The following is a 57671-nucleotide window of genomic DNA, read 5'->3' on the forward strand; positions in this document are numbered from 1 at the left end:
GTTGCAATACCGCAAGCGGTAGTAAAGGCCTGTCAACAGTGAGGCTCAGAAGCCGCGTGGTTCCTGGCCTCTAAACCCTGTTTTTGAAAAGGTTCGCCATTTTTTGCCAAAATCCTGCTGGCTGGAAAATTTTTTGTTTCGAAAATGCATGATTTTTACCCTCTAACCCTTAAAAAACAAGGCTTCAGCGTGTCCACGAAAAAAACGGAAAACCTCAACGGTAGAATGCGGCCTGCGAGAGGGGCGCGGAGGTTTTCCACTTTTGCTTGTAATTAGGTATATTGAGGTAAATCTAATAGTATAGCTGATTGCCATTTAGGAATTTCTTTTTATGCGAACCTGTCCTAATCCGTGTGCAGTCCAACGACCTACGCCGGAAAACTCTGCATAAGCAGCCAACAAGGCGATAAGTTGTTGGTCTGTTGAGGAGAGATGGGCAAGACTGTAAGTGAACTGACCAACAAAACCTGTAGCACTGCGATTGGAGGAAAGCGTTATTCTGCAGCTTTTTCCCTGCCATTGCAGCGGCAGAATGCTTGCTGCTGTGTCGCGGACTTGTTTTGCGGAGATATTTCCGGGCATAGACATAGCCGTCCATTTGTCAGCTAGTGAACCGAATACGAATTCCGGCAGGGGCCAGGGATAATCCTGAGTACCGGAGCGAAAGGTCGTGACGGAATGAAAGTCGATGTTTAAATCTAATGGCAGCGTGCAGGAAAAAAAATCTGCCAGCATATCCGTGGGGTCAACCAGGCCAGTATAGGCGCAGATTTCCGGATTAATGAGGACACGCTCGATTTGTAAATGTAGATTTCCTAAAGCAAAAATATGCCCAGGCTGCAGACTCAGAAAGGCTTGCAATACGTCATCTTGCAGGGCCGTCACGCGCCAGTGCAACACGGTGCCTTTGGTGATATACAAACGATTATTACGGCTAGGAATTTGCTGAGGAGATTCCAATTCAGCAAGGGTAAATGGTTTTATGGACATATGGTTATGGATATGCGTGGACAAGGCAGGAGAGAAGTCCTCCAAAATCTTGAAGCATAAACCATGCAGTTGTTGTCCGTGATTTAGTAGCAGGCTGCTACTGTTTAGCGCTCTCAATTCAAAGACAATAGCACCAATCATATATACGAGTATTCTGCTGCTAGAAACATAGAACGCTCTATCCACAGTATACCTGTTTTATTTCGTAATCCGGATGAATATTCTTAATTCACCGATGGAGTGTTTCTGTATGTTTAGCTTTTCTATGTTTGCAGAGGAAGCAGCAGTCTTACCACCTTTCTTTTTGAACGCTGAACGCATGTTTACGACTAAGGCACCTCTGCTATCTCCAAAGCCGTCTTCTTATGTTTATTCGTTGCTATTTGGAGAAATCCTGCTGTCTGGAAAATATTTTGTTTCGAAAATGCATGATTTTTACCTTTTATTGTCAGGTTGTTGTGTTGTCGCTTGAAGGTACAGATTTGAGCGATTTTTTTAGAAAAGCAGGTTTTTTCAAGTGATTGTCGAAATATTGTTATAGTAGTTAGAAAATTAGATGAGGAGGATGTGTATGCTAGTCAGCGCAATTTTGTTTGATACAAGATCAATACAACGGTATATCTTTTCTGGAACCAAGCTTCGTACGAATATAGGTGCTTCTTATCTGGTGGATACGGTATATGATCAGGTTCTTTTTCCGGTTTTATACGATAAATTTGGCAGTAGCAATGTCGACACAGAAAGTTGGCGTCAGGGAAAAATGCTAGGGGATTTGTCAGAAAACATACAATGTGCTGTTGGTTCTAATGGTGGTGGCAGTATTTTGTTGTTGATTAAAAATCCGATTGAGCAAGATGATTTGAAGGATATAGTGGCTGGATTTAGTCGTAAGCTGCTAGTGGAAAGACCTGGACTTCACATTGGAGCAGCGTTTGACCGTGAAATCAACTTGGATGATGGAACAAAATTTAAGGACGATTTGGATCGTCTGTACAAGAAGTTAAAAGAAAATCAAATGACGGTTTTCCCAGAGGTTAGTATTCCTTATACAGGCCTTACATTAAGATGTCCTGTAAATAATGAAACAGCAAATTATTGGCAGGAAAAGGGAGATGAAAAACGATTTATTTCACAGGAAACCGCGATTAAAGATATTTGCTCAATAAAGTATACGGAAAAACTGAAAAAATTATATACAACGATTAGTCAGAAATACGATTTTCCTATGCAGTTAGAAAAATTAGGCCAGAGAAGAAGTGAGGACTATATTGCGATTGTTCATATTGATGGAAATAATATGGGGGTAAAATTTCGGTCATGTGAAAATCAGCAAAGCCGCAGCAGATTATCGGAAGAAATTCGCCGTAAAACAGAAGGTTGCTTTGGCAGGTTACTAAATTCTATTGATGCGGAATATGATACTTATCGGCAGTATCTTGATGTTGGGGAAGAATATGCCGATGATGGCGGAAAACCATTTTTGCCGATTCGTCCGATTATTTTAGGTGGTGACGATGTTACTTTTGTGTGTCCGGCAAAACTGGCAATACGTTATACGAAGAGATTCATAGAGTATATGATGGCTGAGGATTCAGTAGATGATTTAACATCGTCCTGGGCAAAAAAGGTAGATTGCTGTGCAGGGATTGCTATATTAAAGACAAGTTATCCGTTCTTTAGTGGCTATAAACTGGCTGAAAGCCTTTGCGATGAAGCCAAGAAAAGAATGCGAGGAGCACTTCGCCAGAAAAATGAGGCTGTTTATGATGAATCTGGTTTAATGGATAAACCGGAGGTGGGAACAAGCTGGTTGGATTTTGCTATACTTCACGGCGAACAAGCACCTGCTTTAGCACAGATTCGTGAGCAAGAGTATCGTGGAGCCAGAGGGAATATGCATTTTGGGCCATATCAGGTTGGTCATGATATGGGCGCCATTCTTAAAGAGCGCCGCTATGATATAGAAAATCTCATAGATGCTGTTCATCAGTTACAGAGTGGTAAATATATGGCAAAAAATAAGATTAAGCGGCTGCGCAGTGTGTTGGAGCATGGAAAACACGAAGCACAGGAATTTATGCAGCAGCTTGAACAACAAAAACCTGTACAAAAGCTTCCTGATATTGCGGAATGGGCTGTATTTACCGAGCCAGAGAATGCAATGTGGAGTAAGGAAAATCCTAGCAAAACACCTTATGTTGATGTCATAGAGATGATGGATTTTATTCCAGAGGAGGCAGACAGATGACTGCAATAAATGTGAAAATTAAAACGTTATCACCTATACATATAAACTCGGGGCAAGCTAATGTTAATGTAGATGCGGAAGTTATTCATGACCGATTCGGCATGCCTTATATGCCGGCTAAACGGTTTAAAGGACTTTTGGCAGAATCAGCCATAGAACTGCAGGAGATGGGGGAAAGAGCAGGGCTGGCTGTTCTTCGGGATGTAAATCTCAATCAGCTGTTTCATCAAAGTGCTACAAATAAGCAGGTTTTAGTGGAAGAGAAAATTGGAGATTGCCAAGATATACAGATTGTAATGCATAATCTGTATATTGCCGAACCAAATGAATATCAATCTATGTGTGTAGCTTGGAAATCGATTCAGGCTCTTTACCCAGAGATAATCAATGCGCAGGATGTTTTACAGGAATATACCAGTATTCGTTATCAGACAAGATTAGAGAATGGTGTAGCGGTTAAAGGTTCTCTGCATAATATGCGGGTGGTAAATCCGGGCGTAGTATTTCAGGGACGGTTAGAACTTAAGGGGAAAAATGCAGAGGAGTATTTAGGATTTATCCTGCTGGCAATTAAGAATATACGGAATGTAGGTTTGAAGCGCAACCGTGGTTTTGGCAATGTTGTATGCCATGTAGAGCTGATAGATGAACGCAATGCAGAAGTAATCGTTAAGGACTTTTTGGAAAGGGGGAAAAAGTCAGCATGAAGAAGATAGATGTTAAGATAAAATTGCTTTCTCCCGCAGTCTTGTCTACGCTTGGCAGTGCGCATGTAATGACAGAAACGCATAAGTTTATTTCTGGCTCGATTTTACGAGGACTTTTTGCACAACGATATATTGAGATGCAGGAATTAGGCAGAAATGCTGATGAGCATGCTGGTTTTCGTCATATTTTCTTTTCAGGGGCGCGTTTTGTAGATGCAAATCCAATTTGCAAAGGGGAACGTGCAATAACGCTTCCGATGTCTCTGCAGAAGGAAAAAGAGGGGATTGGTGGGAATCGTGTACCGAAGATACAGGATTTGCTCAATTTGAATGGCAAGGCGGCAGCCAAGGGGTTTAAGTCTTTTAGAGGTATGGCGTCTGTTGTTGGAAATGAAATATATAAAGCAAATGTAAAGACGGTTATCAATTTTCATATGAGTCGGAGTGGAGCCAAAGAACGGCTTAAAGGCAGTAGTCAAGATGGCGGAGTATATAGCTATGAGGCTGTATGTGAAGGGCAGTCCTTTATCGGAACCATTATTGGTGAGCAGGAAGTTTTGCAGAAGCTGGTTGATGGTCTGAATTTAGATGGCAACGGCTTTATGGCATATATTGGTGTTTCCAAATATACGCAGTATGGTAAATGTAGTGTGGAGTTAAGTGAAATAGAAGATCTTAATGAAGCAGTGCCAAAAATCGAAAATAAAGTGTTGCTAAGATTGGATACGCCGTATATTCCGCGAGAGAAATATCGTGGAAATGCAGAAATGGAGCTGGCTGCTGTCATTGACTGTTTAAATCACGACACAGAAGATAAGCCATTTTCTTTGGGGCAGGTCTTTGCTGGGAATGTAGACGTGGATAATTTTGTTGGGGCTTGGAATATGTGGCGCCGTCGTGATTGTGCATTAGCGTCCGGTTCTGTTTTTGAAGTGAAGAGAAAGGGCGTTTGGACAGATAGAGATTTGAAAACATTAAATGCGCTGATGTTCAAAGGAATTGGAAAACGGCGCGAAGAAGGGTTCGGACAGTTAAGAATTTGGTCTGTTGATGCTTTGGCTATGGGGAGCAACATACAGGAAAAAGATACAGAGATTCAGGCGAATATGGTTATACCGGAGGCGGTGAAAAACCAGATAAAAAGTATAATTAACGGACGGATATTTAATCAGCTTCAGATTTATGCTTATGAAGATGCAGCAGAGGCTCGTATAGAGATGGGAACAGGCATGGCTCATTTTTTTGCCCGTCTTGAACAAATGCTCGAAGAAGCAAGAAAAAATAAAACTTCGGTACAAAAAGCTATGTCAGCAGCAATAAAAGAAAATAAGGAACATCAAGATGATAAGATTCATGCCAGGGATAAGGCGCATACTCCGTTCCAAGAACATCTGAGTAAAGTATTTATCCGTAAAAAGGCTTCTTTGGGAGAATATTTGGAGTGCAGGGCTGGGATTATGCCTTATTTAGACAGAGACTTGCATCATCTGATTAAGGATGTAGGTGCAGGTTCCGAAGAGAAGGTAAAATCATTACTTAAACTTGCTGATGGCAGCATTGCTGAAGATAAACTGGCAGACAATGATTATTTTTATACGTATTGGCATTGGTTTTTCCGTTATGGTAGAAAACATGCAACTAAGAAACCGAGGAGGCAGTAATTATGGGGGAAGAACATATTGTCGGCAAAATTGTAATAACTGGCAGTCTGAAGCTGGTTTCTCCTTTGCTTATCGGTTCAGGGCAAGATGATTATCTATCCGATAATGATAAGGATATACATGTTATGAAAGTAATGGACGATAGGGGAAGGATGCAGTGTGTTATTCCGGGAACGTCTATTGCTGGTGTTCTGCGTGAATTAGTTGCTGAACAATGTCGATTGAGAAATAGCGGAATAAATAATCGACAGATATATAGGGAATTATATCAGTTATTTGGCGAACTGGATATTATGCAGAGTTCTATTGATGTGAATGATGTTATTCTGGAGAACGCACAGATTGTCTATCGAGATGGTGTACGTATCGATGAGGATATGGGAGCCGCGATAGATGGTGCAAAATATGATTATGAGGCAGTTGATCGCGGCGCAGACGGTAAATTAAGACTGGTCATAACCCTGCGCGGTATTCATACGGAAAATCCGGCGGAATGGCAAACGGCAAATATCAGGCCGGAAATATTGAATGTAGTCTTTTATATCCGTGAATGTTTGGAAAAAGGTATTCGTTTAGGTGCGATGACCGCTAAAGGATTAGGTCAGATAAAAGTAGAGCATGTGCAGGCGGGATTGTATGATTTTGCTAACGCTAAAGATGTTACTAACTGGCTGTTGCAAGAGATTCCGGATAGCCAACGAGCGGGTAAATTTCTGCAGGAAAAGAGTTCATGGACTGATCGTAGCAACTATATGTCTGTAGATGCAGATTTTGCATTGAAGTCATCACTGATTATCCGGGATTATGGAACGGAAGTTAAGACACAAGACGGCAGACGCGTAACGATATCGTTAAAAAACAAGAAGGAGTATATTATTCCTGGAACAAGTATAAAAGGTGTGCTGCGGCATCAAGCGGCATACATTTTGGATTCATTAGGACAAAGAAAAGATTTTCTAAGTGATCTTATGGGATCATCGGAATCAGGAAAGCGTAATGATACAACAGAAGGACGTGTCAAAAGCCGCTTCTTTGTAGATGAGGTTTACATTGCGGAAGGAAAAAAAGCTGCAGTGCAAGCTAAAGAGATAACCCGTAACCGCATTGACCGTTTTACAGGGGGAACGATTGAATCGGCCTTGTTTGCAGAACGCCCCCTATGGCAGCATGATGACCGTGTACCTACTGTACATTTACGTTTTTTTATAAAAGATGCAGATGATAAGGATGCGGGCCTTGCCTTGTTCTTATTAAAAGATTTATGGCAGGGAAAAATTGCTATTGGTGGTGAAGCCGGTGTTGGTCGTGGTACTCTAAAAGGATTGTCGGCTAAAATCACCTATCATGATAAAACATATGAGTTGGATATGAATGGCAGGCTGATCGCGGGTAATCCGGATGCACTGGAACATTTGGCAAAAGCATTTGTAATTTATGCCAAAGAGGAGGTCTGACGCATGGAAAATAATAGACATGGAATGGATTTAGCAAAAGAGCAGCTAAAAGTAATGGAATGTCCGTTGTTATCAGCATTCACCCGTATTGAATCTCAAATGTTTAATGTAGACGAGCTGGGCAATATCATCAAGTCCTGGTTAAAAAAATATATGCATAATAAAGGCAGTATTGTTATTTGGACATACGCCGAGATTACTTGGGGAATATGGAATGGTGAGGAAATTTGTACGTCAGGTGACTGTGTAAATTTTAAAGATATTTTGGAACTGAGAGCTTTTAATGAACAGGAAGAATTACATTTGGTTAGGGAAGATAACGTATTAGAGGGACGTTACGTAGAAGATGGAATAGGCAGTAATACCTATTATGTAGATAGTTTTGCACGTCTTTTTGGAGAACGGGACATGCAAGCAGATATTCCCCAAGGTTTTGTACGACTGTCTGATCCTAAACGTAAATTGGAAATGGATGTAGTATGTGATGAAGATTTAGTGGGTGTGCAGTATTTGGGGCTCGAAACACGTAACTATGTAGGTGCAGATGAAAAGACAGGTCTTTCTGGATATGTTGATTATCGATTTATTGCAGTAAGACCAGCACAGGGAGGACATAGGAATGGCTAAACCAAAAAAACGTGAAGATAAGAGAGAACAAAATATAATTGATGAAAATCCTTTTGCAGCTGCTTTTCGAAAAAGTGGATTGGCTAATGAAGAACAGTTGGAAAGTGCCAGGCATGACAACGCTTCAAGGGAACAAGCACGTGCCCAACAAAACCAGAGAAAAAATATGACTTTGAGTCAACGGGGAAAAGCGGGAAAGTCGGGAAAGTTTATACCAACTCCCAGCGTGGCAGGCAAAATATATGGGCAGATAAAAAATATCTCTGCGGCCACGGTTCCTGCAGATATTGCTACAGCTCCCTATAATTTCATTCCTCTGCCGGAAAAAGCATTGTCGTCTGAACTAGGGGAAAAGATTGGCAATATATTGATAGAGGATAATCATTGGAAAGAGAAATTGTCTAAGGAGGAACAGAGTGCATTGCGCGATTTGTTCCATGACTTTCGTTTTTCAGGAGATCGTTATAGTGGAGAAATTGAACTTAACATAAAAGCACTTACCTCGTTATTTATTGGAGGCAATGAGAGTGGTGAAACGTTTGCTCCTGCTGGCTCACCAATGATTCCTGGAAGCAGTTTGCGTGGAATGGTTAAGAATCTATTCCAGATTATTACATGTGGTGCATGGGAAAAAGGTGAAACTCTTACAGGGAATCATCCTTATTATAGATGTCTTATTGCATCTAATCGTGCACCACAAAATAAAATCCTGAATGAATTATATAAGGATCGTATGACCAGTACGGAAGATGGTAAGGTCAAGAAAGTAGCTAAACCAGGATTTTTAGTCAAGATAGGGACAAAATATCGTATTTACCCAATTATCGAGGACAAAGAGCATTCTATTGTTATTAAAGAGTATAAAGAAAAGTATAGGGCAGATATTTCTAAATCCCTCGTTCGTTGGGATGGTGAAAGAGCGTATGTGCAGGTAGGGCTGATTTCTGCCAAATCAAGAAACAATCTCAAGAGTAAGGATGAGATTGAACAATTCATGCGAGTGACACCTGCCGAAAAACGTAAGGATATTGGCAAACAGTATTATCGTTATATGAATGTTAATGAACTTAACAAGGCCAAATACTTTGAAGTGCCAGATGATGTAATCGAAGAATATAAAAATGATAAAAACCGTGGCGGTGTAAATTTGCTCGATGGCAGCAGTAAAAAATATATTGAAGGTAATATGCCGCAGAGTATTGCTGGTTTTAGCGAATCTTACAAATATATTGTTCCCTGTTATTATCTCTTGGAAAATGGTGTGGTGACTAGTTTTGGGCATGGGCAGTCATTCCGAGTGGCTTATCGGAATTCTATTATGGATGCCATTTCAAGTGAATTGACCAAGCCTGTGGTCGATTTTGCTTCTGCTGTATTTGGACGGAGTCTTAGCGCAGCATCATGGGCTAGTCGAGTGGCCTTTGACGATGCAAAACTGATATCAACTCATCGAAATGACGAAAAAGCAAAAGCTAGGGCCTTAATGAATCCTAATCCCACATCTATCCAGCTTTATTTGAACCAAGACAGCAAGGAGTCTTTATTGCATTGGGAAAGCAGCAATGCAAGAATTCGTGGCTATAAAATGTACTGGCATAATCCAAAGACAACTTGGAAAGCATCGCCGCAGGAGATTGAACAGATAGATGGGAAAAGAGATGAACAAAAAGGTGGTATACTAAAAAATATACAACCTCTTGCCAAGGATAGTGAGTTTAAGGGTGCAATTCGCTTTAAGGAGTTGACAGCCTGTGAGTTGGGAGCGTTATTGAAGGTTTTCCATGTATGCCCTGAAGGGCAACCGGCTTATAAAATTGGTATGGGAAAATCGATTGGCCTTGGTAGTATAGAGATAAAGACTAAGCTGCAATTAGAGAATGGCAGCCGTTATACACAACTGTTGGATAATGATTTTCTGCATAATTCATTGACGGAGGAATCAAATCCAGATAAGTTCATACGTGTTTATGAGGAATATGTATCCCAGCAGAGCATGAATGCTGTGTACAAAAAAACAATTAAGACGTTAGGTTTGATGCTAGACTATCGCAATACGGAACTTCCTTATTGGGCCGATGCCGTTGCTCCTATAGATGGTTCTACCAATAATCAAAATCAAGATAATGTGGATAAACGTTTTGAATTACGTTCGATATTGCCTGATGTTGAGAAAGTTATTGAACGCGCGGAGAAACCGATGTAAAGTCTGCTGGAGGAGAAATTAGCTGCTGGGAGCCATAATGTACAGGTTAAAGGCAAATTTAGACGTGAGAACATGGATTCCCGTTACCTTTGCCGGAACTGGTATTTGGCTCCCTGGCAGGAAAATGGCGTCAGATATTCCTGATACTGGCATACTATGCAGATTTTGCTGGTGCAGGAAAAATTACTGGACGAGGATTTGGAAGGCTTGTTACCAGTTGGCAACAACTTGGAGGAAAAAATGGATAATGCAATATTTATAAATCATACCAATCATCCATCTGCAAGATGGTCGGAACAACAAAAAAAGGCTGCGTTTGTCTATGGAGAGATTAAAGATATTCCTTTTCCGCTTATCCCTCCCGAGGAAAGTTCGGAAAATATCAGAGAATTAGCCATAAAAATGGCAAAGACGATAGCAGACATGAACCCTAAAGCAGTGTTGTGTCAAGGTGAATTTAATTATGTATTTTGTTTGGTCGATGCATTATTGTCGCAAGGAATAAAGGTAATGGCAGCTTGCAGTGAAAGAATTGTACGCGAATGGACAGACGAAAATGGTGAACAGCATCGTGATGCGGTTTTTCAATTTCAGCAGTACAGAGATTATATAAGGGCAAAAAAGTAGAGAAGATAAATTATGGAAAGAAATATAATGATTGCTTTTGTCAGTCTTGTTAATGGATATTCACTACAGAATCCCATTCATTATCCTGACATTATGGGAGAGCCATACACAGCCATTCAAACGAATGAATCTGCTGTGGTTTGGATAAAAAGATGGCTAAAAAATAAACCGTTAGATAAGTTATTTTTGATTGTCAGTAAGACAGTAAAAGAGGATTATATTTCAGATGATACTGAATTTGGTCGTGTAACACATAAAGAATTTTTAGAGAAACGTCTTCTACTAAACTTCCCTGATTTGGAAGGGAAGTTTCAGTATTTTGATTATTCAGAAGGAATGGAGATTGATAATAGCGATGTTGCGCAACAAGAGTTAGGACAAAATCTCTTAGAAGTTGCAAATATTTTCCAAGGAATACAAGCCTATATGGATAGCAATAAGGAAGATATAATAAATGTTCATGCAGATATGACTGGTGGCATGAGACATGCTTCTATGATGATGTTATCTATTATGCAGTTACTTAAATATAATGGAGCAAAAATATGTGAAGTATTGTATTCGGATCAGAAAAAGAAGCAAGTATATCAAGCAAACTCTATTCAGAGAATGTTTACACTGATAAATGGTGCGGATGAATTTTCACGGTTTGGTAGTGTAAATGCAATCATGGAATATTTTGAACCCAATAAGGAAAATTTAAGTGGTCCATTAACGGAACTATTAGAAGCTATGCAGCATTTTTCAGATTCCATTAAGATATGCAGCACAAATGCAATTTTAGATGAAGTTAAAAATTTAGGAAATAAAATAGAAATTTTTCAAAAAACAGGCGGAGAAACATTAGATGAAAAAATCTTTAGTCAAATGATTACGACGATACAAAAAGATTATGATACTTTACTAAAACCGAATGTTAATCAAATCGATATTATAAAATGGTGTATAAAGAAAGAATTCTGGCAGCAGACTCTGACATTATGTACAGAATGGCTACCAGAATTACTAGTTGATAAAAAAATAGCGTTTACTGATAATAAGGTTGTTATCGATGCTTGCGAAAAAGAAGGCGAAGGAATGTCGCGAAGCTGGAAACAAGATTTTATCATGACGTATAAAGGTATCAGCCAAAAAGAGAAAATAGCTCCTATTCGTAACTGGCTGAAACTTACTGCTTATAATATCCCCAATAAAACAGAGATAGAGCGGAATTTAAAAAAATTCCCGCGATTAATGAGCATACTGTTAGAGTATATCAATTGTCAAAAAGAATATTATAAATTACAAAGAAATATAAGCGATTTAAACAATTTTTCTAATACGTATAAATCACTTTATAAAGCATTAAATAAAATATATAAAAAATATGCGCAAAATAATAATTACAAAAAAACATTTGCATCTTTTATCACTGGAATGGATTATCAAAAAATACAAAAGGAAATAAGTGAATTATCACACAGTGATTTTTGGGATCTGCTTGAAATAGAAGAGCCTAAGCCAATTCTTAGAGGTTCAGATAAGTGGAATAATCGATGTATTGATTATATGAAAATGATGGAAGATAATATTTTGTGTTCAAAATGTGCTTCGCCTATGGAAATGATGGAATTCTTGCATGACTATCACGAAATAAAGGAAATTAGAAATACCATCAATCATGCATCTAAAGAGGATAAATATGATATAAAAAAGATATCGAATAAAATTTCCATGTATTTAGATAAGTTAAGTATGTGGTAATTAATAGATAACACGAAAGGATGGTTAAAAGTGAAGCAACACATAGTACTAACATTTTTAAGTATGATAAGAACAACAGCGGTTTCTAAAGAGGAGAAAGATACGCGAGTTGCTGATGAAACGTTATATGAAAATATAAATGGTGAGGGAACACGCACCACAAATGAATCTGCTTTAAGGTATCTGTTACAGGAATATAATGGGGAGAAAATTGCTAGAATATTTGTTTTTGCTTCGAATGCTGTAAGGGATAATAAATTTGCTTTTTTTTCAAAAGAATATAATAAAAAGCTAACACATTTAGACTACTTTCGTGAAAGAATGAGAAAGTTTATTCCCTATATAGATGAGTGCATGCCAGAAAGTGCAATCTTCCCTTATGACGAAAATGGTACAATAAATGATGCATTACGTAGTGTAACAAAGATGTCTCAGTGGATAGAGTCATTTAAGAAAAAGTATGAAAATGATGATGTGATGTTACATGTTGATTTGACGGGAGGAATGCGTTCCGTCAATATGATGATGTTGGATGTAGTTCGCCTTATGGAATACAACGGAGTTAATAAAGGATATTTACTTTATTCTAATTATAATAACTCTTCGAGAAAAGGTAAGGTAGAGAAATTAGATAGTATATATAACCTCTTTGGACTGATATCAGGAGCTGAAGAATTTATTCGTTTTGGCAGCACAAAGGCCTTTAAAGATTATTATGGTGATGGTCACCATAATGTTTCTCCACAACTGAAGCGCTTGCTTGAAGCTATGGATTGTTTTGCTGAGGAGATAAAACTGTGTCATTATGGACAACTCGAAGAAGCGATTATAAACCTGCATGATGCTGTCCATGATTATGATGTGCAAAATAGTGATGATGTGGATGAACTGTTAATGGGTAGTTTAATTGACCGTATTCGCTATGAATATCATAATTTGATAATAGATAGAAAACTTGATGATTTAAAGATTATTAGATGGTGTCTAAAAAATGGATATATGCAGCAAGCAATGACAATATATACGGAGCGTATTCCTGAATACATAGGAGAGAATAATTTAATTTATTTAGATGAAGAAAAAAGAGATAAATTAAATATATTAGTAAAAAAAGACAAGATGAAGCGTAATTTATGGTTCTATTTATTAAATGAATGTGATAAAGTGTGTGAGAGTATAGGTGAAAAAATAATTGTTAATGATAAACCCAAAAATATTGTAATAGACGAATTTGACAAACGTGAAGCAATTGTATCATCTGCTATCAATAAATTTTGTAAATCAGTTAAGCGTGATTTTATTACGCAGATAATAAAAAAGACCAGTGATTTTGATTTTGACGCTTGGTTAGATAAGAATATGATGCAATTGCAAAAAATGAATATGAAGCTAACGGAGGAAGATGTTGATACATTGCGTAGTCAATGTGAAGCGTTGATAAAAATAAAGAACGATCCGAGTATCCTTTTGGATATTGACAATGCGGATATTTATTCATTGCACAAACTTATAAATAAGCAAAGAAAAGCATTGCTCGAACTAAATAAGGGGTATATGCGATTTAAAATGATTAGTACATATATCAATAATGCTTCTGTTGATGAAATAAAAGAAGTATTCCCTATGCCAAAATCGGCGATAGAATTAGAGGAAGAATATCCTTTGGCAATGAAGGAATATTATATGATTCAGAATAATATATTTTCTCCTACTATAGAAATAAATAAATTTTTAAGCATTATGAATCGATATATACGCATAAAAGACGAGCGTAACCATAGCAACCATGCCAAAAAAAATATAAGTGATTTCACTAGTGCGGAAGAGTTAAAAAATTTCATATTTCAAAGTTTAGATGAAATAGAAAATGTAATGACAGAAATTAACGATGTATAGAAATTGAATATTTACGTAATATTTCTTGTAAGTCATTTTTCATACGCTCACGTAGACCGTCTTGGCCAGGAAGTATCTCGGCCCATGGCTGAATACTCCAAAGCCAAGGATAAAGTTTAAGTGGATCTGATACTGAAATAGAACAAATAAACGCAGAATCTTCTTCAAAAACTATTTGAAAATTATAGGGAGCAAGGGCATATTCACGACAAGTGCGCTCTTGCTCATTTTTATATGTTATACGTAATCGTAATTCTTGCGTATGCTCTTTAGATGAAGATTTTTTATGAGGAATATTTTTTTTGACAATAACTTTTACGATTTTGTCGATGCGTAGAGAAACACGTTCAGAAGATTTTTTATAATGTATTTTTTCTGCAATTAGGTACTGCCTATTGTAATCATAATCTGTATGAATAGCTATAGGAGCTACAGTTATATCAGGCCTTTTATCCCTTTTTATGCATAATATTTGTTTTTTGTTAATGGCAGTGATAATTGCTAAAATTATATCATCGTCAAGAATTCGAATATAAGAATTGTTTTTGAACTGGAAAAAGGAATCCTTGTAAGATTCCTGAGGATGGATTTCCAATAGATTTTGAGTAAGTAAATATCCTGGTGCAGATAACAATCCCACATTTTTATAAAAATTGATAGCCGTAATTAGATAGTAAGTATCTTCATGGGAAAGTTCGTTTAATACTTGCGGAATTAAGGTGTAGCATATTTTCTTTCCATTGTAGTTTTTTTTCAATAATCCAATTTCAGTTAATTCATTTACTCGCCGTCTAATCAATTGTTCTATGTCTGTATTTTCTATATCATCAGAAGCCGGTTCGAAATACATGAGTTGGTCATGTAATTGATTCACGATTTCAGTTAGTGATAGAGGCTTAGTTGCTTTGGCAGTTATTTGCAACAACAATATACTGTGTAAACAGGAATCTGGTAATATGGTTTTTAAAAAAAATGAATTAACCAGATAATTTTGCTGACTAATGTATGGATTCACTCGGAAGGTTATATGTGTATGTCTTTTGCGTCTAGATTCCATTATATTTTGCTTTGGAATAAAAAAACGCATTTGACGTAGTTCGTCATCATAAGTGCGTTCTTTTATTCCAAAAAGTTGAAATAATTTTCTGTGATAGCATCCGTATGATATGATACGAAGAAAAAGCCGTAAATTGGAATGGCTTTGATTAAATTTATTAATGGTTTTTGTCAAATTCATCTAAATTCCCCTCTTGTGTTTGAAGATAAATGTTTTGCATTTTTAAGATGTTTGATATTATTTTTTGGCGAATATCTTCGGGAGATTGCACAACTACAGAAACGCCAAGACTTTGTATTTTTGATATAACATCATCTTCATCAAATTTGTAGTATTGTATAATGAATATATATTTTTCGTTACTGTCAATATGCGTTTCCTTATCATAGGTACTAAAAAGAAATAAACATCGTTCTACTGAGTTGCGCGTAGGCGTTAACTCTAATGTAACTTGCTTCTTATTTTGCTCAAGATATGTAAGTATTTGTACTGATGTTTCAGAGGAGATTCTTTCTAAAGTTTTGAATAAATGAATATTCTTATTTAAATGGATTTTTAAAACTTTTTTGTGTTTTTCTTCCCAAGCAATTAGACTGTATAGTCCTGTAGCGAGGTCGTATTCCAATCTATATGGAATAATATATTGGTGTTTATCGATGATTAGAGCTGTTTTAGATGAAAGCGCGTTAATGATTGTTCGAAGAATAGGTTTTATTTCTGAATCGCTGTGTGGCCTTCCATGCCAAACTGATTTGTTATATAAAGGAGTGACATTTTTTAAACGATTAATCAAATTATTACGCAGTTCTTCTGGTAATATAAAATCAAAGTTGTCATCTAGCAGCATACTTTTTAACCAAGCCAGTTCGGTATCAGTAACCAGCGATGGTACGGGAGCAGTTATACAAATAGAAGCAGGTGAATTCGGAGATTCGAATTGAAAAACCTTATCAATTATTGCTAGTTCACGTTCATCTTCAGGAGCTTCATTATATTGAAATTCTGGGATTTCTTTTATACGTTGTTGTATTTCCTGCTTTGTGATTTTTTTTCCAGCATAGATTTCATTTATGATTTGACAAAGCAGATGAAATAAAGGATTGCTAGTTCGGTTGAATAGTTCTTTCATAGATGATATCTCCAAACAATTTTATAAATTTTTTTACGTTTTACCATACAATATATATCATTCATTAATTTCGCTTAGCCTATTGAACTGTTGTAAAACGCAGCTCAAATGGAAGTGAAGGGGATTTTAGGTTAGCAGTTGCCAATACCATCTAAGATATGTAATTTCCATATAAAATCTTGTTTTCCTGCTTTTCTAATCAATTTAAATGGAAAAAAGGCGGCGTTCTCACGCCGCTGATTCTTTCTTCGTCGAATCGGAACCTGATGGGGCGCATTTCCCGCAATGGCATCCGCTCCATTATGAACAAGGCGCTGACTGCTTGCGATTTGAAGCACCCCGGCTACTCCTGTCATGTCTTTCGGCACAGCTGCGGCACAAATTTATACAAAGAAACCAAAGACTTGCGACTGGTGCAGGATACGCTTCGCCATCGAGACCCTAAAGTAACGGCCCGCTATGCTCATGTAGTAGATCGGCTGGACAAAAGATATACAGCCAAACTTGTACCACATGAATAATCGGTGTTTGTTTATGACAAAACCGCTGCCTTTTAAAGACAGCGGTTTTGTCATTTTGTGGTTTGAGCGTGAAACAATTTTAATGCTCCACTACAGCAGTGTGCATTTCTTTCCTCCCATCGTCACTGCGGAAGTCTTTTTCAATCTGCTCCAGGGAGCGACCTTTGGTTTCGGGAACAAATTTGAAGGTGAAAAGCAAACCTAAAACGCCTAAAGCGGCAAAGATGAAGAAGGTGGAGGACAGTCCAAAGGAGGAGAGCAGTACCGGGAATGACAGGCCTACGCCGAAGTTGGTGAGCCAGAGGCAGAGTACCGTAACGCCCATGCCCATGCCACGCAACTTGGCAGGGAAGAGTTCAGAGAGCAAGAGCCAGGTGACAGGTGACAGGAAGCCTTGCTGGAAGAAAAGGAACGTAACGGTAAGGGAAAGCACGATGTAGGGCAGGGCAGCTGTTCCGGCCAGCAGGCTGGAAAGCAGGCCAATGGCACAAAGACAGCACATGGTGCCAATCTGTCCCGTCATCATCAACGGCCTGCGGCCGTGACGCCCCAACATCCAGATGCCAAAGAAGGTGGCCGTGACGGAAATTACGCCGTTGGCTACGTTGCCGATAAGGGCAGCTTGCGTAGAGAAACCTGCCTCTGTGAGGATCTGGGTGCCATAGTACATAATCGAGTTTACGCCGGAGATTTGCTGGCAGATGGCAATCCCCATGGCAATGAAGACAATATGGCGAATCCAGGGCGTGGCCAGGTCAGCGTAAGTGGCTTTTTCCAGATTCTTTTCCGTGGCCAGATTGTCCTGAATCTCATTGAATTCTGCTACGGCTTGCTTTTCGTCACGGATTTTCCGCAAGACTTCCATTGCATCGCCAATACGGCCCTGAAGTACCAGCCAGCGGGGACTTTCGGGCATGACGAGCATACCAAACCAAAGGACGATGGCCGGTAGGGAGGCTATGGCAAGCATATAGCGCCAGATGTGGGCCGTGGAGCCAAAGACCACGCCCATGATAGCATTTAGTACAAAAGCACAGAGCTGGCCGGTGACAATCATCAGTTCATTTTGCGTCACCATACGCCCTCTTCTATCCGAAGGGGACATTTCAGCCAGATAGGCAGGTACGGTGACGGAGGCACCACCTACTGCCAGGCCAAGTATGAAACGGCAGCCCACCAATATCTCTGCCGTGGGAGAAAGGGAGCAGCCGAGTGCTGCGCAGAAGAAGATAAGGGCAAGATACAAAAGCATCCGGCGGCGCCCATGGTTATCTGCGATGCGGCCGCCAACAAAAGAACCGATGGCAGCGCCAAACAGAAGGCCGCTGGCTACCAAACCTTCCATGAAGGGGGTGAGGTTCAGCTGATCCGGGCGGGACATAAAGGCCAGAGCGCCGTTGACTACGCCGGTGTCATAGCCGAAAAGCAGTCCGCCGAAGGTCGAGATGATGGTTACTCTTTTCAAGTAAGTATTATGTGATTGTTCTGACATAGATATTTCCTCCTCGAAAGTATCTCTTAAACATAACAACCACGCCGAAAATATTTCCTATCCCCGTGCCTGCAGGCGCATAGACCAATCTTTCGGCACGGTATGATGGGGCGCCTCCTCTTGGAGGTCTTCCCCTGGCATTTGAGCCACTTTTTTGTAAGATTCTCGGGATAAATTTTGATTACATGATGATAATTTTTTAGAATTGTTCGAACAACTGTTGATTACAATTTAGCATTGATTTTAATTGTTGTCAAGAAGGCTGCAACTAATCAGAGCATAGATTATATTTCGTTTATATTGCTTTTTTGCAGGATAGCGCAAGTGAAACGGTATGGAAGAAATTGGGTGCGGGAACACAGTGCAGGATAGCGCAATTGTCAATCATAAAATTTTTTTTACTTTTATTTTTTCCTGTTTTCCGAAAAAGATTTCAGAAATGAGGACATATGTCGTGTTATAATGACCTTAATCAGATTATTGGGAGGCGAAGATTTTATGTCTGTCATCTTTTACAATAGGAATGATACAACCCGTCCGCTGGAAGGGCTGGAGAAAATACAGCTTCTCTACGCTTGCCGGGCTTCCATGGAGCAAGGGGGCATGCCGTCAGCCTTTCATGTCCATGAGCATCATTTGGAGCTGCAGTATATTGAGGAAGGGGAAGCGGTGATCCGCATTGACGACCGCATTTATCAGGTGCAGGCGGGGGATGTGGTGGTTTATAACGCCGGCAGCCGTCATGATGAAAGTGCTGAAGGGGGCATGTGTTTTTATAACTGTGCCATCAAGGGCGTTGCTTTGCCGGGGAAGGCAGAGGGAGCTTTGTTGATGCCGGAGGAATCGCCTATTCTGCACACAGGGGAACTGCGGCCTTTGATCCAGGAACTGTTCAAGGAAATTCACCGGCATATTGTGGCAGGACGCAGCCGCAGTGGCAGCATCTGTCACTATCTTTTAGGCTCACTTCTGACCGTGCTTATTTATGAAGTCCCCCATGAGGAAGAAGCCTGCCGGGAGCGAATAGATGAGTATTTCCGCCAAAGCAAGCTTTATATGGAAGAACATTTTGCCGAGGAGCTATCCATTGAGGAGCTTAGCTCTTTGGCCCGCATGAGTCCTTCGGGCTTTGCCCATCAGTTTAAGAAAAAGGTAGGCATTTCTCCCTTGCAATATTTGATTCGCTGCCGCATTGGCAGAGCACAGAATCTGCTTATCAGTACCGGCAAATCCATCACAGATATCAGTATTGAGGTTGGCTATGACAACCTGAGCCATTTCAATAATCAGTTCAAACGATTTGTAGGCCTTTCTCCGCAACAGTACAGAAAGGAACGGGTGGGCAGTCCCATCTATTGAATCCATGAAACCTTCCCTGCAAAGGGAAGGTTTTTTTATGCGCATTTCGTGTTGTTTAGCAAAAATGAACAATTTTGCTATTGTTTTGGTTATATTTTTGTATTATTTGAGCAGATTTCCTCAAGAACAGGAGCGTTTTGTGCGCTATACTTTAACCATACCAAGCAAACAACAAACCGCTGCGGCGGAAAAAGAAAGGAAGCATCATTATGAAACTTTCCATCAATCAGGCAACAGCTCTGGAGTGTAAAGGGTTCAGCCTGGAACGGGATTTGGAGCTTTGTGAAAAGTACGGCTACGATTATATCGAGCCACGCACCATGGATGGTATGGTGCAGTATTTGGAGAAGCACACCATTGAAGAATTGGCGGAGTATTTCAAGAGCCACAAGGTAAAGCCGCTGGCTTTTAATACCCTTTGCTTCTTTAATAACCGCAGCAGCGATGAGTTTCAGGGCGTGTTGAAGGAACTCAAGGAAATGTGTGAATGGGGCAAGGCCATTGGCTGCAAAACCGTAATTACTGTACCAACCGTGGACAAAAAGCTCCATAAAGACGAGATTCAGCAATCGGCTGTGGCGTGTCTGAAAGAGATGGGCAAGATTGCCAAGAGTTACGGTATGAGGATTTCCGTGGAATTTTTGGGAGCGCCTACAGCTTCCATCAATACCTTTGCTGATGCCTGGAAGATTATTGAAGAAGTGAATATGGACAATGTGGGCATTACCATAGACTGCTTCCATTTCCATGGTATGGGGTCCCAGCTGTCTGATTTGGCCAAGGCTGACGGCAAGAAGATTTTCGTGGTACACCTCAATGATACGGAGGATTATCCTATTGGTCTGCTGACCGATGCAGACAGGCTTTGGCCCGGAGATGGCTGCATTGATTTGCAGGGAATCTTCAAGACGTTGAAGGAGATTGGCTGGCAGGAAGATGTCGTTTCACTGGAGCTTTTCCGTCCTGAGTATTGGGATATGGACGCTGATGCTGTTTACCGCATGGGCAAGGAAAAATCAGAAGCACTTTTGCAGAAAGTTCTTTAATGGATATAGGGAGGAATAAATCATGTTAAATGTAGGTGTCATTGGTTGTGGCGGCATGGGCCGGGATCATATCAAGAGACTCTCTGAGCGCACACAGGGAGCCAAGGTAGTGGCAGTGGCAGATATGGTGGATGAGCTGGTGCAGAAGGGTGCTGCCCTGGCAGGCGAGGGCTGTAAAATCTATAAAGATGCCAAGACGCTTATCCATGACCCGGATGTGCAGGCTGTATTTATCGTCACGCCGGGTTTTGCCCACAAGGAGGCCCTGCTGGAGGCCATTGCTGCGAAAAAGCGGATTTTCTGCGAGAAGCCCCTTTGCACTACGGCAGCGGATTGCCTGGAGGTCATCGAGGCTGAAGTGAAATCCGGCCTGCATCTCATTCAGCTGGGGTTCATGCGCCGTTATGACAAAGGCTACCGCGAAGTGAAGGCAGCTATCGAGTCGCATAACTACGGTGAACCGCTTATGGTACACTGCACCCATCGCAATCCTGAGGTGGGGACTAACTATGATACGCCCATGGCTGTCCATGATACGGCTATCCATGAGATTGATGTCGTTCACTGGCTGGTCGGCGATGATTTTGTTTCCGCGCAGGTGCTCTTCCCACGCAAAACCAAGTATTCCCATGACAAACTCTATGACCCGCAGATCATGCTGCTGCGCACCAAGAGCGGCATCTGCGTAGATGATGAGGTTTTCGTGAACTGCAAGTTCGGCTACGATATCAACTGTGAAGTGGTCTGCGAGGACGGTTCCATCAAGATGCCCCAGCCCCTTTATCCCACGTATCGCAAGAATGCGCAGGTTTCCACCACCATTGACACAGACTGCTTCGTGCGTTTCCATGATGCTTACGATGAGGAAGTCCAGGCCTGGGTCAACGAAGCCAAAGATGGCGTGATTGGCGGGCCCAACGCTTGGGACGGCTATCTGGCTGCCATCACCGCAGATGCACTGGTGAAAGCACAGGAGACCCGCGGCATTGAAGAAATCAAGCCTGCCATGGAGAAGCCTGCTTTCTACAATGCTTAATATGTTTTCCTATCCCCTTTATCATAGACTATGGGGCTGCTGCGGCAGCCCCTTTTTTATGCCAGAATAGAATATTTGCACCATCAAGACCTGGATTTATGCAGAATACATCTAATTATATCTTATTCTTTCTTGTTTAATCGCTTTTTTGAGCAGAAATCATCAAGGCAGGATCGAGTTATATGTTTATAATGGAAGCAAGTGGAGCAGAGAATAAAGATACCCAGAAAGTATCCAAATAATGCTCAAATAACATTGGGAGGGTTCATTATGAAAATTGCATTTGATGTGGATGTGCTGGCCAAGCAGATGAGCATCACCGATATGGTGCACAAGGTGGCAGACTGGGGCTATAAGTATATTGAGCAGTCTCCCCATCCCAGAATCAACCCCTTCTATAAGCATCCGCTTTTCTCTAAGGAATGCGAGGAGGAGTACAGAAAAGCGCTGAAGGAGACCGGTGTGGAAATCTCTTCCTTCATCTGTGTCTATCGCTGGTCAGGTCCTACCGAGGAACAGCGGAAGATGGCTGTGGAGAATTGGAAGAAACTCATTGAGATTGCGGTGAACATGAATGTCCCGGTCATCAACACGGAACTTTCCGGCGATCCCAATCAACCGGAGATTTGCAACGGTATGTGGTTCCGTTCGATGGAGGAGCTGCTGCCCATCATCGAACGTGAGGGACTGCGGGTAGAGATCCAGTCTCATCCTTATGATTTCTGTGAGCTGAACAATGAAACTTGTGATATGGTGAAATCTTTCCGCTCCAAAAATCTGGGCTATGTATATTCTTCTCCCCATGGTTTCTTCTATGACCAAGGCAAGGGGGATGTTCGCTCCATGCTGCGCTATGCCGGGGATGAGCTTACGCATGTACTCTTTGCCGATACCTTTAACCAGACGCTGGACTGCCGCTATATTGCTAATCCGCCGACTCTCAACCAGCGAGGCAGAGCAGATATCACCATTCATCAGCATCTGGCTATGGGCGAAGGCGATGTGGACTTTGAGGGCATCTTTGAAACCCTGCGCGAGATGGACTTTGCGGGCAAGCAGTCCGGCGCCAATGCGCCCAAGGTGGGTGGCGAAAGCATTGCCTGCGTTTCCATGTTCGGTTTCCCGGAGAAAATGGACAAACAGGCGCCCGAGGCCCGCGAACGCATTGAGCGTGAACTTTTAACCAAGTAAGACAGGAGGAAAAGAAATGAAACTTGAGGACGCAGCATTTAAGATTATTTCTGCCGCAGGTGATGGCAAGGCACAAGTGACAGAGGCTTTGAAGGAAGCCCGCAGCGGCAATTTCGGCAAGGCAGAGGAATGCCTGAAAAAAGCGGATGCCAAAATCATGGAAGCTCACGCTATGCAGACGGAAGAATTCCTGAAGAAAGAAGCTGCAGGCGAAATCAAAGAGCAGCTGAATGTCATTGTTTCCCATGCACAGGACTATGTCATGACGGCTCTTGTCATGAAGGAAATGGCAGAGGAAATGGTGCATATTTACGAACAGCTGCGGGCTAAATAAATCATTGAAAAAAGGCCATTTGTCAAAGCGGGAGCGCTTTTGCAAATGGCCTTTTTTAAGCTGTGGACGTATGGGAAGGAGTTTGGGCGGTGAGCAGAGAGCAGGCAAGATTTACCTATGGGCTTTTGACCGTGACCGTAATCATTTGGGGGATACAGCCGATGTGCATCAAGTGGCTGGTGGAGGCGTGGACGCCTGTGACCATCACGGCTATGCGCTACTATCTTATCGGGACGGCCCTGATATGCATAGCTGGGAGTCAGGGGGAGCGAATACTGCCTCCCAAAAGTTGTTTAGTTCCGCTGTTGTGCATGGCAGTAACGGGGATTGGATTTAACAATGTCATGCAGTTTACGGGATTAAAATACTCCACCGTTACCAATTGTACCCTGATAGCCGCTGCTTCTCCGGCCATTACGGCCTTTATGGCTGCGCTCTTTATCCGGGAACGACTGGGAATATTGGCCTGGCTGGGGATTGCGTTGTCCTTTGCCGGTGCTTTGGCTGTGGTCAGTGGCGGAGATCTGGCCATCGTTTCAGCCCTGGCCTTTAACTACGGGGATATGCTTTTCTTGGGGGCACAAGTGGCCTGGACTACCTATTCACTCATTGCCCTCAGCGTTATGGGCAGGATTTCTGCTGCCCTTGCCACTGGCTGGGCAGGTTTTTTGGGGGCGGTGATTGTTAGTCTTTACGGTGCAATGACTGGCGAACTGGCTCCGGTGAGTCTTTCCCCTGCTCTTTGGATAGCCTTTGCCTATACCGTAGTATGCGGCGGTATTATGGCGATGCTCTTTTGGAATATCGGTGTAAAAAATGCCGGTCCCAGCACTACGGCAATCTTTCAGAATATTACACCTCTGGTGGGCATGCTGGGAGGCAGCCTGCTGTTTGAAGAACAGTTGGGCCTGCCGGAAATCCTGGGGGCAATGGCTATTTTCCTGGGCGTCTATATTACAGCAGGAAGAAAACGATAAGAAACATAAAACGGGGATATCCCGGGCTGCCTGCCCGGAATATCCCCTTGGTCTTTCTACGGCAGAATCAGCCGCACATTATGTTTTTCAAAGTAATCCACATACTCCTTGTCAGGCTCTTTTTCTGTAATCAGCGCATTGAGGTCAGAGAGCTGGCAATAGGTCATAAGGGACGCTTTGTTGAATTTTGTGCTGTCTACCAAGAGATAGCTTTCTGCATTCTTCTGGGCCAGACTGCGCTTGATTTCGCACTCCAGAGGAGAGGCGTTCGTGGCGCCATGAGCAATGGAAATGCCAGTGCTGGCTAAAAATACTTTGGAAAGGTTGTAGTTCTGCAGGGCAGCAAGGACGCTGGGACCTACAAAGGCGTTGGAGGGCATGTAAAGGGTGCCTCCGGTGGAGATGATGTTAAGGCCGGGAAAACTGCCTGCAGCGTTGATGACGTGGACGCTGGCGGTGACGATGGTGAGATATCTCTTCTTAATCAGATAAGGAATCATATGCATGGTGGTGGTCCCGGAGTCGATATAAATGACATCTCCGTCCTGCACCTGCTCCGCAGCCAGCTGAGCCACCAGTTTTTTGGCATCCACATTGCGGCCTTCACGGTAAGCAAAAGGTTCTGGGGCACCGCTTTCGTCCTCATTCAGTACAATGCCGCCATAGACCTTGCGGATGATACCGTTCTTTTCCAGTTCTGCTACATCCCGGCGAATGGTGTTCTTGGATACACCGAAGGTGTCACAGAGATCGTTCAGGGAAATACTGCGGTTTTTCTTCAATAAATCATGAATTTGTTCAATACGGTCGATTTTCATGTTCTTCACCTCATGTGATTCAATTATTTTGGGTAAAGTTGTTTATTAAATTGTGATATTTTGGGTATGTTGTATGGGTATATTATAAGACAAAAATGAGAAAAAGGCAAGATTACAAGCAAAAACTCTTATTTTATGCAGTTTACATTATATTTTAGACCATAAAGTGATAAAAAATAATATTTTTTTGCAGGAATGATATTGACAAGCGGGTAATAAAGATGTAAATTATAACCATAAAGTTACCAACAAATAATCAAACATATACACATGAGTTGATAAAGGAGAGTGCATTGACATGGGTTACACATTTATGGTTCCGGCCAAGATTATCTCAGGCGAGAATGTCATCTCTGATTTGGGCAGCCACATTGAGGGCAAGGGAACCAAAGCGCTTATTGTGACAGATGAATTTATGGTAAAGTTTGGCAATGTGGCCAAGGTGGAAGCCGCTTTGAAGGCTGCAGATATTCCTTATGTAGTTTACGCGGGAGCCAACACGGAACCTACAGACAAAATCGTAGAAGGCGGCCTGGAAGTTTACCGCAGTGAAAAGTGCGATTTTCTCATTGCCCTTGGCGGCGGCAGCCCCATCGATACAGCCAAGGCCATCTCCTTCATGAGCGTGGCTGAAGGCAAAATCAGCGACTACATGCATGTGAACATCGACATGCCGGTTCCTTATCTGGTAGCCATTCCGACCACCGCCGGCACAGGCAGTGAAGTCACCAAAAATACCATCATATCAGATACCACCAATAATGTGAAGATGCTTCTAGGCGGTCCTTCCATCATCCCGGCGCTGGCTGTAGTTGACCCCACCTTCACCATGACCGCACCTCCTTCCGTCACCGCTAACACGGGTCTCGATGCTCTGTGCCATGCTATTGAAGCTTATACCTCCCGCAAAGCACAGCCGCTGACCGATACCTTTGCCTTGTCTGCCATCAAGAAGATTCATAAATACCTGCCCATCTGCTATAAGGATGGCAAGAATGTAGAAGCCCGCCTGGCCATGAGCCTGGCTGCAACGGAGGCTGGCATCGCGTTCAACAACGCTTCCGTTACCATCGTCCATGGCATGAGCCGTCCGATTGGTGCCCTCTTCCACATTCCCCATGGCCTATCCAATGCCATGCTGCTGCCGGCCTGCCTGGAGTTTGCCATTGAGGAAAACACGGCCCGTTTTGCTGAGATTGGCCGCCTGATGGGCGCAGCCGATGAAAAGACGGATGACCATGAAGCGGCTGTGGCCATGGCTAAAGAGGTAGCGCGCTTCTGCAAGGCTTTGGATGTACCCACCTTAGAAGAAAAGGGCGTAAAAAAGGAAGAATTCTTTGCCCAGCTGGATAAGATGGCCAGCGATGCCTTGGAAAGCGGCAGCCCCCAGAACACCATGCGGGTACCCACCAAAGAAGACCTCATTGGCATTTACAAAAAACTTTTCTAAAATAAAGGGAGGCAGTCATTATGTCCCTTGTAAACATGAAGGAACTGCTGGCCAAGTCCGATGCCACGTTTGCTGTGGGCGCGTTCAATGTGTCGGATATGGAAATGGCCATGGGGGCCATCAAGGCCGCCGAAGAAATGGAAGCGCCTTTGATTTTGCAGATTGCAGAAGGACGCCTGCGCTATTCGCCGCTGGAGCTTTTGGGGCCCATTATGATCGCTGCTGCCCGGCAGTGCAAGATGCCCACGGCTGTGCATCTTGACCACGGACGCACCTTGGAAACCGTGCGGCTGGCCCTGACCCTGGGGTTTACCTCGGTCATGTTTGACGGCTCGCATTTCCCGTTGGAGGAAAATATAGCGAAGACGAAAGAAGTCGTAGCTCTGGCCGAAAAGTTCGGTGCCTCCGTGGAAGGAGAAATCGGCAGCATTGGTGGTGCTGAAGGGGATATGGCTTCTGCAGACATCCAGGTGACCTCGGTTTCCGAGGCGAAACGATTTGCCGCGGAAACGAAAGTAGATGCCCTGGCTGTGGCCATTGGCACTGCTCATGGGAATTATAAGGAAACACCGCATTTGCGGATTGATCGATTGCAGGAAATCCATGAGGCGCTGGATACACCTTTGGTGCTGCATGGCGGCACCGGATTGACGGCAACGGATTTCCATAACTGCCTGGTCAACGGCATAACCAAGATAAATATTGCCACTGCGTCCTATGACCGCTCGGCAGCTAAGATAAAAGAGGTTCATCAGGCTAAGCCAGAAGCCAATTATTTTGACTTCAGCGAAGCCATTTCCGTGGGGACTTATGAAAATGTTAAGAAACACATGGAGATTTTCGGACTTAAGGGAAAAGCTGGTCTCTATAATTAAGACGATGGCTTGTGTATTCGTAGGTGTTTGTGGTTTTCTGTGCGCTGTGACCTACGAAGTGTTTTTGAAGATGATTCCTGATAGGAGGCTGTAAAATGGCTTTGATAGATTTTGACCCGCATAAAGAGCGTGATATTGTCCTGATTGGACGAGTGACCTTGGATTTCAATCCCAACGAAATCAACCGCACGTTGGACCAGGTAGAAACGTTCTCCATGTATCTGGGCGGTTCTCCGGGCAATATTGCCGTAGGTGTGAACCGTCTGGGCAAGAAAGTGGGCTTTATCGGCTGTGTTTCCGATGACCAGTTCGGTGATTTCGTGCTGAACTACTTTGAGAGCCGGGGCATTGATACCTCGCAGATGGTGCGGGCTAAGAATGGGGAACGCATAGGTCTTACCTTCACGGAAATCAAGAGCCCTACGGAAAGCAGCATTCTCATGTATCGTGACCGGGTAGCCGATTTAGAAATTGCGCCTGAGGACATCAACGAAGAATACATCGCAGGTTCCAAAATCCTTCTGATTTCCGGCGTAGCACTCTCCAAGAGCCCCTCCCGGGAGGCCTGTCTGCTGGCGCTGCAATATGCCAAGAAGCATGGCACCAAGGTCATCTTTGATGCCGATTATCGTCCTTACAGCTGGCGCTCGGACAAGGATATCTGCGTATATTACTCTCTGGTGGCCCGTTTCGCCGATGTGATTATCGGTTCCCGCGATGAAATTGACCTGATTGAGGGCCTTCCGGTGCTGGCTAACGATGTGCCCGACCATGAGATTGCGGACAAGTACATTGCCAATGGGGCAAAAATCGTCATCATCAAGCATGGCAAGAAGGGATCTATTGGTTACACTGCGGACAAGCACGCCTACAAGGTGGAATCCTATCATATCAAGCTGCTGAAATCCTTCGGCGGTGGAGATGCTTATGCCAGTGCCTTTATCTACGGCCTGCTGGAGGGACATTCCGTGGCCGATTCCCTGCAGCATGCTACGGCACATGCCGCCATGGTAGTCGCCAGCCATAGCTGCTCCAACGCCATGCAGACGGCAGAGCAGATTGAAGCCTTTATGCAGGAGCATAAGGACGAAAAAGTGATCACAGAGATGGACTGGGAGGCCAGATTATGAGATTCGGAAGATTAGGTGAGCTGAAGCATGGCTACAATGCCATGACTACCCGGGAAAGCGATATGCTCATGGATATCGGCTATCAGCTTTTTGATGAAAATGAAGTCGTGGAGTTCGAAGATCGTCTTCAGGAAACCGCATTCGTGATTCTCACAGGCAAGGTGGAAATTGCCTGGGAAGGCAAGAAGGAAATCATGGAGCGTCACTCCCTCTTTGAAGAAAATCCCTACTGCCTGCTGGTGCCAAAGGCTGTCAAAGTCACCATCAAGGCTCTGCAACAGAATACGGAAGTATTGGTGCAGCAGACCATCAACGAAAAGACCTTCCAGCCCGTGTTCTTCCGTCCCGAAGATGTACAGGCAGATGTGTTCGGTGCCGGGCTTTGGAAGGGCACCGCAGAACGCACGGTGCGCACCATCTTTGATTATGACAATGCGCCCTTCTCCAACATGGTAAACGGCGAAGTCATCAATAGTCCGGGCCGGTGGTCGGGCTACATTCCCCACAACCATCCCCAGCCGGAGGTCTACACGTACAAATTTGACAAGCCTCAAGGTTTCGGTGCCTGCTTTATCGGTGACAATGCGTTCAAAATCAGCCACAACAGCTGGTCGGAACTGTCCGGTGGATATATGCATCCGCAGGTTACGGCACCTGGCTATGCTATGTGGTACAGCTGGATGATCCGCCATCTGGACAATGATCCCTGGATAAAGACCAGAAATGACCTGCCGGAGCATACCTGGCTGCTTGATCCTCAGGCAGAAATCTGGGAACCAAAACGTTAAACATTCCTTTTAGGAGGCTTTTGATATGGCTAAGACGATCAGACTCACTGTAGCACAGGCTTTGGTGAAGTTTCTCAATAATCAGTACATCGAATTTGACGGAAAAGAAACCCCTATGTTTGCCGGTATTTTTGGCATTTTTGGTCACGGCAATGTGGTGGGGCTGGGGCAGGCTTTGGAACAGGACCCCGGGCATCTTATCATGCACATGGGCCGCAATGAACAGGGCATGGCTCATGCTGCTATGGGCTATGCCAAGCAGAAGCGCCGCAAACAGATTTACGCCTGCACCTCTTCGGTAGGTCCCGGCGCTGCCAATATGGTAACAGCCGCTGCCACCGCCACGGCCAACTGCATTCCCGTGTTGTTCCTGCCCGGCGATACCTATGCTGACCGCCAGCCGGACCCGGTGCTGCAACAGATGGAACAGCCCCACAGCCTTACGGTGACGACCAATGACGCTTTTCGGGCTGTATGCAAATACTGGGATCGTGTGACCCGTCCGGAAATTCTCATGACGGCCTGCATCAATGCCATGCGGGTGTTGGCAGACCCTGCAGATACCGGTGCAGTCTGCATTGCCCTGCCGCAGGATGTCGAAGGGGAAGCCTGGGATTACCCGGAATACTTCTTCCAGAAAAGGGTGCATCACATCGACCGTGTAAAGCCATCCGAGCGAGCTATCCGCGAGGCAGTGGAACTCATACGCCGCAAGAAGAAACCCATTATGATCTTTGGCGGCGGCGTGAAGTATTCTGAAGCAGAGGATACCTTCCGTAAATTTGCTGAGAAGTACGGCATTGCCTTTGGTGAAACCCAGGCAGGCAAGGGTACCATCACCTGGGAGCACCCGCTGAACCTTGGTGGACTGGGCGAGACTGGTGGACTGGGCGCGAATACCATCGCCGCGGATGCCGATCTCGTTATCGGCATCGGCACCCGCTATACGGACTTCACCACTTCTTCCAAGTGGATTTACCAGAATCCGGATGTGGAGTACCTGAATATCAATGTGAGCAAGTTCCATGCCTACAAAATGGACGGCCTACAGGTGGTAGGTGACGCCGGTACAGCTCTTGAGATGCTGGATGAGGCACTGGGCAAGACCGGCTACCATGTATCGGCCGAATATGCGGCAGAGGTAAAGGCGGCCAAGGCAGCTTATGATAAGGAAGTAGATCGTCTTTATCATATTGAATATACTGGTGAAGATTTCGTCCCCGAAGTCAATGATGACTTTGACTTCCCAAAAGTGGCCAAGGAATTCATCGAGCTTACGGGTTGCAGCCTGCCCCAGACCACGGTGCTGGGCACGGTGAATGAATGTATTGACAAAGATGCCATTATCGTTGGCGCTTCCGGCAGTCTGCCTGGTGACCTTCAGCGGGCATGGCGGGCTAAGTCTGTAGGCAGCTATCATGTAGAGTACGGCTTTTCCTGCATGGGGTATGAAGTAAATGCTGCTCTGGGGGTAAAGATGGCCGAACCTGACCGCGAAGTCTATGCACTGGTCGGTGACTACGCTTACATGATGCTTCATTCCGAACTGCCGGCTTCTATTGCCGAACACAAGAAGATAAATGTCATTCTCTTTGATAACATGTGCGGCGGCTGCATCAATAATTTGGAAGTTGGCCATGGTCAGGGCAGCTACGGCACGGAAATCCGCTTCCGCAACGAAAAGACCGGCCAGCTCGATGGCGGTCTGGTGCCTGTTGATTTTGCCATGAATGCCCGTTCTTATGGCTGTGTGGCCTATACGGTGCATACCATTGAGGAACTGAAGGCTGCCATCGAAGATGCCAAGAAGCAGACGGTTTCCACCCTTATTGATGTAAAAGTCCTGCCCAAGACCATGGTACATGGCTACGGTGACTGGTGGCGTGTAGGCGTAGCTCAGGTGTCTGAGAATAAGAAAGTCAATGAGATTTATGAAAAGGTAATGAAGCCCCATTATGAAGCGGCTCGTAAATATTGATAAAAAGCTTTCCTCATTGAGAAAGGCATAGATATAAAACATCTGGAGGTAATCATTATGGCAAAGATTCAGCTTGGCATCGCACCTATCGCATGGACGAACGATGATATGCCCGATTTGGGCAAGGAAAATACCTTTGAACAGTGTGTCAGTGAAATGGCACTGGCCGGCTTCACCGGCTGTGAAGTGGGAGGCAAGTACCCGAAAGACACGGCTGTACTCAAAAAAGCGCTTGACCTGCGCGGTATGCGGATTGCCAGCGCCTGGTTCAGTTCCTTTCTGCTCACCCAGCCATACGAACAGGTGGAAAAGGATTTCATCGCGCACTGCTCTTTCCTGAAAGAAATGGGCGCCAAATTCTGCAATGTAGCCGAGCAGGGCAACAGCGTTCAGGGCAAACTCGATGTACCGGTCTTTGCTGGCAAGCCGGAAAATACAGCTGAACAGTGGAAACTTCTCTGCGAAGGGCTGGATAAATTGGGCAAAGTAGCTGCAGATATGGGCATGACCATGACCTATCATCACCACATGGGCACCGGTGTCCAGACTGAGGCTGAAATTGACCGTCTCATGGAAAACACCAATCCCGACTATGTATGGCTCCTCTACGATACCGGCCATCTGGTCTGCTCCGGCGAAGATTACATGGGCATCTTGAAGAAGTACCTGCCCCGCATTCGTCATATCCACCTGAAAGATGTGCGCATGCCTATTCGTCAGCGTGTCATTGACGAGAAGATGAGCTTTTTGGACGGCGTCCGTGCCGGTATGTTCACCGTGCCCGGAGATGGCGATATCGACTTTGAGCCCATCTTTGACTATGTGAACAAGAGTGATTTTGATGGCTGGTATATTGTAGAAGCTGAGCAGGACCCGGCAAAGGCTAACCCGCTTGAATATGCAATCAAAGCCCGCAAATATATCAAGGAAAAAGCGCATCTCTAAGTCTACCCTTATTACCCCCTTCTAAAAAAATAAAGAAAAGCAGCCCTTCCGGAATTTGTTTTTCCGGGAGGGCTGCTTTGTGATGCGGCCCGTCAGCCCCATAATATCCAGCTTCCTGCGCAATAAAGTCTTCACAGCAAGATTTTATAGTACGACTAAATAATACTATTGTTTTTTATATATCCTGTCTGTTTTATAGCGATTTAGGACTGTTTTTTCCAAGAAAAAGAGGATTAAACAAACAATTTTTTATAGATATAATAGTGCAAAAATAGATATAATATAATCAACAGATGTACAAAAGGCGCCAAAACATCACAAGAAATTAGTCTATGGTTAAGTTGAACAGGGGGACTGGCAATGAATAGCAATGAAAATGCCGGACAGCTTTCTTGGAAGACCAGAATTGCTTACGGCTTAGGCGACACAGCCCAGAACGTGGTCTGGGGTGCCATGGGTATCCTGACTTTCTTTTATACGGACTACGCAGGCATAGATCCTGCCATTGTAGGTCTGGTTATGCTGCTTTCGCGCTGCTTTGATGGCTTTTCCGATGTAATCATGGGTTTTCTGGTGGAAAAGACCCATTCCAAATGGGGCAAATCCCGCCCCTGGATTCTCTGGATGAGTATCCCTTTCGCTGTGTCAATCATCCTTATCTACACCGTGCCGCAAACCACTTCGGCCCTGCAATTTGCCTACATCTTCGTGACCTATAATTTCTGCACTACTTTCTGTTATACGGCTCTGAATCTCCCCTATGGCAGCTTATCTGCCATGATGACCCGTCTCTCCAAGGAACGTGACATGCTTTCCATCACCCGCATGTGTCTGTCTCCCTGGGGGCGTATCCTCTCCGTATCGGCAACCCTGCCTCTGGTGAAAATATTCGGTGACAGTCAGATGGCTTGGGTAGAGGTCATGAGTCTTTGGGCGCTGGTTGGTTTGGGACTTTTGATCTTCTGCTTCCGCAACTGTGAGGAGACCGTTGTGATTGAAGCGCGTGAAAAGAATGACGACAAAGTACCGGTAAAACGTGCTTTAAAAGGCCTGGCCGTGAACAAATATTTCTGGGCCGGCATGACCATCTGGATGATGCAGAATGTCATCTTCACCGTCACGGGTACCATTCTTCCCTATTACTGCAAGTATATCTTCAATAACGATTCTCTCTACAGCGGCCTTTATCTTTTGGAAACGCTCGTCACCATTGGCGTAATGGCAATCTTCAGTCCGAAACTGCTCCAGCGCTTTGGCAAGAGAAATATGAGCCTGGGCGGTGTGATCATCTGTCTGATTGGTCACCTGATTTTCCTGCTGAATCCTGAAGATTTCAACATGCTGGTATTCAGCTGCATCATTCGCGGCATCGGCTTTGCGCCCATTCAGTCGGTTATCTTTGGCTTCCTGGGTGACGCAGTGGAATATGGTCAGTGGAAGAGTCATCTCCGGCAGGAAGGGTTGGTGTTCTCCGGCGGTTCTGTGGGCACCAAGGTCGGTACAGGTCTTACCAGTGCCATTTTAACAGGGCTTCTGTCCTATGCAGGTTATGTGGCCACTGCAACCGGCTCCGTTACGCAGACGCCTGCGGTTATCAGCATGATTATGAGCATCTACATGTATGCTCCGCTTATCGTTTGGGGTGTGCTTATCGGCGTGCTGGTGAACTACAAGCTGGACAAGGAATATCCCGCTATCATGCAGGAGCTGGTACATCGTGAAGCTCTGGGCGAAATGTAAGAAGAGGTGTTCGTTTTGAAAGAAAATACGTTGATTACCATTACCCGTCAATATGGCAGCGGCGGCCGGGCAGTTTCTGAGATCCTTGCCAAACGCATGAACGTGAGGCGCTATGATCGCAAAATCGTGAACATGGCAGCGGAGAAAATGGGGCAGGGCGCAGATATCGAGAGCATCGTGAAGTCTTCCTATGCTTCACCTGAGACCAGCAAACCCTATTTCCAGCAGGGGGGCTTTGGCAGAGTAGCGGACTACAACCGCCGTTATATCGAACAGGCAAAAGCCATCCTGGCCATTGCCAAACGGGGAGAGGGCGCGGTATTTTTGGGACGCTGTGCTGACTTCGTGCTGAAGGACTGCCCCAACCACTATTCCTTCTTCATCTACGCGGATGACGATTTCCGTGAACAGCGGGCTAAAGAAGAATATGACGAAAAGACCGTGAAGGAACTCAACGCCGTGGACGAACAACGCCGCAGCTACTATGCTTACTATACGGGCAGAAAGTGGGGCGACCCGCAGAATTACGATATGATGATCAATACCAGCAAGATAACGCTGGAGGAAGCGGCGGACCTTATTTGCCAGTATGTAGAAATGAGACAGAAGTAAACCATAAAAAAGAACAAGAAACGAAGTCCCTTGAGCCTTACAGGCTGAGGGACTTCGTTTCTTGTTGTTGCAGCTACCTGGTCCATTTTTTCCGATACTCCCCCGGAGAAATGCCCACAGCATTACGGAATACATTTTGGAAGTAGTTGGAGTTGTTGTAGCCGATCTGCGCGGCAATGGCCGTAATGGTCATATCCGTGTTGATCAGAAGGTTCTGGGCTTCGCCAATGCGCCGGAGCGTGGCGTATTTCATCGGAGAAAAGCCGCTTTCCTCCTTGAAGACATGCGAAAGATAGTAAGCGTTGGCATGCATGGCCTGGGCGATATCGGAAAGACGCAGCTCCTCACGGTAGTGACCGTCTATGTAATGGCGCATCCGGGCAGCCAGGCTGTCCTGCCGCTGTTCTTCTTTAACGCCTTTGCTAAGGAGACACCGTGCCAGCTTGGTGAATAGGGCACGGGCCAGAAGATTGGCCGTATCTGCGCCTTCTTCCGTCTGTATTTCACATTCAATCATGCGGCAGAGCTGCAAATATGTTTCGTAATCTGCCCCGGTACTGATAACGGGACAGATACCGGCAGGAACAAGCTGGCCTGCTTTCTGACCGGGCAGATGCAGATTGCTCAAGCCCAGACAATAGGTGTGCAGTTCCTCACCATTGCCACCGAATTCATCGTGTACAGTGTGGCTGTTATAGATGACAAAATCCCCGGTTTTGGCCGTGTAACGGTGGCCACCGATCATAAAAATACCTGCTCCCTGGTAAACCAAAACGGCTTCTGTCAGATGAGCATGCTCGTGCATGCTTCGGGGCATCTTGGCCGATTCCGCATCTACATTGCAGATGTAGTCGAGTCGCGGCTCCAGCCCTCTGGGGAAAAAAGAGACGGCAGATCCTTTTATGAAATATTGTAACATGATGATTCCTCCCGGGGTATTGATATCTAAAGTATAGCAGAAAAATGCAGAAGGGAAATTATGATTTCATTAGAAATTTTCACCAGCTCTTGAACCTGAAAAAGGAGTGCAGATACGCTGCACTCCAAACCGGGGGATAATTTATTAGATTCCGTAGATTTTGCGGATTTCTTCAATCTTGACCGGACGATGTTCTTCTACGGACTTCTTGGCAGCCAGGCCAATCAGCACAGGTTCAAGGCCGTCCCTTGCATTGACAGGAGTTTCCGTGTCATTGACAATAGCTTCGATAAACTCATCCACTTCCTTGGCATAAGCCATCATGTAACGTTCCAGGAAGAAGAACATGGGCTTTTCCGCTACCACACCGTCCTTGCTGCTGAAGACAGCGTTGGAATCCGAGTCGTTGCTGATGGCTACACAGCCCTTGCTGCCAAAGACCTCAGCGCGCTGATCGTAGCCATAGCAAGCAGCACGGCAATTATCGATAACCGCCGTAGCACCGTTATCCAACTTCAACGTAATGACCGCCGTATCGATATCGCCAGCCTTGCCAATCTCAGGGTCAACGGTTACAGAACCTTCGGCGTAGACTTCTTCGACTTCCGCGCCGGAGAGGTAACGCACCATATCGAAATCATGGATGGTCATATCCAGGAAAATGCCACCGGAAATTTTCACATAGTCAATGGAAGGAGGTTCCGGGTCACGCGAGGTAATCTTGATAATCTGCTGTTTGCCCACCTTACCGGAAGCCACAGCCTCGCGGACAGCGCGGAAATTGTGGTCGAAGCGGCGATTAAAACCAACCTGATATTTTTTTCCGCTTTCCTTTACTACAGCCAGAACCTCTTTGATCTTCTCAACATCATGGTCTATGGGTTTCTCACAGAAAACATGCTTGCCGGCTTTCAGGGCCTCTATGGAAAGCGGGGAATGCTGGTCGGTGGAAGCACAAATCAATACGGCATCAATCTCAGGGTCATTTAGAATGTCGTGATAATCCTTTGTGGTGTTGGGAATCCCCAAAGATTTTGCCCAGGCTTCCGTCTTTTCATTCATAAAAGGATCGGCCACGGTTTTCACTTCTGCATGTTTTACAAACTTGGAGATACTCTCCCCATGTACATGGCCAATACGGCCTGCTCCAATGATACCTACTTTAATCATGCTAATTCCACCTTTCGATAAAATACTGCACAAAATGAATTTATTATTTGTACCTATTGATTATCTTCGTTTATTATTATATCAATCTTTGGGTAGGTGTTACTGCATAATATTGTTTAATTTAGGTAAATTTCGCCTTGTATACGCAATAAATAAGTATATTTTGAGTAAGTTGCTATAAAATCTTGCTGTCTCCTGTAAGGATAGTTTTCCAGAGAACCTTTGGCAATAAGCGGCCATCCATGACGCAGACAGATGGGCTGCTGCTAAAAGGAAAAGATGGAATCCTGCTCGTGCCGTTCGGACGCTGCATTGATTTGACGATAGTTGTCAGGCGGCAGTATCCATGGTGTGACCGCAAAAAAGCCCGCATATTTTTCTGTTGACCACTGCATGGGCGTGCGGCCGTTATCCCGGGAACGAGCTGCAAGAATTTCCAAGGCTTCCTGAGAGCCGATTTCTTCCCCTTGGTAGATGTAAGGCGTTCCAGCCTTCCCCTGCCTGCATGCCTTCCTGCCATTGGGCAAAAAGTCGCTTGAGCTCTGCGATATCCGGCTCCATCAGCTGCCATTTGTCCCCAGGGCTACCTTCAGATGATGGAAGCTGAACAGCGTAGCAGGCGGCAACGCCGTAGGTCCTGTTAAAGAGACTGGCCCACTGGGAACTGGTCCAATCGCCTATCCTTATGAACAGAAGACTGGCCCATTGGGAACTGGCCCGATTGCCTATCCTTACGAACAGAAAACCGGCCCGTTAATGCCTCCGCCGAATTCTTGTGACCCGCCATTCAAGACTGGACCGATTGGTATCCGTGTATAAAAACTAACGAATCCCCCGCTCTATAAGCGGGGGATTCTTGTTTTGGCAAACTATAATAAGCCACCACTTTTTACCGAATTGGTATGAAGTCAAAAAACTAATACAGCCACTTTTATCCGCAAAACAAGTCCTTATTCGGGATGGGGATTTCATCCATACTCCACGAAAAATTTTCCTCAAAAACATGCAGGATTGCTGCTAAAAAAGAAGAAATGTATATCTGTATGTTGTACAATTTTATTTTTATGAGGAGGAATCTGCATGAGCGTAGAATTTACCGGCAAGAAAGCCTGCATTGCCCCGGAGGGGGTATTTATCATCGGCACTTATGATGAGAATGGCGTTCCGAATGCCATGAATGCTGCCTGGGGGGCACAGTCTGATTTTGATGAAATCACCCTTTTTTTGGCGAAACACAAAACCACGGAGAACATCAAGCATACCAAGGCGTTCACTGTGGCTTTTGCTACCAAAGATACGGTAGAAATCGCGGATTACTTCGGTGTGGAGACAGGCAGCAAAGTCAATAAGATTGAAAAAGCTGGCTGCCATGTCCACAAAAGTGCCCATGTCAATGCCCCCATCATCGAAGAATTCCCTGTTACCCTGGAATGTGAATGTGTAAGTTACAGTGACGAAACCGGCATTCTGGTAGGCAAAATCATTGCCCAGCAAGCGGATGAAAAGATTCTGACGGATGGCGTAGTGGACTACGACAAACTGCAGCCCATTATTTTCGATATTGCCACAAAAACCTATCGACTGGTGGGGCCGGTAGTTGGCAAGGCGTTTCATGACGGCCTAAAATTAAAGGACTGAAAAAAGCAGGAAAATCAGCTTTTTAGTGGAAATTACATATCTAGATGGTATCAAAATTTATATTCGAATTTTAGGAGGAATCATCATGGCAAGAACAGCAAATTATGAACAGAAAATTGCAAGCATCACGGCAAAAATTGAAAAGAAAGCGGAAGAAATCAAGGCTCTAAAAGCACAGTTAACTGACCTTGAAGCAAAGAAGACCAGAACAGATTTTAAGGCCCTCAATGAGTATCTTGTAAATAAGGGCGTTGCTCCGGAAGAGGCTCTTGGCAAACTCAAGGAAATTTACGGCGAATAAGATATACCATACAATTGCTAAAGAATATCCATATTTAATTCGACGAAACAGGAGCTAATGAACATGAAAATCCTAAAACACCTTGCCCTGGTTGGGGCTTTTACCTTTAGTCTGCTAAACGTCTGTGGACAGCAGACCTTTGCCAAAAGCGAAAACATCACCATTGATGGCGACCATGGTAAACTGGTTGGCGTTTTACAGACACCAGACCAGCAAAAGAACTACCCGTTGGTCATCATCATGCATGGATTTACGGCTAATATGGAAAATGCACCGCTGACTACTTTGGCAAATGCCTTGGAAAAGGATGGTATTGCTTCCCTGCGCTTTGATTTTAATGGCCACGGCAAGAGCGAGGGGCGTTTTCAGGATATGACTGTTCCCAACGAAATCGAAGATGCCAAAAAGGTCTATGACTATGCGGTAAAGCTCCCCGGTGTAACCTCTGTATCGCTTGCCGGGCACTCACAGGGTGGCGTTGTTGCCAGTATGACAGCAGGTATTCTGGGCACACAGAAAATTAAGAGCCTTGCTCTGATGGCTCCTGCTGCTGTTCTGCGTGAAGATGCCATCCGCGGCATTCTCTTTGGCAAACAATACGATGTAAGCAATCTTCCGGAAGCCGTGGATATTTTCAACGGCCTGAAGCTCGGTGCCAACTATGTAAGAACTGCTCAAACGCTCCCCATATATGAAACAGCCTCCCAGTATCAGGGCCCTGCTCTCATGGTGCATGGAACACAGGATACCATTGTTCCCTACACGTACAGTCTCCGCTATCAGCGGATTTACTTCAATGGCGAGCTAAAACTTATCCCTGGGGAAGACCACGGATTTAGCAAAGATACTGCCGGTGCCGTAAAACTCGTAGCGGACTTTTTCCACAAGCAGCTCAAATAACCCTATAGGGAACAGCTTTTCTTATATGTTGTACGCATAGAAAAACGCAGGTATAGCGGCCTGCGTTTTTTAATGCGTATTTTTTTCTGCCCTTTTTATACTGCTGCTCATCATCCAAATTTTATATCAAATCCAGCCGCTGGAAAGCATGAGCCAGACCATCCGCAGCCACGGCATCCGTTACGAAATCAGCAATAGCCTTGATTTCCTCGCCGCCGTTACCCATAGCCACCCCCATATGACAATATTCGAACATAGGAATGTCAATTTTTGCATCGCCAAAGGCAATGGTATCCTCAATTTTGCCGCCAATATGCTGCAACAAAACATCAATAGCATGAGCTTTAGTAATGCCTTTGACACCTAAATCGCCGAACAGAGCCGTTTCCCCGACACCGCCCCATGTGCCTGCCTGCAAATCTGGAAAAGCTTCTTTAGCCGCCAAAAAATCTTCATAGCTTTCGAGGATAAAGCTGACCTTGTTCAGGTCATCCCGGTAAAGTTCCCCATCAAAAATCATTTCCGGGAAGGCTTGCCGGACGGTCATCTTGGCAGCGTTGTCCTGGCCCTTGCGGGCAGAGTATTCCTGCATGACCGGCTCACCTCTTGTCTCAAAATTTTCACTGGCAAAGAGGCCATTGTTGCTTTCGAGGTAAAATTCCAACTTGCGTTCATGGAGCCAATCCACGATACGGTGGCTCTGCTCTGCGGTAAGCAGCTGGTGCATGACCACCTGTCCATTGTCTTCCACATAACTGCCATTACCGCCAATCATGCCATCAAGGCCAATGTCCCAAATCTCCTGATAGACCTCTGCCCTGCTGCGGCCGGTGCTGATATATACCTTGTGGCCATTAGCCCTGGCCTTGCGAATGGCCTCTACCGCCGAGGCCGGCAAAACATTGTCATAATCCACCAGAGTGCCATCTACATCTATAAATATAATCTTGCTCATACATTCCACTCCATTTCTACAATCATTTATTATTCCGTGCTCTTTATATCCAGCTTATCTTTATAAAACTTTTTTATAGACATAAGCTGCGATAACAGCCTGTGCAGCCACCAGTGCCGCCAAAAAAGCAAAGGCCATATAAAGGCTGGTCTGATGAGCCAAAAAACCGATGGCCGCAGGTCCCATAAGGATTCCCAGATACCCCAGAGTGCTTACAGCCGGCACTGCCATACTGATAGGCATATCCTTCTGCTTGCCCAGCAAGGAAAAGAACACGGGCACGATATTGGCACTGCCAATGCCTATGGCAAAGAAACCTGCGTATAATAGCAGCTGGCTGGGAGCAAAAATAACCAGCAGGAACCCCAGGAATGCCAACAGGCTTCCTCCCAGCACCACAGGCTTCTGCCCCAGTTTCTGCACCGCAGCATCCCCCATGAGCCGCATGATAAGCATGGCCGCAGAGAATACCGTAAAACCCGTACCTGCCAGAGACATATCCAATCCCTTGACCGTGGTAAGGAATACACCACTCCAGTCCATGACTGCACCTTCCACCAGAAAGGCAATGCAGGCCACCACCCCCACAAAGGTCACAATCCCCTTGGGGACAGCCACCATGGTCCCGCCGCTCTCACCACCAAAGGGCAACAGATGACGGGCAAAAAAGCCCAGGGTAAGCAGCATACTCCCTGCGGCAATACAGGTAGAAGCAAAAGGTGTCAGCCCCAGGGTCCCCACCCAGATACCAAACAGCCCTGCTCCGGCAAAACCACCCACACTCCATAAGGCATGCATCCCGGACATCAGGCGGCGTTTAGCCGCTTTTTCCACCAGTACCGCCTGAATATTGACCACGACGTCGATGCATCCCATCATCGCCCCAAAGATAAGCAGGGAAACCGCTGCAGCTGCCATGCTGTCTACCTGACATAAAACCAGCAAAAGCAAGGCAAAGGCGGTGGCGGCCACTGTAAGTGTCTTCCGGCAGCCGAAACGCACAGCGGCTGCCCCGGACAAAGGCATGGTCAAAAGTGACCCGATACCAATTCACAAAAGCAGCATGCCCAGCACATCTTCGCCAATGGCCAATCTTTCCCGCAAAAGCGGGACCAACGGAGCCCAGGAAGCTGCCCCGAAACCGCCAATAAAAAACAAGGCTCTGGTGGAATGCTGCCGCATTTTTCCCGCGGCATACCGCTCCTTGGCCTTTAATCTGTCCTTATCCTGATTCATAAATTCGCTCCTGTCCTACGTTAGATTTCAAGATTTTCCTCCACAATGTTTCAATTTTTTGCGAACGAATTTCTTCATGTCTACTATTATATCCTTTTTATAAGATTATTTCATCCAATTTACATACCGGTTCAAAATCAATACCAGCTTTAAGCGTTAAGGGAATATACAAAACAGTTTTTGGTAAACCATATTATTTTCATATGTTGACATAAAGCGAATTGAAGAGTATCTTCTTAGTGTAGACTTTTCAAAAGGAAGCGATGTTTATGCAGAAAAATATCATCTCAGGGGAGGGTATCGTAAAATGATATGGTATCCTTACCAGCAAATGAAAACAATGAAAGCCCCTTATGAAATCGTAAAGGCTGAGGGGCCATATCTGTACACCAAAGACGCAAAACTACTGGATTCCATATCTTCCTGGTGGAGCGTTATCTATGGCTATCATCAGCCGCAAATCACCGATGCCATCTGCCAGCAGGCGGCAAAGTTTTCGCACATCATGCTCGGTGGCCTTACCCACAAGCCTGCCGAGAAACTGGCGGAAAAACTTGCGGACTGGCTGCCCGGCGACCTGGATTATTGCTTTTTCTCCGACTCCGGCAGTGTCGCCGTGGAAGTCGCTTTGAAAATGGCCCTGCAATATTATGTAAACGCCGGTGAAAACGACCGCCGTACGGTACTGGCACTTGACCACGCCTATCATGGAGATACCTTCAAAACCATGTCTGTAGGCGACGATGAAGATTACCATTTCATCTTGCAGGTATACGGAAAAAATCCCTATGTCGTGCATATTCCCACAACGATTTCCGCTTTGGAAGATGCCTTTGCCCGTTATGGCAGTGAGCTGAATGCGTTCATTGTTGAACCCTTGCTTCAGGGAGCAGGCGGCATGCGTATGTATGACATTGCTTTCCTGCAGCGGGCCAGAGAACTTTGTCATCAATATGACGTTCTGCTCATCTTTGATGAGGTCGCTACAGGTTTTGGGCGGACCGGGCATCGCTTTGTCGCCGATGTGGTATTGCCGGATATTTTGGTATTGGGCAAAGGGCTGACCGGCGGACATATTGGTCATGCCGTTACCGTAGCCAATAAAAAAGTCTTTACTGCTTTTTATGATGATGCACCGGAAAAAGCCTTGATGCATGGTCCCACTTTTATGGGCAATGCACTGGCATGTGCAGCAGCGAGTGCCTCAATCGAACTGTACGACCAGTTGGAGGTAACCGCCAGAGCAAGACATATGGAAGAAATCGCCAAAAGAGAACTAAGCGGCTTTACCGACCCGCGTATCCGTGAGATTCGCATAATGGGTGGTTGTGCCTGCATCGAAGTCGCTGAGGCGAAGACACTGGCAGGCTATCAACAATTTGCCTATGAACGCGGCGTCTTTGCCAGACCGTTCCTGACCTATCTATACGCCATGCCGCCTTACATACTCAATGATGATGAATTGGTTCATATCTTTGCCGTTATGAAAGAATGGTTTCGACAGCAATAATTTTTTTAGCAAATTACTTTTAGCAAATTATGGAGGATTTTATGAAACATCTTAATACACGCGAGCTCGTTCTCTGCGGCTTGTTCATCGCCCTGATTACCGCAGGAACCTTTATCCGCATACCGGTTGGTACGGATGTATATACCCTGCAATTCCTGTTCACCCTGCTGGCTGGTTTGGTTCTCGGTGCCCGTCTGGGGGCCATTGCAGTAGGGACTTATGTACTGCTGGGGGTGTTGGGGGTGCCGGTGTTTGCCTCCGGCGGCGGCCCGGCTTATCTGTTGCAGCCCACGTTTGGCTATCTTTTGGCCTTTATCCTGCAAGCCTGGCTCTGCGGCTATTATGTCCGCCGCAGCACAGCTGTTTCGTATGGCCATATGCTGGGGGCTAACCTTTTGGGCATGGTGCTTGTTTATGTAATTGGCATCAGCTGGTTCTATCTGATTTCCAATTATGTGATTGCCGCACCGATTCCGCTTTGGACAGCCATCTTCTACTGCGGTGTTTTGCAGATAATCCCAGACTTTCTTCTTTGTCTGGCCGCCGCAGCTATTGGCATGCGTTGTTACAAAAGCGGTGTTTGGGTAGAGGAAAAACACGCCGCTGTGCAAAAGGAAGTGTGTGCATGAGCAAGAATCTGTTTGTCACAGGAACCAATACAGAGGTGGGCAAAACGTATGTCGCCGGCCTTATCGTAAAAACACTGCATGAAGCAGGTCTGGATGTTGCGTATTACAAAGCCGCCATGAGCGGCAATACACGGCGTGCAGATGGCACCCTGATTCCCGGTGATGCTCTCTTTGTCCGGGAAATTTCCGGCATTTCCCAAAGCCTGGAAAGCATGTGCCCTTATGTTTACGAGCATGCCGTATCTCCGCATCTGGCCTCCCGCATAGAAGGCAGCCCTGTACGCATGGACGTAATCAAACAAAGTTTTCAGGCGGTCTGCCGGGAACATGATTATGTCGTTATTGAAGGCAGCGGCGGCATAACCTGCCCGTTAAGCGTCGATGAAGAACATATCCAGTTAGAAGATATTGTACATCAGTTTAACCTGCCCAGTATTTTGGTAGCAGATGCCGGATTAGGCACCATCAATGGTGTAGTGCTCACTTACGAATATATGAAACAAAACAAAATGCCCCTAAAGGGCATTCTATTCAATAACTTTCACACAGGCAATCTTATGGAAGAAGATAACCGGCTTATGTGTGAACAGCTGACCGGACTATCGGTACTTTCCTGCATTGGACAAGGGGATAGATTCTTGCCCGGCCTGACGGCAGAAAAACTATCTGCCCTCTTTGCCTAGCAGAATTTTTTCTGCCTGCAGTTTCTCCATGAAGAATTCCAAAAATACCTCCGTACCACACCAGCCATCCGGCAGAGTAGCCGCTCCACCCTCAGCATAAACGGATAGGCGTTCACCACTATCGTAATGAACATGGAAAATAAGCAATGTTCCCAACGCACTATTTCGCAGACTGCTGCCGTTGATAGCGGCCAGATTTTTCTTTTTTATGATTGCCTGTAGTTCATCCAATGCCTCAACAGGCAGGTCCTGCTTGAATATCAACGGCTTAGATGTATCCAGACTATCATAAATAAGATAGAATCGAGCCTTATCGCCCTTGCGTTCAGCTTTGAGCAGATACTCGCCAGCCGGAAAACTCGTTGCCGTTCCTGCCCTGTCGATATCCATATCTTCCTTAGATTGCAGCGAGAATTCGGTGATGGTATTGGATTGGATAACCTTCGGTGCTTGGGGATTGGAAAAATCATCCAAACCACCATCAATGGGAATTTCCGCAGCATCGCTAAAGGAGCAAAAAGAAAACAAACCTGAAAATGCCAAAGCTAAACAAAAAATCCGTTTCAATAATCTGTTCATAGTTCTCTACCTCCAGTTGCTTATTCTTGCCATTTTTATCTGCCACAGATATTCCGGCTAAACGTTTTCCTGCTAATCCTTCGATATGATGCAATAGAATAACTTGCAAAAATAATTAAGGTTATGTATAATAAGCAGGTGTTATTTTTAGGAGGTTTTTTATAAATGGCAAGAAAAGCAAATTATGACGAAAAAATTAGTGCTTTAGCGGAAAAAATCGCTAAAAAACAGGATGAAATAAAAGCCCTGAAAGCAAAACTCAATGAGTTGAAGGATAAAAAGGCAAAAGACGATTATCAGGAATTGACCAACTATATGCTGGCCAACAATCTGACTGCTGAAGAAGTTCTCGCCTGCATCAAAGAATAATTTTAGAAAAGCTGCCGATTCGGCGGCTTTTTTTATTCACTCCTGTATCCTAAATATGCAAGGACATTTTGCAATGGCTGCTTATCACGGAGGTCCAACCAATCGTCAGGACGGCTGTTGTCATCGATAAGAATCAACAGATAGTCCAATATCATCCGGCGTGCTGCCCACAAGCCCACTTCATTGGCTGTGAACTTCTGCCCCGTCAGACGCACTGCCCCATCCACATAACTGTTGGCAATGATCAAATCTCCCAGCACCGGCACCACAGCGTCCAGTGCTGACTGAATATGCAGCAAAAAATCGCCTCGTTTAGTTCCCCATAAGGGGCTATGTTCAACTATTTTATAAGCCATCTGCAAGGCATGAGTCTGGGCAATATATTCCATCGCCGTCAACTCTTCTTTATCCAGGGCTTCCAACATAGCCGTATATCGCATGCAGGGTTCTGCTTTTACCTTGGCTGCATTCGCCAGCCTTGCCTCTCGTATCTTGGCAAAATCAATAATGTCCATCTATACTCCTATTTCCAAACCGATTCATCCCTAAGGCGCTAACCAAAAACAAATGTCCGCTGAAGAATCCATAGCATCTGACTTATTGACATATGGCATAATAGCGGCAATTAATTGTGTTTTATACTCAAACTTCGCAGTTGTAAAACTGCCCATTAATTATTAAATCAGATTTTCTAAAATAGCATAAGCCGTCCCCGTTTTGTATAATGAAAGTGACCAAACTATCACAACATAAACGGAGGGCTTATGCCATGAATATTGTAGCACATAATCACCAGTCTCGTGAACTCCTTTCCTCGAAAATTTCTCGCTTTCTTGAAGAATTCCATGTAGGACGGATTCTTAAAGCCTGCAATGCATACAAGGTACGCGGCTTTTCGGTCAAAGACGTATTTCAGGTAGCTTTTCATATTGTCATGTCTTACGGAAAAGTGGATGGCATCAATAAAAATAATAGGGTAGATACTGGAAAGCGGTCGGCTCTGCCATTCCTCAATCTAAGGCAGGATTTTATCGGTAACATCGGATATGAACCCCTCTGAAGCCTCGAAGCCGTAAATGTCTTCCAAGGTTTCAGAAATCTGTCTGGTAGTCATGCCTTTGGCATACATAGAGATAATTTTCTCGTCATGCGTAGGTCTGCGTAGATGCCCATAGGAACGTACGGATAGCTGTAGCGCCCTTCTGTGACAAGCTTGGCGATGACTTTGGGGTCTTTTCGGTCGTTCTTGGTCTGATTATTGTCGTCAAGTTCTTTGGTCTGTTTCACATGGTATGGATTGACCATGCTGATACCAATATTGTTTTCCTCAAGGAACTGAGCCAGTGCGAACCAGTAATGGCCCGTGGGCTCAAGCCCCACAAAGATCTTTTATTCATATTGGAAACTCTCCTAACTAGATTTTTTAGGGCGCTTTGACGACCCGGTATGTAATTCTAGTTTAGGGGAGTTTTCTTTATTTCTCAAACTTGGATTTTGTTCTTAACGGGAATGCTCCTTAGGGGGAACCTATGCCGGCATTATGACTGTACGCCGGGGAAATGGTTCATATACGAAAATGATTGAAGTACCTGCAGGCCCCGGCTACTTCGGGGCGCAGACTGCCCCGGAGCCGGAGAAGATATTCCAAGCTCGTGAGGATGGGACAGCCCTTTTGAGCAATTACATGGAGCTGGCTGATTTAGGCTGCTATGACAACGCTGTACCCAACTACTTCGAGTTCTCCACACCGGGTGCTTCGAATCTTCCTGCCTGCCTGATACTTATGCCGGCCGGTGAATGAGTACGGGCCTGTTGCATGTAATTGGGATAGAAAAAACCGCTGAATTGACGGGGCTCCACAATGCCCGGTTAATTCAGCGGTTTTTCTATTTTCTGGTGACCCTTTTGGAGGTCACCAAAGCAGGTATTCCCTTTTATCAGCGGACAAATACATTGCGGCAAATCGCATCGCCAAGGGTTTCTTCCCAGATGTAGTTGTTGCTGAATTTACCGGCGCTGCGTGCATCTTCGTCTTCTTCAACAGCTTCGCCGTTCATGATGTAGACATAGCCATCTTTGGTGTTCGGACGAATGGCCAGCATGGAGAGCAGACCGAAAGCTTCACCGGTGTGTCCTACCAGGTCGATTTCCGTATCTTTGCAGAAGCGGGCTGTGCTCTTGCCGTCCATCTGGTAAATGCCCAAACCATAGGAGAGAATCGTGCCGCCATAGGTGTTGCCGTTCTTGGCTTTGTCGTCATAAATCCATTCGCGGCCCAGCATGGTCTTAACCGAAGCCGGGGAGAGAATTTGTTTGCCTTTGTAAGTGCCATCGTTAAGCAGCATGGAAAGCGCATGAGAAAGTTCCTCACAGGAAATTCGCAGACCGCCTGCCGGGGAAAATACCGTAGCATTGGTGCCGGGAACATAATCCTTCAGGCTGTAGGTGTCCTGGAAGTTTTCGGCATAAGGGTTCTGCAGGGCAACGGTATCTTTGGCCGGCTGTCCCTGTGGATAGCCATCATGCGTAGCGCGCCATGGACCTTTTTCATTCCAGATGCCAGATGCGTCTTTTTTCTGATAAACTGCACCGAGTTTCGTAAATTCCTTCTTGCTGAAATTACTGGGCAGATAATCCGCTTTTATATCCAGCTGTTTTAAGATATGGTTCTTTTGATACTGGTCAAAGCGTTCGCCTGTAACTTTTTCGATGATGGTTCCTAAAAGGCCGTAATTCAGATTGCTGTAGGCAAAGTATTTGCCCGGTTCCTGGCCGGCAGGTGCAAAGTGCGCGCCATCTTCGTAGAACTTGCCGTCTTTGCGGAAGAATTCTTGCAGCCCCATCTGTGGTGGAATGCTGTAAATCTTGCCATCACGCAAAGAGGATTGGTGAGAAGCCAGCATTCTCACGGTAATGGGCGTATTCGGATAATTGGGGTTTCTGAGCGTGAAGCCCAAATATTGGCTCACATCGTCATCCAGGTTAAGTTTTCCCTGTTCGGCTAACTGCATAATCGTGAACACGGTAAACATCTTGGAGACGGAAGCTACGCGAAAACGACTTTCGCGGGTAAAGGGGTGATTTTTTTGTGGATTTTGGCTGTCGATAATCGATGAACCTTGAAAGCTGCTGTAAACTTCCTTGCCATCCTTAAAGGCGATTACTCCCAGCCCTGGAACTTTCGTGCCGGTATCCCCAACCATTTGGGCAAGCTCGTTGTCCAAATCGGCCTTGCTTTCCTTACTCATAGCCAGACAGCTGTTCATGAGCAGGCAAAAAATCGCCAGTACAATCGCGGTGATTCTTTTCTTCATCCCATTCAACTCCTTTTGCGATTTTCATGCAAATGGCCTTGTACCTTGACAATACCATAAAGGCGTTATTCGTTCTGAACAGCGCCTTTTCCTGCTATTCCCTGCAAATGACCGTGCTTATTTCGCAGGGAATAGCAGGAAAATATTAACGGATTAGCGAATTTTTTGATAATCAATTATATGGATTTTTTTTAGGGAGGTTTTGAAATGAAGAATAAAATTTTGACCGTGCTGGCAGGAATGATGACCATGACCGCAGCTGTCTGTTATGCTACGGTGCCAGTTGATAACATTGCCATTGCTGATGTTGCGCCTGGTTCCAGCGTTGAAGCTGCCAAGCAGAAGTTGGGCACACATAATCAAAGAGGTGACAAGTTATTCTTTACCAATGGCATTGTCATCGAAGTGGCTGAATACACTCCAGGCATTGTAGAAGAAATTGAAACGAAATCTGGTGGTGCTACTCCTGCTGGCATAAGTGTGGGCATGAAGGAATCAGTCATCACCCAGACCTATGGCAATCCCGATAAGTTGGAAAGGGATTCTGATGACACGGAATACACCTATTATAGTGCTGACTATACCAAGAAAATAGAATTCAAGGTCATCAGAGGCAAGATTGTCAAAATTAAATGCGAACTGCGTTGAAAAAAGGGAAAATCCTAAAATTGGTTGATTTGACGTTTCGACGTGTTTGATAATGTTGTGGGGAGGAAATAACATATATTATCATCAATATTCCGCGAGGGGATAATGCCGGTGGCTCATTTTGGGCCTTGTTGCGTGGCTTTATTGGAGGCCTTCTTTCGGTACCGGTCAGGCTCGTGAAAACTTTGGGGAATTTACTGAATCAGAAAACGGGAACGCTGGTCAAGAAAAAACAGACGCTTCCCAATGCCGCTTTGGTTACACCTATTCTGCCGCTGGCGGTTATTGCGCTGATTAACTTCACTGTGGGGCTGGGCAATCCCACCGAGGGAAAGGTTGACCCGGTGGCGGCGGCAGCGGCGGTGTCGTAGTACCCTATCTGGGTAAAAAAATGAATGTCCAGTGGAAGATAGTGAAAAATGCCCCCATCATTTCCACTATCGGCGTGGCTATGGCCATGGTGCGCGAAGCCTTATCTCCTTGATTTTCGTTGACCTTTTGGAAACGGTGTAATATAATATGTTACAATTATTATACATATGTCGATGTAATGTTAATAGATACAACGAATATTCAGGAGGATTTTTCATGCAGTTCTCGTTTCGTCTGCCGGTAGCAACGCACATCCTGCTTTGTATCGAGCGGTTCAAGGATGAGTACAAGACCACATCCACCTTTTTGGCCAGCAGTGTCAATGTGAATCCGGTCATTATCCGAAAAACACTCGGTCAGCTCAAAGCAGCCGGTTTGGTGGAAGTGGCAGCAGGTGTCGGTGGAGCAAAACTCACCAAAAGCCCGGAAGACATCACTTTGTGGGATGTCTTCCGGGCTGTGGAAGAGGATGAAGATTTATTCCATTTTCAGGAGAACCCCAATCCTAAATGCCCGGTGGGCAGAAATATCCATGGGGTACTTGGTGACAGACTGGAAGAGGTAAGGCAGCACATGCTGGCCGATTTCAAGAAAGTCACCCTTGCTGATTTACTGGAGTCAATCGCGACGAAAGAAGCGGCTGAGTGAGAAAATGCATGATATCTGGAATCCATGGCATGGCTGCAGGAAAATCAGTCCCGGCTGTGCCAATTGTTATATGTATACGCTGGATAAGCAAAGGGGAAAAGATGGTGCGAACATTTACCGGACAGAGAATTTTAACTATCCCCTGCAGAAAGACCGCTATGGCGGTTATAAGGTAAAAAGTGGCGAACTTATCCGAGTGTGCATGACTTCGGATTTTTTTCTGGAAGAGGCTGACAAATGGCGGGATGAGGCATGGGAAATCATGCGGCAGAGGTCGGATGTCATTTTCTACCTGCTCACCAAGCGGCCGGAACGGGTGGCTGCCTGTCTGCCTCAGGATTTTGGCAGCGGCTGGGAGAATATCTGGTTCAATGTTACCTGCGAGAATCAGAAAATGGCAAACAGACGACTGCCGCTGCTTAGGGATTTGCCGTTCAAGCACAAAGGCGTTATGTGTGCTCCACTGATTGGTGCCGTAAGCCTGAAGCCCTATCTGGAGGAGGGAATCATAGAGCAGGTTATCTGCGGTGGTGAGAACTACGAAGGGGCACGGCCCTGCAACTTTGATTGGGTCCTGGCTTTGCACAGAGAGTGTCAGGAAAATAATGTGTCTTTTTCCTTTATCGAAATCGGTTCGCATTTTATTAAGAATGGCAGGCATTATCGTTTGAGCAGCAAGCAGAAACAGGCGGAACAGGCCTTTAGGGCAAGTTTGAATTTTAAGGGCAAGCCGATGCATTTTGACCTGCGATATGCCATTGGGATTCTTGTAAGGTCAGCTGATTGCTATAGAGCTGTATATGACGGACCACATTGCCATGCCTGTGGCAGTCGCTTGATATGCAATGGATGCAGCCACTGCGGTAAGTGCGGAAGCTAATATAAGAAAGAGCCAGCTATACGAATCGACTTCTGCGTGAACGTATTTGTTGGTCAAAAAATTTCTTGTCATAGTGGAAATACAAATTCATCTGCCTGGTTTGTCATGGTTATTGACATATGTCTAAAAAGAACTATAATAGGAACTATAAATCTGTTTTATAGTTTAGGAGGCTGGAACAATGGCAGAAGAATGTAATCACGATTGTAGTTCCTGCGGAACCACCTGCGGTGATGACACCCGCAAACAAGATTTACACGAAAAGCCCCATGAACTCAGTAACATCCGTCATGTAGTCGCTGTAGTCAGCGGCAAGGGTGGTGTAGGCAAGTCTTTAGTAACAGGGCTCATGTCCGTAGCCATGGCTCGTAAAGGCTGCCATGTAGGTATTATGGATGCCGACATCACCGGGCCTTCTATTCCCAAGATGTTTGGGGTAGACGAAGAAATCCGGGGCAATCAGAATGGTGCTTATCCCGTATCCACGGCTGGCGGCATCGATATTGTCAGCATGAATCTGCTACTGGATAACAATACCGACCCGGTTGTTTGGCGTGGACCCATCATCAGCGGCGTGGTCAAGCAGTTCTGGCATGACTTCATCTGGAACGACATTGACTATATGTTCATCGATATGCCGCCGGGAACCGGTGATGTTCCTTTGACGGTGATGCAGTCCATCCAATTGGACGGCATCATCATCGTGACCAGCCCCCAGGAACTGGTTTCCATGATTGTGGAAAAGGCGGTGAAAATGGCCGCTGCCATGCATGTTCCCATCCTTGGTATCGTGGAGAACATGAGTTACTTTGAATGCCCCGATTGCGGCGGCAAGCACGAAATCTTCGGCCACAGCCATTTGGAAGAGATTGCCCAGCAGTACGGCCTTGACATCCTTGGCCGCATCCCCATGCAGCCCAAACTTGCCGCTGACTGTGATGCCGGGCAGATTGAAGCCACGGAAAATATCTATTTGCAAGATGCTGCCGAAAAGCTGCTGAAAATTGATGATTAAATTGACATATGTCAAAAATATGATAAAATATGATTAAGGCATATGTCAAAAATGGAGGTTGATGATGAGCAGGCCAACGAAAAAACGCCGGGTAAGTGCTCTTCCTCCCTGTACGCGTTTCATACCGCAGGAGGGGGAAGATGCTCCAGAGGTCAATATTTCTCTGGAGGAATATGAGTGCATCCGTCTCTTGGATTATGTAGGCATGACCCAGGAAGAATGTGCTCAGCAGATGGGGGTGGCCCGCACTACCGTGCAGGCTTTGTATCTGTCGGCTCGCAAACGTATGGCTGGTTGTCTGGTAGAAGGCCGGCCTCTGGTCATCAGCGGCGGGAATTTTGAACTCTGTCCTGCTTGTCATCACAGCCCTCATCCCGTTCGCTTATCGATGCAGAAAGGAAGTAACAGCCCGATGAAACTTGCAGTTACCTATGACAACGGCCAGATTTTCCAGCATTTCGGCCATACGGAAACCTTCAAAGTTTATACTATTGAAGATAACACGATTAAGGAATCCCATATTCTCTCCAGCAACGGTGTTGGTCACGGTGCTCTGGCCACCCTCCTGCAGGAGGAAGACATCAATACCCTGATTTGCGGTGGCATTGGCGGTGGTGCTCAGAATGCCCTGGCTCAGGCAGGTATTACCCTGTACGGCGGTGTTCAGGGTGATGCAGATGCAGCAGTAAATGATTTTCTGGCAGGAAAATTGGCTTACGACCCTGCTGTTCACTGCGACCATCATGGTCACGGCCATGGCGAAGGTCATGGCTGCGGCGGTCATGGTTGTCACTAATTATTTTCTATAAAAGACTTAAGGTGCTCGGCAAATTGCCTGGCACCTTTTTGCAAGTACTGATTTAGGAGGGCTTCATGATGAAAGCTGATTGTGCAAATTGCAAGACTCATGCCTGCTATACCAAGGGCGTAAACTGCACTGGCATAGACCGGGAAACGATTCTGGAGTCTTATAATGAGGAAGAACGCCGGATTATGAAAGCTGCCGCTTATGTGGAGGGAACCTTTTACAGCAATATCACCCGCCTGCAGGAAACGGCGGAATTTGCCAAGGCCATGGGCTACAAGAAGCTGGGCATGGCCTTTTGCATTGGCCTCAACGCCGAAGCACGTTATATTGCCCGCTACTATGAGCAACAGGGCTTTGAATTCTACAGTGTCTGTTGCAAGAATTGCAGCTTCAATAAAAAAGAGCTTGACCTGAAACAGGTCAAGCCAGAGCTTACGCACGAGGCCATGTGCAATCCAAAATTCCAAGCCAGGATTCTGGCAGAAAAAGGCACGGAACTTTTCATCTCCTGTGGCCTCTGTGTAGGCCACGATACCATCTTCAACGCCAGTTGTCCCGGTCCCGTTACCACTCTGGTGGTCAAGGACAGACTGCTGGCACATAATCCCTTGGGAGCCATCTATTCCCGTTACTGGAAAAAGAAGCTTGGAATTATGGATGAAGGGGAAGTGTAACGCCACGCTCAGTGGGGCTTATTGGAGTATGCCTGTCTGGATAAGGATTCCAAGAATGTCCGGATTGCCTATATCGGAGATAAATTTTCCCTCCTTTAATTCGTAGAAATTCATGCAGCGCACCTTAAAGGTTTTTCCTGTAGCAGGATGCCCCATAAATTCTCCATCATGGGTCCCGGTACAATTCCAGCAAACAGCAATCTTGTTTGGCTCGATTACACAGTCAGCGAGATGCCACTGGATGTCGGAAAAGGCTGAACGCATCATCTGGACGATGAAAAGATAACCTTTTGGACCTTTGAGTGGTTCCGGCTGTGTTGGTGCATAAAAGATAGCATCTTCAGCAATAAGTTCTGCTGCTAAAGATTCATCGGCGGTGTTAATCATCGTTTCAAATTTAGCGATAAGTTTGTGTTCATTAGACATTGAAAGCACTTCCTTTTTGTGATTTCTGCTTACAGGCATATCTTAACAGGTATAAATCACCTTGTGAAATGCGATTATCGCATTATTTATGCACAAATCGTATCAATATATGTTATCATAATCTTATCGGTAACATAATGAATTCGTGATGAGGTGATAGGATGAATACCCAGCAGCTTGAATGTTTTACTACCCTGGCCAAGACGTTGAACTACGCCAAAACCGCTGAACAGCTTTCCATGTCTCAGCCTGCCGTATCCCGGCAGATTCAAAGTCTGGAAACAGAACTGGGTGCCCAGCTTTTTAACCGTACCACCCGTTCCGTATCCTTGACGCAGGTGGGATTTCAGTTTCTGCCCGATGCCCAGCAGATGCTCGGACTCTACTACCATTCTATGGAATGGATTTCCACATTCCATAAGCACAAACGCACGGTGCTCCGCATTGGCTACGCCGACTCCCATGCCAACTGGTTTATCAGCAAGATTCTCGCCGAGGTGCTGGCAGATAATGAAAACATCGTGCCAGAACTTACCCTCGACCAGACCGATGCCAATCTGCACCGGCTCGCCACCAGCCAGCTGGACTTAGTGGTGGGCATCAAGGATGCCAAATTTACGGCCGAGGATATTGCCTTCCAAAAACTCCATGATGATGTCTTTATCTGTGTCATGCGGAAAAATCATCCTTTGGCCCTGGCATGCAAAAAGAGACGCCGTAAAAGCGTCTCCTCTGAAGATATTTGGCCTCATCGTCAGGTAATTGCCATTCCGCCCTATCTCCTAAAGCATGTATTTTCCCGGGGACATCACATTGTCCCCGTCAATGATGAGCTGGACAACATTCTCTGTGCTACCACCAGTGAAGCCTACAATCTGGCCCTGGCGGGGGCAGGCTTTGCCCTTATCCCCCAGCACCTGACCCTGCCTCACAAGGAACTTGCCTTTCTTCCCTGGTCAGAATCTCCCCATGCTCCCATGGGCATCTACTACCGCCAGCAGTCCAACATCGATAAAAATTCTGCCATCTACAAATTCATCTGCCTGGCCAAAGCGTGTGCTGCCACAGCTTTGCCATGCAGCAAGCAATAGGCAGATCGTATTTTGGCATAGGCTGCGCAGTTCCATGGTATAATAAAAGGAACTTAGGAAGTAGGAGTATAGATGGATATTATTGATTTTGCCAAGGTGCGGGAGGCAAGGCTGGCGAAAGCAGAACCCTGCACGTTTTTGGAAAGTTTTTTTATAGAGTATGGCTGAAATTCCTGTGCTGAATAATGACTTGTTTTGCGGATAAAAGTAGCTGTATCAGGTTTTTGACTTCACCCCAATTAGATGAAAAGTGGTGGCTTATTGCAGATAACTAATTTACCAAAACAAGAATCCCCCGCTTCTTAAAAAAGGGGGGATTCGTTGTTTTTTATACGCGCCCCCCCAACGGACCAGTCTTGAAGGGTGGGTCACAAGAATTCGGCGGAGGCATTAACGGGCCGGTTTTCTGTTCGTAAGGATAGGCAATCGGGCCAGTTCCCAATGGGCCAGTCTCTTTAACAGGACCTACGGCGTTGCCGCCTGCTACGCTGTTCAGCTCCTCGAATTTCATTTCTTTCTTATCCAGCACCATCATTTTAATCGCTCCTCTCTCTTGTTGTTTGTTGTTGTTTGCCTTTCTGACTATACATACGATTATGGTATTTTTTTATTACGCTGCACAGTAAATTTTTTTGTAATTTTCTTAGTTGGGATACCCCGCAGCTTTTGCTTTGTCGTACCACATATGTGCCGTATTCATATCCTTTGCCACGCCAAGCCGTTTTCATACATACGTCCTAGGGCAGCCATAGCCGGGGCGGCAATAATGTCGCCACGTTGCGCGGCTTGGCGGTACAATTCTACGGCTTTGTCGTAGTCCTGAGCAACACCTTTGCCCAGTTCGTATAATCTGCCCCAATAATATGTGCCCGTTATATCTCCACGGGAGAATGCCTTTTCGTACCATTTTGCAGCTTCTTTGGCATCGGGCTTCACGCCATAACCATTTTCATTGCAGATACCGATGTAGCGGGGAGCTTTCAGATGTCCCTTGGCATCGGCAGCGTAAAAGTTTTGCAAGGCTTTGGCGTAATCGCCTGCCTTATAGGCGGCCACCCCAGCATCCAGCATAGCTTTGGCGAGTATACTTTGCTGACTATGGGTTGTTTTACCCTTTCGCTGCTCAAACAGCCAGTCCCGTATAGCCTCGATGTCGTAGGCAAAAGACCAGGTATACATGTGGTTGCCGCCTGCAAAGACCGTGTAATTGATGGGAGCACCATTACCAGCCAGCTCTCTGGCTTGGGCATTTATTTCTGCCATAGGGGCATGGCTATTCCAAAACGCTTTGTTTCGTGCCACTTTGCTTCCCAGGGATTCCCAAAGAGATGTGGCTGCATTCATGCCGGGAAATGCCTTGGTATCGCCTTCGCATACCGTTATCCAGAGATTCTTATCCTTGATGGCTGCCATTTCTTCCACATTCCACTGGCAGGCCACAAGCCATTGAGCAGCGAACAAATCCGGATATTTGTCGCTGATGGCAATATTGGTCATGCCGCCTTGGGACTGGCCGGTGCCGTAGATGCGGTCTTTATCCACGCTATAGCGGTCAATCACATCAAACAATAAGTCAGATACCAGCGTCAGCCCCGGTGTCCAGACATTTTCGTCTGTGGTCAGCATCCCCAGCTGTTCTACCAAATCAGCGGTGTATTGGGGAGCCAGCACGATGCATTCGTGTTTTGCCTGTTCTGAAGCACTTGCCCAGACGGTAGCTCCGTTGCCCTGAAATAAAGGCGTGGTAACTGCATTGATATTGGCACTAGCATCAGCCACAAAGAACAGCAAGGGATATTTCTTATGGGCATCATAATCGGCGGGCAAGTACAGGTTGTAAGGGATGGTTGCTCCAACTGAGCTATCTGTAAAACTATACTGCTTAAATTTTGCAATATCCGGTTCCTGAGTAGCCGTGCTGGCTATAAATTCACTACTGGGATATTCTGTGCCGTCGAAAGCTCTTATGGAGTTGACCTGCTTCACTTCAAGTGTCAGGTCAGGCAATTTTCTGTTGGAACGGCGTGGAGCATCATTGCCGTTTTTGCCGTTATTATCCTGCCCAGTTTTTTTCACTCCCTGCCCTGGCTGTCCTAGAGGCTGGTCGCTGGCACTGTTTTGGTGAGCGAACTCTAAAATAATATAGCGGCCCAATCGGCTGGTGTTGGAAGTCTGTGGCTGATTGTTTACATAAACCTTAGCAATTTCTTTGCCCGTTGCCGAAAAATCAGCAACATTGACAGCATCTGGGTTGATATCTCGTGGATATTCC

General features: G+C 45.2%; 57 protein-coding genes and 3 pseudogenes (1 of these 60 running past the window's edge). 42 read left to right on the forward strand and 18 right to left on the reverse strand.

The window, feature by feature from the left end:
- Positions 1-315: 315 nt before the first annotated feature.
- Positions 316-1131, reverse strand: coding sequence for a CRISPR system precrRNA processing endoribonuclease RAMP protein Cas6 (gene cas6, locus G598_RS0110725; protein ID WP_080657017.1), 816 nt, complete (start codon positions 1129-1131; stop codon positions 316-318).
- A 109-nt stretch (positions 1132-1240) separates the two neighbouring features.
- Between cas6 and G598_RS19765 the strand changes: the two genes are divergently transcribed.
- From G598_RS19765 to G598_RS0110770, 10 genes are all read left to right on the forward strand, one after another.
- Positions 1241-1462 (forward strand): hypothetical protein, encoded by a 222-nt coding sequence (locus tag G598_RS19765; RefSeq protein WP_157833321.1) that lies wholly within the window; start codon positions 1241-1243, stop codon positions 1460-1462.
- Between the two features lie 99 nt (positions 1463-1561).
- Entirely contained in the window at positions 1562-3238 is a 1677-nt protein-coding gene (locus tag G598_RS0110730; protein ID WP_026766971.1) for a Cas10/Cmr2 second palm domain-containing protein, read from the forward strand.
- Positions 3235-3945, forward strand: coding sequence for an RAMP superfamily CRISPR-associated protein (locus G598_RS0110735; protein WP_026766972.1), 711 nt, complete (start codon positions 3235-3237; stop codon positions 3943-3945). Before G598_RS0110730 ends, G598_RS0110735 begins: the two co-directional genes overlap by 4 nt.
- Positions 3942-5606 carry a hypothetical protein gene (locus tag G598_RS0110740; RefSeq protein ID WP_026766973.1) on the forward strand — a complete coding sequence of 555 codons (1665 nt, stop codon included), beginning with the start codon at positions 3942-3944 and terminating at the stop codon, positions 5604-5606. Before G598_RS0110735 ends, G598_RS0110740 begins: the two co-directional genes overlap by 4 nt.
- A gap of 2 nt (positions 5607-5608) precedes the next feature.
- Positions 5609-7060 (forward strand): RAMP superfamily CRISPR-associated protein, encoded by a 1452-nt coding sequence (locus G598_RS17755; protein WP_051180227.1) that lies wholly within the window; start codon positions 5609-5611, stop codon positions 7058-7060.
- A gap of 3 nt (positions 7061-7063) precedes the next feature.
- Positions 7064-7687: a type III-D CRISPR-associated protein Csx19 gene (csx19, locus tag G598_RS0110750; protein ID WP_026766974.1), complete on the forward strand. Its 624-nt coding sequence runs from the start codon at positions 7064-7066 to the stop codon at positions 7685-7687.
- On the forward strand, positions 7680-9890 hold the full coding sequence (locus tag G598_RS0110755) for a TIGR03986 family type III CRISPR-associated RAMP protein (protein ID WP_026766975.1): 2211 nt from the start codon (positions 7680-7682) through the stop codon (positions 9888-9890). The genes csx19 and G598_RS0110755 overlap by 8 nt, the downstream gene beginning before the upstream one ends.
- 156 nt (positions 9891-10046) lie before the next feature.
- Positions 10047-10517, forward strand: coding sequence for a CRISPR-associated protein (locus tag G598_RS0110760; RefSeq protein WP_245582799.1), 471 nt, complete (start codon positions 10047-10049; stop codon positions 10515-10517).
- A 12-nt stretch (positions 10518-10529) separates the two neighbouring features.
- Positions 10530-12260 (forward strand): TM1812 family CRISPR-associated protein, encoded by a 1731-nt coding sequence (locus tag G598_RS0110765; RefSeq protein ID WP_026766977.1) that lies wholly within the window; start codon positions 10530-10532, stop codon positions 12258-12260.
- 63 nt (positions 12261-12323) lie between these two features.
- Positions 12324-14156 (forward strand): TM1812 family CRISPR-associated protein, encoded by a 1833-nt coding sequence (locus tag G598_RS0110770; protein WP_211221566.1) that lies wholly within the window; start codon positions 12324-12326, stop codon positions 14154-14156.
- Here the strand turns inward: G598_RS0110770 and G598_RS0110775 are convergent.
- Positions 14143-15393, reverse strand: a complete 1251-nt coding sequence (locus G598_RS0110775) for a WYL domain-containing protein (protein ID WP_026766979.1) — start codon at positions 15391-15393, stop codon at positions 14143-14145. The genes G598_RS0110770 and G598_RS0110775 overlap by 14 nt on opposite strands.
- Positions 15371-16342: a WYL domain-containing protein gene (locus tag G598_RS0110780; protein ID WP_026766980.1), complete on the reverse strand. Its 972-nt coding sequence runs from the start codon at positions 16340-16342 to the stop codon at positions 15371-15373. Before G598_RS0110780 ends, G598_RS0110775 begins: the two co-directional genes overlap by 23 nt.
- Positions 16343-16569: 227 nt before the next feature.
- Here G598_RS0110780 and G598_RS19010 point away from each other — a divergent pair.
- Positions 16570-16863, forward strand: a pseudogene (locus tag G598_RS19010) (tyrosine-type recombinase/integrase); the annotation flags it as partial.
- Between the two features lie 79 nt (positions 16864-16942).
- On the opposite strand, the gene G598_RS0110790 reads toward G598_RS19010, so the two are convergent.
- On the reverse strand, positions 16943-18355 hold the full coding sequence (locus G598_RS0110790) for a sugar porter family MFS transporter (protein ID WP_026766982.1): 1413 nt from the start codon (positions 18353-18355) through the stop codon (positions 16943-16945).
- 498 nt (positions 18356-18853) lie between these two features.
- Here G598_RS0110790 and G598_RS0110795 point away from each other — a divergent pair, with 498 nt between their 5' ends.
- The 7 genes from G598_RS0110795 (at position 18854) to G598_RS0110820 (ending at position 24298) form a co-directional block, all read left to right on the forward strand.
- Positions 18854-19714, forward strand: a complete 861-nt coding sequence (locus G598_RS0110795; RefSeq protein ID WP_026766983.1) for an AraC family transcriptional regulator — start codon at positions 18854-18856, stop codon at positions 19712-19714.
- Between the two features lie 64 nt (positions 19715-19778).
- The gene (locus tag G598_RS19770; RefSeq protein WP_211221568.1) at positions 19779-19964 is read left to right on the forward strand and encodes a hypothetical protein; all 186 of its coding nucleotides are present in this window, start codon (positions 19779-19781) and stop codon (positions 19962-19964) included.
- The gene (locus G598_RS0110800; RefSeq protein WP_026766984.1) at positions 19924-20760 is read left to right on the forward strand and encodes a sugar phosphate isomerase/epimerase family protein; all 837 of its coding nucleotides are present in this window, start codon (positions 19924-19926) and stop codon (positions 20758-20760) included. The genes G598_RS19770 and G598_RS0110800 overlap by 41 nt, the downstream gene beginning before the upstream one ends.
- 22 nt (positions 20761-20782) lie before the next feature.
- Positions 20783-21796, forward strand: a complete 1014-nt coding sequence (locus tag G598_RS0110805; RefSeq protein WP_026766985.1) for a Gfo/Idh/MocA family protein — start codon at positions 20783-20785, stop codon at positions 21794-21796.
- Between the two features lie 270 nt (positions 21797-22066).
- Positions 22067-22987, forward strand: a complete 921-nt coding sequence (locus tag G598_RS0110810; RefSeq protein WP_026766986.1) for a sugar phosphate isomerase/epimerase family protein — start codon at positions 22067-22069, stop codon at positions 22985-22987.
- 16 nt (positions 22988-23003) lie between these two features.
- Complete coding sequence (locus tag G598_RS0110815; protein WP_026766987.1) at positions 23004-23321, forward strand: PTS lactose/cellobiose transporter subunit IIA; 318 nt, start codon at positions 23004-23006, stop codon at positions 23319-23321.
- 89 nt (positions 23322-23410) lie between these two features.
- Positions 23411-24298 (forward strand): DMT family transporter, encoded by an 888-nt coding sequence (locus G598_RS0110820; RefSeq protein ID WP_026766988.1) that lies wholly within the window; start codon positions 23411-23413, stop codon positions 24296-24298.
- Positions 24299-24354: 56 nt separating this feature from the next.
- Here the strand turns inward: G598_RS0110820 and G598_RS0110825 are convergent, their stop codons facing one another.
- Positions 24355-25116, reverse strand: coding sequence for a DeoR/GlpR family DNA-binding transcription regulator (locus tag G598_RS0110825; RefSeq protein WP_026766989.1), 762 nt, complete (start codon positions 25114-25116; stop codon positions 24355-24357).
- A 298-nt stretch (positions 25117-25414) separates the two neighbouring features.
- Between G598_RS0110825 and G598_RS0110830 the strand changes: the two genes are divergently transcribed.
- From G598_RS0110830 to G598_RS0110870, 8 genes are all read left to right on the forward strand, one after another.
- On the forward strand, positions 25415-26566 hold the full coding sequence (locus G598_RS0110830) for an iron-containing alcohol dehydrogenase (RefSeq protein ID WP_026766990.1): 1152 nt from the start codon (positions 25415-25417) through the stop codon (positions 26564-26566).
- A 20-nt stretch (positions 26567-26586) separates the two neighbouring features.
- On the forward strand, positions 26587-27441 hold the full coding sequence (locus G598_RS0110835) for a class II fructose-bisphosphate aldolase (protein ID WP_026766991.1): 855 nt from the start codon (positions 26587-26589) through the stop codon (positions 27439-27441).
- Between the two features lie 95 nt (positions 27442-27536).
- Positions 27537-28571: a 5-dehydro-2-deoxygluconokinase gene (gene iolC, locus G598_RS0110840; protein ID WP_026766992.1), complete on the forward strand. Its 1035-nt coding sequence runs from the start codon at positions 27537-27539 to the stop codon at positions 28569-28571.
- The gene (locus G598_RS0110845) at positions 28568-29359 is read left to right on the forward strand and encodes a 5-deoxy-glucuronate isomerase (RefSeq protein WP_026766993.1); all 792 of its coding nucleotides are present in this window, start codon (positions 28568-28570) and stop codon (positions 29357-29359) included. The genes iolC and G598_RS0110845 overlap by 4 nt, the downstream gene beginning before the upstream one ends.
- Before the next feature lie 25 nt (positions 29360-29384).
- Positions 29385-31337, forward strand: a complete 1953-nt coding sequence (iolD, locus tag G598_RS0110850) for a 3D-(3,5/4)-trihydroxycyclohexane-1,2-dione acylhydrolase (decyclizing) (RefSeq protein ID WP_026766994.1) — start codon at positions 29385-29387, stop codon at positions 31335-31337.
- 57 nt (positions 31338-31394) lie between these two features.
- A complete protein-coding gene (gene iolE / locus G598_RS0110855; RefSeq protein WP_026766995.1) occupies positions 31395-32282 on the forward strand; it encodes a myo-inosose-2 dehydratase in 888 nt (295 codons plus the stop codon).
- A gap of 360 nt (positions 32283-32642) precedes the next feature.
- Positions 32643-34022, forward strand: coding sequence for an MFS transporter (locus tag G598_RS0110865; protein WP_037364002.1), 1380 nt, complete (start codon positions 32643-32645; stop codon positions 34020-34022).
- Between the two features lie 6 nt (positions 34023-34028).
- Complete coding sequence (locus tag G598_RS0110870) at positions 34029-34634, forward strand: cytidylate kinase-like family protein (RefSeq protein ID WP_336433148.1); 606 nt, start codon at positions 34029-34031, stop codon at positions 34632-34634.
- A 73-nt stretch (positions 34635-34707) separates the two neighbouring features.
- Here the strand turns inward: G598_RS0110870 and G598_RS0110875 are convergent, their stop codons facing one another.
- From G598_RS0110875 to G598_RS0110885, 3 genes are all read right to left on the reverse strand, one after another.
- The gene (locus G598_RS0110875) at positions 34708-35553 is read right to left on the reverse strand and encodes a helix-turn-helix domain-containing protein (protein WP_026766998.1); all 846 of its coding nucleotides are present in this window, start codon (positions 35551-35553) and stop codon (positions 34708-34710) included.
- Between the two features lie 144 nt (positions 35554-35697).
- Positions 35698-36723: an inositol 2-dehydrogenase gene (gene iolG / locus G598_RS0110880; protein ID WP_026766999.1), complete on the reverse strand. Its 1026-nt coding sequence runs from the start codon at positions 36721-36723 to the stop codon at positions 35698-35700.
- Between the two features lie 266 nt (positions 36724-36989).
- Entirely contained in the window at positions 36990-37250 is a 261-nt protein-coding gene (locus tag G598_RS0110885) for an alpha-amylase family glycosyl hydrolase (RefSeq protein WP_026767000.1), read from the reverse strand.
- A gap of 553 nt (positions 37251-37803) precedes the next feature.
- Here G598_RS0110885 and G598_RS0110890 point away from each other — a divergent pair.
- From G598_RS0110890 to G598_RS0110900, 3 genes are all read left to right on the forward strand, one after another.
- Positions 37804-38361: a flavin reductase family protein gene (locus tag G598_RS0110890; RefSeq protein WP_026767001.1), complete on the forward strand. Its 558-nt coding sequence runs from the start codon at positions 37804-37806 to the stop codon at positions 38359-38361.
- Between the two features lie 85 nt (positions 38362-38446).
- Positions 38447-38662, forward strand: a complete 216-nt coding sequence (locus tag G598_RS0110895; RefSeq protein WP_026767002.1) for a protein kinase — start codon at positions 38447-38449, stop codon at positions 38660-38662.
- A gap of 63 nt (positions 38663-38725) precedes the next feature.
- Positions 38726-39562, forward strand: coding sequence for an alpha/beta hydrolase (locus G598_RS0110900; protein ID WP_026767003.1), 837 nt, complete (start codon positions 38726-38728; stop codon positions 39560-39562).
- 121 nt (positions 39563-39683) lie between these two features.
- Here the strand turns inward: G598_RS0110900 and G598_RS0110905 are convergent, their stop codons facing one another.
- Together G598_RS0110905 and G598_RS17760 are read right to left on the reverse strand one after the other, a co-directional pair.
- The gene (locus tag G598_RS0110905; RefSeq protein WP_026767004.1) at positions 39684-40517 is read right to left on the reverse strand and encodes a Cof-type HAD-IIB family hydrolase; all 834 of its coding nucleotides are present in this window, start codon (positions 40515-40517) and stop codon (positions 39684-39686) included.
- Positions 40518-40577: 60 nt separating this feature from the next.
- A pseudogene (locus G598_RS17760) lies at positions 40578-41753 on the reverse strand (MFS transporter).
- A 307-nt stretch (positions 41754-42060) separates the two neighbouring features.
- Here G598_RS17760 and bioA point away from each other — a divergent pair.
- The 3 genes from bioA to bioD are packed head-to-tail and all read left to right on the forward strand — an operon-like array spanning position 42061 to position 44575.
- Entirely contained in the window at positions 42061-43263 is a 1203-nt protein-coding gene (gene bioA, locus G598_RS0110915) for an adenosylmethionine--8-amino-7-oxononanoate transaminase (RefSeq protein ID WP_026767005.1), read from the forward strand.
- A gap of 41 nt (positions 43264-43304) precedes the next feature.
- Positions 43305-43892: a biotin transporter BioY gene (locus tag G598_RS17765; RefSeq protein ID WP_051180229.1), complete on the forward strand. Its 588-nt coding sequence runs from the start codon at positions 43305-43307 to the stop codon at positions 43890-43892.
- Entirely contained in the window at positions 43889-44575 is a 687-nt protein-coding gene (gene bioD / locus G598_RS0110925) for a dethiobiotin synthase (protein WP_026767006.1), read from the forward strand. The genes G598_RS17765 and bioD overlap by 4 nt, the downstream gene beginning before the upstream one ends.
- On the opposite strand, the gene G598_RS0110930 is transcribed toward bioD, so the two are convergent.
- A complete protein-coding gene (locus G598_RS0110930) occupies positions 44555-45154 on the reverse strand; it encodes a hypothetical protein (RefSeq protein ID WP_026767007.1) in 600 nt (199 codons plus the stop codon). The genes bioD and G598_RS0110930 overlap by 21 nt on opposite strands.
- Before the next feature lie 165 nt (positions 45155-45319).
- Here G598_RS0110930 and G598_RS0110935 point away from each other — a divergent pair, with 165 nt between their 5' ends.
- A complete protein-coding gene (locus tag G598_RS0110935) occupies positions 45320-45523 on the forward strand; it encodes a protein kinase (protein ID WP_026767008.1) in 204 nt (67 codons plus the stop codon).
- A gap of 32 nt (positions 45524-45555) precedes the next feature.
- Here the strand turns inward: G598_RS0110935 and G598_RS0110940 are convergent, their stop codons facing one another.
- From G598_RS0110940 to G598_RS17770, 3 genes and pseudogenes are all read right to left on the reverse strand, one after another.
- Positions 45556-46038 carry a hypothetical protein gene (locus G598_RS0110940; protein WP_026767009.1) on the reverse strand — a complete coding sequence of 161 codons (483 nt, stop codon included), beginning with the start codon at positions 46036-46038 and terminating at the stop codon, positions 45556-45558.
- A 413-nt stretch (positions 46039-46451) separates the two neighbouring features.
- Positions 46452-46670: pseudogene (locus G598_RS19015) on the reverse strand (transposase); the annotation flags it as partial.
- Positions 46634-46903 carry an IS110 family transposase gene (locus tag G598_RS17770; protein ID WP_051180231.1) on the reverse strand — a complete coding sequence of 90 codons (270 nt, stop codon included), beginning with the start codon at positions 46901-46903 and terminating at the stop codon, positions 46634-46636. The gene G598_RS17770 and the pseudogene G598_RS19015, both read right to left, overlap by 37 nt.
- A 196-nt stretch (positions 46904-47099) precedes the next feature.
- On the opposite strand from G598_RS17770, the gene G598_RS0110955 reads away from it, so the two are divergent.
- Positions 47100-47324 carry a hypothetical protein gene (locus G598_RS0110955; protein WP_157833323.1) on the forward strand — a complete coding sequence of 75 codons (225 nt, stop codon included), beginning with the start codon at positions 47100-47102 and terminating at the stop codon, positions 47322-47324.
- A 136-nt stretch (positions 47325-47460) separates the two neighbouring features.
- Here the strand turns inward: G598_RS0110955 and G598_RS0110960 are convergent, their stop codons facing one another.
- A complete protein-coding gene (locus G598_RS0110960) occupies positions 47461-48837 on the reverse strand; it encodes a serine hydrolase domain-containing protein (RefSeq protein WP_026767012.1) in 1377 nt (458 codons plus the stop codon).
- 207 nt (positions 48838-49044) lie between these two features.
- Between G598_RS0110960 and G598_RS0110965 the strand changes: the two genes are divergently transcribed.
- The 7 genes from G598_RS0110965 (at position 49045) to G598_RS0110995 (ending at position 53882) form a co-directional block, all read left to right on the forward strand.
- The gene (locus G598_RS0110965; protein ID WP_026767013.1) at positions 49045-49485 is read left to right on the forward strand and encodes a hypothetical protein; all 441 of its coding nucleotides are present in this window, start codon (positions 49045-49047) and stop codon (positions 49483-49485) included.
- A 185-nt stretch (positions 49486-49670) separates the two neighbouring features.
- A complete protein-coding gene (locus tag G598_RS0110970) occupies positions 49671-49856 on the forward strand; it encodes a hypothetical protein (RefSeq protein ID WP_026767014.1) in 186 nt (61 codons plus the stop codon).
- Positions 49857-50073: 217 nt separating this feature from the next.
- Positions 50074-50505, forward strand: coding sequence for an Rrf2 family transcriptional regulator (locus G598_RS0110975; RefSeq protein WP_026767015.1), 432 nt, complete (start codon positions 50074-50076; stop codon positions 50503-50505).
- A gap of 4 nt (positions 50506-50509) precedes the next feature.
- Positions 50510-51385 (forward strand): DUF5131 family protein, encoded by an 876-nt coding sequence (locus G598_RS0110980; protein ID WP_026767016.1) that lies wholly within the window; start codon positions 50510-50512, stop codon positions 51383-51385.
- 181 nt (positions 51386-51566) lie between these two features.
- Complete coding sequence (locus tag G598_RS0110985; protein ID WP_026767017.1) at positions 51567-52400, forward strand: Mrp/NBP35 family ATP-binding protein; 834 nt, start codon at positions 51567-51569, stop codon at positions 52398-52400.
- 64 nt (positions 52401-52464) lie between these two features.
- Complete coding sequence (locus G598_RS0110990; RefSeq protein ID WP_026767018.1) at positions 52465-53196, forward strand: DUF134 domain-containing protein; 732 nt, start codon at positions 52465-52467, stop codon at positions 53194-53196.
- A gap of 77 nt (positions 53197-53273) precedes the next feature.
- Entirely contained in the window at positions 53274-53882 is a 609-nt protein-coding gene (locus tag G598_RS0110995; protein WP_245582802.1) for a DUF1847 domain-containing protein, read from the forward strand.
- A gap of 18 nt (positions 53883-53900) precedes the next feature.
- Here G598_RS0110995 and G598_RS0111000 read toward each other — a convergent pair whose 3' ends face one another.
- Positions 53901-54347, reverse strand: coding sequence for an ester cyclase (locus tag G598_RS0111000; RefSeq protein WP_071837972.1), 447 nt, complete (start codon positions 54345-54347; stop codon positions 53901-53903).
- A gap of 122 nt (positions 54348-54469) precedes the next feature.
- On the opposite strand from G598_RS0111000, the gene G598_RS17775 reads away from it, so the two are divergent.
- Positions 54470-55399: a LysR family transcriptional regulator gene (locus G598_RS17775; RefSeq protein ID WP_051180234.1), complete on the forward strand. Its 930-nt coding sequence runs from the start codon at positions 54470-54472 to the stop codon at positions 55397-55399.
- A 328-nt stretch (positions 55400-55727) separates the two neighbouring features.
- Here G598_RS17775 and G598_RS0111015 read toward each other — a convergent pair whose 3' ends face one another.
- On the reverse strand, positions 55728-55934 hold the full coding sequence (locus tag G598_RS0111015; protein ID WP_026767021.1) for a hypothetical protein: 207 nt from the start codon (positions 55932-55934) through the stop codon (positions 55728-55730).
- 161 nt (positions 55935-56095) lie between these two features.
- Positions 56096-57671: the 3' portion of an SEL1-like repeat protein gene (locus tag G598_RS17780; protein WP_051180237.1), read on the reverse strand. Its footprint extends 188 nt past the window's final position; the window shows 1576 of its 1764 coding nt (coding positions 189-1764); the start codon falls outside the window, past its right edge; the stop codon is at positions 56096-56098.

The sequence above is a fragment of the Selenomonas ruminantium subsp. ruminantium ATCC 12561 genome, assembly GCF_000424065.1.
Classification (GTDB): Bacteria; Bacillota; Negativicutes; order Selenomonadales; family Selenomonadaceae; genus Selenomonas_A; species Selenomonas_A ruminantium.

Bases quoted from the DNA above. Each gene is read 5' to 3' on its own strand.
- cas6 (WP_080657017.1), bottom strand. From the start codon at position 1,131: ATGATTGGTGCTATTGTCTTTGAATTGAGAGCGCTAAACAGTAGCAGC.
- G598_RS19765 (WP_157833321.1), top strand. From the start codon at position 1,241: ATGTTTAGCTTTTCTATGTTTGCAGAGGAAGCAGCAGTCTTACCACCT.
- G598_RS0110730 (WP_026766971.1), top strand. From the start codon at position 1,562: ATGCTAGTCAGCGCAATTTTGTTTGATACAAGATCAATACAACGGTAT.
- G598_RS0110735 (WP_026766972.1), top strand. From the start codon at position 3,235: ATGACTGCAATAAATGTGAAAATTAAAACGTTATCACCTATACATATA.
- G598_RS0110740 (WP_026766973.1), top strand. From the start codon at position 3,942: ATGAAGAAGATAGATGTTAAGATAAAATTGCTTTCTCCCGCAGTCTTG.
- G598_RS17755 (WP_051180227.1), top strand. From the start codon at position 5,609: ATGGGGGAAGAACATATTGTCGGCAAAATTGTAATAACTGGCAGTCTG.
- csx19 (WP_026766974.1), top strand. From the start codon at position 7,064: ATGGAAAATAATAGACATGGAATGGATTTAGCAAAAGAGCAGCTAAAA.
- G598_RS0110755 (WP_026766975.1), top strand. From the start codon at position 7,680: ATGGCTAAACCAAAAAAACGTGAAGATAAGAGAGAACAAAATATAATT.
- G598_RS0110760 (WP_245582799.1), top strand. From the start codon at position 10,047: ATGCAGATTTTGCTGGTGCAGGAAAAATTACTGGACGAGGATTTGGAA.
- G598_RS0110765 (WP_026766977.1), top strand. From the start codon at position 10,530: ATGGAAAGAAATATAATGATTGCTTTTGTCAGTCTTGTTAATGGATAT.
- G598_RS0110770 (WP_211221566.1), top strand. From the start codon at position 12,324: ATGATAAGAACAACAGCGGTTTCTAAAGAGGAGAAAGATACGCGAGTT.
- G598_RS0110775 (WP_026766979.1), bottom strand. From the start codon at position 15,393: ATGAATTTGACAAAAACCATTAATAAATTTAATCAAAGCCATTCCAAT.
- G598_RS0110780 (WP_026766980.1), bottom strand. From the start codon at position 16,342: ATGAAAGAACTATTCAACCGAACTAGCAATCCTTTATTTCATCTGCTT.
- G598_RS0110790 (WP_026766982.1), bottom strand. From the start codon at position 18,355: ATGTCAGAACAATCACATAATACTTACTTGAAAAGAGTAACCATCATC.
- G598_RS0110795 (WP_026766983.1), top strand. From the start codon at position 18,854: ATGTCTGTCATCTTTTACAATAGGAATGATACAACCCGTCCGCTGGAA.
- G598_RS19770 (WP_211221568.1), top strand. From the start codon at position 19,779: ATGAACAATTTTGCTATTGTTTTGGTTATATTTTTGTATTATTTGAGC.
- G598_RS0110800 (WP_026766984.1), top strand. From the start codon at position 19,924: ATGAAACTTTCCATCAATCAGGCAACAGCTCTGGAGTGTAAAGGGTTC.
- G598_RS0110805 (WP_026766985.1), top strand. From the start codon at position 20,783: ATGTTAAATGTAGGTGTCATTGGTTGTGGCGGCATGGGCCGGGATCAT.
- G598_RS0110810 (WP_026766986.1), top strand. From the start codon at position 22,067: ATGAAAATTGCATTTGATGTGGATGTGCTGGCCAAGCAGATGAGCATC.
- G598_RS0110815 (WP_026766987.1), top strand. From the start codon at position 23,004: ATGAAACTTGAGGACGCAGCATTTAAGATTATTTCTGCCGCAGGTGAT.
- G598_RS0110825 (WP_026766989.1), bottom strand. From the start codon at position 25,116: ATGAAAATCGACCGTATTGAACAAATTCATGATTTATTGAAGAAAAAC.
- G598_RS0110830 (WP_026766990.1), top strand. From the start codon at position 25,415: ATGGGTTACACATTTATGGTTCCGGCCAAGATTATCTCAGGCGAGAAT.
- G598_RS0110835 (WP_026766991.1), top strand. From the start codon at position 26,587: ATGTCCCTTGTAAACATGAAGGAACTGCTGGCCAAGTCCGATGCCACG.
- iolC (WP_026766992.1), top strand. From the start codon at position 27,537: ATGGCTTTGATAGATTTTGACCCGCATAAAGAGCGTGATATTGTCCTG.
- G598_RS0110845 (WP_026766993.1), top strand. From the start codon at position 28,568: ATGAGATTCGGAAGATTAGGTGAGCTGAAGCATGGCTACAATGCCATG.
- iolD (WP_026766994.1), top strand. From the start codon at position 29,385: ATGGCTAAGACGATCAGACTCACTGTAGCACAGGCTTTGGTGAAGTTT.
- iolE (WP_026766995.1), top strand. From the start codon at position 31,395: ATGGCAAAGATTCAGCTTGGCATCGCACCTATCGCATGGACGAACGAT.
- G598_RS0110865 (WP_037364002.1), top strand. From the start codon at position 32,643: ATGAATAGCAATGAAAATGCCGGACAGCTTTCTTGGAAGACCAGAATT.
- G598_RS0110875 (WP_026766998.1), bottom strand. From the start codon at position 35,553: ATGTTACAATATTTCATAAAAGGATCTGCCGTCTCTTTTTTCCCCAGA.
- iolG (WP_026766999.1), bottom strand. From the start codon at position 36,723: ATGATTAAAGTAGGTATCATTGGAGCAGGCCGTATTGGCCATGTACAT.
- G598_RS0110890 (WP_026767001.1), top strand. From the start codon at position 37,804: ATGAGCGTAGAATTTACCGGCAAGAAAGCCTGCATTGCCCCGGAGGGG.
- G598_RS0110895 (WP_026767002.1), top strand. From the start codon at position 38,447: ATGGCAAGAACAGCAAATTATGAACAGAAAATTGCAAGCATCACGGCA.
- G598_RS0110900 (WP_026767003.1), top strand. From the start codon at position 38,726: ATGAAAATCCTAAAACACCTTGCCCTGGTTGGGGCTTTTACCTTTAGT.
- G598_RS0110905 (WP_026767004.1), bottom strand. From the start codon at position 40,517: ATGAGCAAGATTATATTTATAGATGTAGATGGCACTCTGGTGGATTAT.
- bioA (WP_026767005.1), top strand. From the start codon at position 42,061: ATGATATGGTATCCTTACCAGCAAATGAAAACAATGAAAGCCCCTTAT.
- G598_RS17765 (WP_051180229.1), top strand. From the start codon at position 43,305: ATGAAACATCTTAATACACGCGAGCTCGTTCTCTGCGGCTTGTTCATC.
- bioD (WP_026767006.1), top strand. From the start codon at position 43,889: ATGAGCAAGAATCTGTTTGTCACAGGAACCAATACAGAGGTGGGCAAA.
- G598_RS0110930 (WP_026767007.1), bottom strand. From the start codon at position 45,154: ATGAACAGATTATTGAAACGGATTTTTTGTTTAGCTTTGGCATTTTCA.
- G598_RS0110935 (WP_026767008.1), top strand. From the start codon at position 45,320: ATGGCAAGAAAAGCAAATTATGACGAAAAAATTAGTGCTTTAGCGGAA.
- G598_RS0110940 (WP_026767009.1), bottom strand. From the start codon at position 46,038: ATGGACATTATTGATTTTGCCAAGATACGAGAGGCAAGGCTGGCGAAT.
- G598_RS0110955 (WP_157833323.1), top strand. From the start codon at position 47,100: ATGATTGAAGTACCTGCAGGCCCCGGCTACTTCGGGGCGCAGACTGCC.
- G598_RS0110960 (WP_026767012.1), bottom strand. From the start codon at position 48,837: ATGAAGAAAAGAATCACCGCGATTGTACTGGCGATTTTTTGCCTGCTC.
- G598_RS0110965 (WP_026767013.1), top strand. From the start codon at position 49,045: ATGAAGAATAAAATTTTGACCGTGCTGGCAGGAATGATGACCATGACC.
- G598_RS0110975 (WP_026767015.1), top strand. From the start codon at position 50,074: ATGCAGTTCTCGTTTCGTCTGCCGGTAGCAACGCACATCCTGCTTTGT.
- G598_RS0110980 (WP_026767016.1), top strand. From the start codon at position 50,510: ATGCATGATATCTGGAATCCATGGCATGGCTGCAGGAAAATCAGTCCC.
- G598_RS0110985 (WP_026767017.1), top strand. From the start codon at position 51,567: ATGGCAGAAGAATGTAATCACGATTGTAGTTCCTGCGGAACCACCTGC.
- G598_RS0110990 (WP_026767018.1), top strand. From the start codon at position 52,465: ATGAGCAGGCCAACGAAAAAACGCCGGGTAAGTGCTCTTCCTCCCTGT.
- G598_RS0110995 (WP_245582802.1), top strand. From the start codon at position 53,274: ATGATGAAAGCTGATTGTGCAAATTGCAAGACTCATGCCTGCTATACC.
- G598_RS0111000 (WP_071837972.1), bottom strand. From the start codon at position 54,347: ATGCCTGTAAGCAGAAATCACAAAAAGGAAGTGCTTTCAATGTCTAAT.
- G598_RS17775 (WP_051180234.1), top strand. From the start codon at position 54,470: ATGAATACCCAGCAGCTTGAATGTTTTACTACCCTGGCCAAGACGTTG.
- G598_RS0111015 (WP_026767021.1), bottom strand. From the start codon at position 55,934: ATGATGGTGCTGGATAAGAAAGAAATGAAATTCGAGGAGCTGAACAGC.